The sequence below is a fragment of the Labrys miyagiensis genome (assembly GCF_030160835.1).
GTDB classification, from domain to species: Bacteria; Pseudomonadota; Alphaproteobacteria; order Rhizobiales; family Labraceae; genus Labrys; species Labrys miyagiensis.
The window spans coordinates 1-55337 of the sequence record NZ_BSPC01000022.1; the positions used below are offsets into that span (position 1 = coordinate 1).

Genomic DNA, 55337 nt, shown 5'->3' on the forward strand with positions numbered 1-55337 from the left:
CCATGATCGCCTCCAATAACTGCTATAATCGTAGCAATTTATCGATCATGACACTAGAGCGTTCTGCGATTTGCCGGCATCGCCAAGAATCGCAAAGACGCGTCGAAACAAAGAGTTAGAGCAAAGCAACGTTTACGCTTAAACGCGCTTTGCTCTAGGGCTTCTTGGTGATTCAGTCCCAAGGTAAACCGCTCTAACCCTTCGAAAGCCGCCTGGCATTGGCACGCACGCGCCGTTGCGCGGGCTTGGCGGCTGCAACTGCAACCGCCATCATGCCGGTAGCGATATCGTCGGCATCCGCCTTGCCCATGGCTGCGCGCAGGCTGAGGTCCACCATTTGCCGGGAGGCCGCGAGCGTACCTTCCGCCATGGCTTCGAACTTCTCCATCACCATCCGGTTTGCCTCTTTGAGGCTGTCCGGATGAGGCCAGAAGGTCAAGCTGGCCAGGATGGGCATGCGATGACTGATTGTAACGGCGCTGGCGTGGTTGGCTTCCAACGCAGAGGACACCGCCCTCAGAAACATGGTCGAGAACGAGAGCATGATACCTCCGATTCCCGACAAGTGTGGTCCCTTACGTCAGCGGGCGCAAGCCTATCCTTCGCATGTCACCCATGTTCCCTGTGGCCAAGGGCAACGCGCCCTAGGCCCGGCGGCGCCAGGGCTTGAGGGCATCGCTCTTGGTCTTGTCGGTCCCGGTGGGCTGGTAGTGCTCATGCGAGATCGGCACCTTGCCCGCTTCCAGGGCCGCCACGGTCGGGGCGTTGGTGATATCGAGGACGTCAAAGCCGCAGCGGATCATATAGGCGATGCGATCGAACAGGATGTCGCCGATGGCCCGCAATTCACCCTTGAAGCCATAGCGCTCGCGGGCGATGCGGGCGAGCGAGAAGGCACGGCCATCGCCGAATTTCGGGAAGGCGAGGGCGAGTAAGGGGAGGTTTGGCAGGTCATCGGCCAGGAGTTCGATCTTGTCCGCCGGCTGCAGCACCACGCCGACCGGCGTGTTGCGGCTCGCCAGCATATCCTTCTCGGCCAGGAAGCGCTTCAGCGACACGATCACCGCACCTTCTGGCAGAACATCCCCGTCGCCGACCGATGTGTAGCTGTTGGCCTCAAACTGGCCGTTCTTCCAAAGGGCCACGAAAGCCTCCTCCATGCCTGCTTTCTTATAAAGCCAGGCTTTGCAAATAGATAGAAGATCCTGCTCAGATGCCGCTCCCGGACTTCTCCGGCGTGACATGAATGCCGCATTCGATCTTGCCCTTGCCGCGCCAACGGCCGGCCCGGGCATCCTCGCCCTCGGCCACACGGCTGGTGCAGGGCATGCAGCCGATCGAGGGATAGCCGTCGGCGACCAGCGGATGGGGCGGCAGGTCGTATCTGTCGAGATAATCGGTCACGTCCTGCGTGGTCCAACCCGCCAGGGGATTGACCTTGATGCGGCCGGATTCGGCCTCGAAGGGTTTGAGAGCCGCTCGCGTCGCCGCCTGGTGGCGCTTGCGGCCGGTGATCCAAGCCGAGAAGGGCTCAAGCGCCGTGTCGAGCGGATCGACCTTGCGGATCCAGCAGCACATGTCCGGATCGCGATAGGCCAGCAACCGGTCGGGATCCTCCTGCTGCACCAGGGCAGCGCGAGGCTTGGCCGTGCGCAGGTCGGTAAGGCCGAGCCGGCGGGCAAGCTCGTTGCGATAGAGCAGGGTCTGGCTGAACAGGCGGCCGGTGTCGAGGAAGATCACCGGTGTCGACCTGTCGATCTCCGCCACCATGTGGAGGAGGGCAGCAGATTCGGCGCCGAAGCTTGAAACCAGGGCGATACGGCCGCCATAGAGCGACAGCGCCGCCTTCAGGATGTCCTGGGCGCTGGCAACATGATATTGCGCCGCCAGCGCGATGGCCTGCGCTTCGGGATCGATATTACCCTCGACTAGCAGGCTCTCCATTGGAGAGGCCGCCCCGTCGTAATCAAGCACGCTGTCCATAGAGTGCCTCCTTGAAAGGTGGCAGGCCGACACGGCGCACCGCCTCCAGGAATGTTTCCTTCGGCGAAAGACGCAGACCCAGATAGGTGTCCACGACCTTCTCCACGGCATCGACGATTCCGTCGGCGCCGAAACCCGGGCCAACCAGCTCGCCGATCGAGCAATCCTCGCGGGCCGAACCGCCCAGCGTGATCTGGTAGTTCTCGACGCCTTTGCGGTCGACGCCGAGAATGCCGATCGCCGCGACATGGTGATGGCCGCAGGCATTGATGCAGCCCGAGATCTTGATCGGCAACTCGCCGATCTCGGCCTGGCGCTCGCGGGTACCGAAGCGCTCGGACAGGCCCTGCGCGATGGGGATGGCGCGCGCATTGGCGAGCGAGCAGTAGTCGAGGCCAGGGCAGGCGATGATGTCGGTGATCAGGCCCTCATTCGCCGTGGCGAGGCCGGCGCCCTGCAGCACCGCGAACAGGGTCGGCAGGTCGTCAAGCTTCACATGCGGCAGCACGAGGTTCTGCAGGTGGCTGATGCGGATCTCACCCAGCGAGTAGCGGTCGGCAAGGTCCGCCACCAGGTCCATCTGCTCGGACGAGGCGTCTCCTGGAATGCCGCCGATCGGCTTCAGCGAGATAGTGGCGATGCCATAGCCCGGCTGCTTGTGGGCATGGACATTCACCGAGACCCAATGGGCGAAAGCCGCGTCCTTGGCCTTGGCGGCGTCGAACACCGGCGTGGTGCCGATCGCCTCGAAGGGGCCGGCGAGGAAATACTTTGCCATGGCCGCCACCGATTCCGGCGTCAGCTTGAGGGCGCCATCCTTGATGCGGGCGAATTCGGCCTCGACTTCCTCGCGAATGGAATCGAGCCCCTTCTCATGCACGAGGATCTTGATGCGCGCCTTGTACTTGTTGTCGCGGCGGCCTTCGAGATTGTACACGCGCATGATCGCCTCGGTATAGGTGAGGAGATCCGCTTCAGGCAGGAAGTCGCGCAGGGCCTTGCCGACCATGGGGGTGCGGCCCTGGCCGCCCCCGACGAAAACGCGGAATCCGAGCTCGCCGGCCTGGTCGCGCACGATCTGGTAGCCGATGTCATGCACCTTCACTGCCGCGCGGTCCTGCTCGGCGCCGGTGATGGCGACCTTGAATTTGCGAGGCAGGTAGGACAGCTCCGGATGGGCCGTCGACCACTGGCGCATGATCTCGGCATAGATGCGCGGATCGGCGATCTCATCGGCGGCAGCGCCGGCGAAATGATCGGCCGTGACATTGCGCATGCAGTTGCCTGAGGTCTGGATGGCGTGCATCTCGACATCGGCGAGCGCCTGCAGCACGTCGGGCACGTCCTTGAGCGCGATCCAGTTGAACTGCAGGTTCTGACGGGTGGTGAAATGGCCGTAATTGCGGTCCCAGCGGCGGCCGATCATGGCGAGCTGGCGCAGTTGCTTCGACGACAGCGTGCCATAGGGCACGGCGATGCGCAGCATATAGGCATGCAACTGCAGATAGACGCCGTTCATCAGGCGGAGCGACTTGAATTCCTCTTCCGTGATGTCGCCCTTGATGCGACGGGCGACCTGGTCGCGGAATTCCTCCACACGCGCCTTGACGAAGGCGTGGTCGAACTCGTCGTAACGGTAGAGGGCACCCATTATTCGGCGGCCTCGAGCTCGCCCTTAGGCAGGTAGGCGATCGTCGGCCCGAGGGCACGGATGGCTTCGCGCAGTTTGGCGGGGCGCGGGGTCTTGCCGGAGAGGTTCATCTCGACGGCATAGACCTCGACGACATCCTGCTCATTGGCATTGGCGTTGACGTTGGCGATCACCCCGTCGGCGCTGACCTGGTCAGGTTCGATGGCGCTGTCGGCAACGTTAAGCGACCAGTTCCCGCTCGGTGTGCGGAACACCACGCGCCCGTCCCGGAGGCGATTTGCAGTGATAGCGAGCGACATGGCAAAAACCCTGATTGGAATTTGTTCACGATATCGGTTCTCGCATCCAATTTGTCAAATAGATTTCAATACATACAAAAAATGTGATTAATGACGATTTTTTGAATTCTCCTTTGTAATCAAAGTCATGTGTGCGAGCCATGCGTTATCCTCAACGCAGATTTTCCGATCACGATTGCTTTAAACGATAGGAATAACGGAAGATTTCTGTAGAAAAGCCGAGCGCATGATAGAGCGCGAGTGCCGCAGCGTTATCCGCCACCACCGGAAGGCAGGCTCCTTTCGCCTGCTCCTGGCGCTGGGCCCAGGCGAGGATCGCGCCGACGACGAGGCGTGCGTGGCCCTTGCGCTGGAAGGTCGGATCCGTGGCAACGGAATTGAGGCAGACGATGCCGTCGTGCACGGCGCCGAAGGCGACCGCGGCGATCTGGCCGTCCGGAGCCAGCGAGGCAGAGAAGGCCGCCGGCACGGCAACGGCATCAAGCAAGGCGCGGTTGTTGGCCTGTGCGGGCAGGCTGAGGTTTTGAATGCGGGCGAGGGCGTCGAACCAGGCATCGCCCGCACTCGTCTGCAGAATGACTGTATCAGGCCCCTCCGGCGCCGGACTCGCCACAAGATCGCGATAAAGTACGCAGGCCTCGTCGAATCGCGGGCTGAAACCGGCCGCATCGAGCGCTGGGTCGATCGTCTCGGCATCGAGACTGGACAGCCGAAAGATCGTCGGCAGCCGATGCATGGCATAAAGCTTCTCGCACAGACTCACCTTGTCCTTGAGGGAGAGGCTGGAAGCCCGGAGCAGGCTGATGGAATTGGCGCGCTTGGTGTGTCCCCGCGAAAATCGCAGCTGCCAGCCATCCAGCATAATGCTTTGCAACGCCGGCCAGCCATTCAGGCAGGCTTCCTCAACGCGCTGGGCAAGGCTGGTGGGCGAGGTCATGATCCGCGACTCCCATCGTGTGGCTGCTGCCTGGCAACATAGCCAACGCGGCTGCTGTTGCGTACCCCTGTCGGCAGCGCGATTCTGGCCGCCTTTGGTCGCGATCGGCCGCACCTCCAACCTTCCTCCTCCTTGGTGGACAACTCTGCTCGGATTAGCAGCTTGAGCCCGACAAAGAGGTGCCCATATAACGTCGCCTGACGGCTGGAGAGGGAAATCGGCGGAGTCGAATTTCCGCTACGCCTCATGCAATGACCGGAGTGCCTCGATGTTAAGCCTGGACCCTCGCCATACAGCGCATGTCCTCATCGATCTGCAAAATTGGATAGTGAATCGGCCTCTCGCGCCGCATTCGGGCGAGGACGTCGTCGATCGTTCCATCAAGATGGCGAGGGCGCTCCGGAAGGCAGGCGGAACCGTCGTGCTGGTGCGCGTGGCCTTTTCCGATGGCTATGGAGACGTCGTGAAGGTGCCCGTCGATTCGCCGATGATCCTGCCCGAGGGCAAGATGCCGGCCGAGGCCATCGCCTTCGACAGCCATATCAGCACCTCCATCGCCGATGTCGTGATCACCAAGCGCCAATGGAGCGCCTTTCATGGCACGGAACTCGACCTGCAATTGCGCCGGCGCGCCATCGACACGGTGATCGTATCGGGCATCGCTACCAATTTCGGCGTGGAAGCCACGGTGCGCGACGCCTTCGCCTACAATTACGCGCCGGTGGTGCCTGAGGATGCGGTCAGCAGCATGTCGGCCGAGATGCACCGCTTCTCGATCGACCACGTCATGCCCCGCCTCGCCCGCATCCGCCCGACGGCCGAGATCATCCGTGCGATCAAGGGCGGTTGAGGAAGAGGCGGCTTGCCTGGCTATGGCTGCTGACTTTGGCTGATCGGGGCGGCGGAAACCCAGATAGGTGAAGACGAAATGTCCTCCACTTGGCCGGGATCGGCCGGGCGCACACGGTTAGCATCCGTATACATGCTCCGCGACTCATCGCGGATGTCGTTGGGAGAAGCCGATTTACGAGCATGCTTGCATATTTCTCCCAACCGGATTGATAGGGCGACTCACGCTGCCCCATCCCGCTGCCTTCGTTGGCGCTGGGAAGGTGCATAGCCGGCCGGCTTATTAGCCCTGCAACTCCCGCATCGCCGCTTCGGGATAGCGCGCGCCGATGGCCCGGGGGAGAGCCGTGTCGATCTCCGCCAGCTCAGCAGGCGTCAGCGTCACGGCGATCGCCCCGACATTTTCGTCGAGGCGCAAGCGCCGCCGCGTGCCGGGGATAGGCACGATGTGGTCGTCCTGGGCGAGCAGCCAGGCCAGCGCGAGCTGTGCGGGCGTGATGCCCTTGCGCGCCGCGACCTCTTCGACCTTCTCGACCAGCGCCAGGTTGCGCTCGAAATTGCCGTCGATGAAGCGCGGGGAGCGGCGGCGATAATCATCGGGGGCCAATGCGTCCATGGATTTGAGGGCGCCCGAGAGGAAGCCACGGCCGAGGGGCGAGTAAGGCACGAAGCCGATGCCGAGCTCTCGCGTGGTCGCCAGCACCCCATCCTCGGGATCACGCGTCCAGAGCGAATATTCGCTTTGCAGCGCCGTCACCGGATGAACGGCGTGGGCGCGCCGAAGGGTTTCCGGCGAGGCTTCGGAGAGGCCGTAATGGCGGATCTTGCCGGCCTCGATCAGCCCCTTGAGAGCGCCGACCGTCTCCTCGATCGGCGTGTCCGGATCGATGCGATGCTGGTAGTAGAGGTCGATATGATCGACGCCTAGCCGCTGCAGCGAGGCATCGCAGGAAGCGCGCACATAGTCGGGCCTGCCATTGATGCTCCGCTCGTCCATGCTCGTGCCGGGCGAACGGACGATGCCGAACTTGGTGGCGAGCACCACCTCGTCGCGCCGGCCGGCAATGGCCTTGCCCACCAGCCTCTCATTGGTGTGGGGGCCGTAGACATCGGCGGTGTCGAGGAAGTTGATGCCGATGTCCAGCGCATGGTGGATGGTCCTCACGGCCTCGTCGTGGTCGTCATCCGTTGCGCCATAGGCCCAGCTCATGCCCATGCAGCCAAGGCCGAGGGTGGAGACTTCCAGGCCCTGTCCCAGCATACGCCTCGTTTTCGGCTCAAGGGGCGCGGCCACCGATGGAGTGGGCCGGCCGTTTCCGGTTTCGGGAGTTTGCGTCATTGTTCTTCGTCCTTGCTTCAGCGTCGCCATAGCCGGCGATCTTGGCATCGAGGACGAGAAGGCAGGCCTGCATTTCGTCGACATGGGCGCGCACGCGTTCGCGGTGGCGCTCCATAAGCCGTCGGCGCTCCGGCAGGGTCGCTTCTCCGCCGGCCATCAGGGCCGCATATTGCAGCATCTCGCGGATCGGCATGCCGGTGGTTTTCAGCCGGTGCAGGAAGCCGATCCTGTCGAGGATCGCGGCGTCGTAGTCCCGCTGTCCGGAAGCGTTGCGGTCGGCGTAGGGCAGCAGCCCGATCCGCTCGTAATAGCGGAGGGTATGGGCCGATAAGCCGGAGCGCCTGGCAAGCTCGCCAATCTTCATGGGGCCTCTTCTCGTAACGACGCTCCCGAGGCTAGGGGTTCGAGCGCGCTCTAAGTCAAGGGTAATTCTGCAGGAAATCTTTTCGACATTTGCCAGTCTCAGATCCGGCTTTCGTCAGCAAGATCCAGCCGGAACACATCGGTCTCGCGCTTCCTGAAGCCGAGGCGCTGGTAAAGACGATGGGCGGCCTGGCGCGAAGGGTTGGAGGTGAGATCGACTTTCCTCGCACCCTTCGCGCGCGCCGCGGCGATAGCCGCCTGCATCAGGGCCTCGCCAATGCCTTTGCCGCGCTGGCTCACGTCCACGACTACATCTTCGATGGAGGCACGGCTCCCGGTCGCGACCGCGATGAGAACCATGGTCGCCGCACCGACGATCTTCCCGTTCATGCGAGCAACGAACATCGTGGTGGAGGGGCCCGCGATAACCCTCGTGAGGTCGGCCTGCGCGAGCGGAGGAGCGCGCGACGAGAGCTGCCGCATCAGTCCGGCGAGCGCCTCTGCGTCCTCGGCGGTTACGGCCTTCAAGGGATCGATTTGAACGTGAGTCATCGCTGGTCGCCAGCATTAAGGACAGGATATCTGGAGTTGGACGCACCCTGCATTCAGGACTGCGCCTCGTCGTAGCGCCTCTGCGCCTGCGTGACAGCCTCGATATTCGCCTCCGCCCAGCGCGCCAGGCTGCGGATGGTGTCGGCGAGGGTCTTGCCGAGGTTGGTGATCGAATATTCCACCGTCACCGGCACGGTGGCGAAGACTTCGCGGCGGATCAGGCCATCGCGTTCCAGCTTCTTAAGGGTCTGCGACAGCACCTTCTGGGAAATTCCCTGGATCTCCCGCCTGAGCTGGTTGAAGCGCACGGGTTCGTCGTCGATGCGGCCGAGTATGAGCACGGCCCATTTGTCGGCCACGCGGTCGAGCACCAGGCGCGAGGGGCAGGCCTGGGTGTAGACGTCGTAGCGCATGCCTTCCGGCAGCTTCTGTCCAAGAGGCAAGGCGGTTTCCTCCAACTCACCACATAACCGAAAAGTGCCTTCTTTACGGCTTTCGCACTCTACGATATCTGCTGCGTTTGTGAAATGTAGTTTCTATTGGAAACTACATAACCAGAAGAGATATGGAGAGGTGGCGGCGATGTCCAGGCGCAAGCAAGACGTGGTTTCCCTGTTGAAGACGATCGAGAGGGGCGGCGAGGGTGCGCTGCAATTCGTCAATCCGGACAGATACATCCAGCATAATCTCGCCATTGGCGAGGGGGTATCGGGCCTGGCCGCGGCGCTGGCCCAGCTGCCGCCGGGCTCCGCCCGCGTGAACACCGTGCGGGTGTTCGAGGATGGCGATTACGTCTTCGCCCACACCGACTACGACTTCTTCGGCCCCAAGATCGGCTTCGACATCTTCCGCTATGAGGACGGCCGCATCGTCGAGCATTGGGACAATCTGCAGGAAACGCCCAAGGGGCCGAATCCGGGTGGCCACACCATGCTGGACGGGCCGACGGAGCCCGCCGATCTCGACAAGACCGAAGAGAACAAGGCGCTGATCCGCCGGCAAATCGAGGACATCATCGCCGGCCGGCTCGACAGGCTGCCCGGCTATTTCGACGGCGACGCCTATATCCAGCACAACCCTCTCTTGGCCGATGGTCTCTCCGGTCTCGGCGCCGGCCTCAAGGCCCTGGCTGAAAAGGGCGTGCGAGTGAAATACGACCGCCTGCACCTGGTGCTGGGCGAGGGCAATTTCGTGCTGGCCGTGAGCGAGGGCATCTTCGGCGAGGCGCCATCAGCCTATTACGATCTTTATCGCATCGAGAACGGCAAGATCGCCGAGCATTGGGATGTGATCGAGGCGATCCCGCCGAAGGAAGAGCAGAAGAACGGCAACGGGAAGTTCTGAACCTGGGGCGGCCTCTTCCCGGGTGCGCGGACGTCCCCGTCCGCATCTTCCTGGCCAACAAGCGCCGCGGTTTCAAGATGCGGACGGGACGTCCGCGCACCCGGGAAGGGCTCTCACTTCGGCACAGGCGCGTCCTGGCGCAACAGGCCTTCGCCCTTGAGATCGCTCCACAGGCCAGACGGGATCTTCGCCCCCATGATCTCGGCATTGCGGGTCACCTCCTGCGGTGCCTGCCCGCCGGGGATGACGGAGACGACCTGGGGATGGCCCAGCGGGAATTTCAGCGCCGCCTCCACCAGCTTGACGCCGTGGGAAGCGCAGACGCGCTCGATGCGGGCCACGCGGTCGAGGATCGCCGGCGGGGCCGGTTCGTAATTGTAATAGGCGCCGGCGCGCGGGCCGGTGGCGAGGATGCCGGAATTATAGGGCCCGCCCAGCACCACGCCGATCTTCTTCTCCGCGCAATAGGGAAGGAAGCTGGTGAGCGCCTCCTGCTCCAGCAGCGTGTAGCGCCCGGCGAGGAGGAAGAGATCAAAGTCGCCGGCGCGGGCGAGCGTCTCGGCCACCTGCCACTCGTTGATGCCGGCGCCGATCGCTTTTACCGTGCCTTCCTCGCGCAGTTTGGCGAGAGCGTGGTAGCCGCCCTCCATCAATTCCCTGATGCGCCGGTCCGACGCTTCCTTGGAGCCGTGGGTGAAGATGTCGACGTCATGGGCGAAGAGCACGTCGATGGTGTCGATGCCGAGGCGTTCCAGCGAGAACTCCACCGAACGCATCACGCCGTCATAGGAATAGTCGTAAACCTCCTGGCGGGAGGGCGTGTTGAAGAACTTGCCGATGCCGGTGCGCTGCTCGGGTGGCACCACCTTGAGCAGGCGGCCGACCTTGGTGGAGAGCACGTAATCCTCGCGCTTCAGCCGGCGGAGCAGCGGGTTGAGGCGGGTTTCGGAGAGGCCGAGGCCATAGAGCGGCGCCGTATCGAAATAGCGGATGCCGGCATCCCAGGCCGCGTTGACGGTGAGGGCGGCGACATCCTCGTCCAGTGCCCGGTAGAGATTGCCGAGCGGGGCCGTGCCGAAGCCAAGCTCGGTGAAACGAAGGACCGCACCCGAGCGGCTGACATGCGAACGGACGCCGAGATTGCTTTTGACCATGGGGTTCTCTCTTGGTGGGGCTTGTCTTCGGATTGTGTCGGCAGGAACAGCAAAATGCTTCAATTCCAATGAGCTATCTGGAAAGCCATTTTCGGTTTAAACGCATTTGCTTTTAGAGATCTTCGAACAAGGCGGGATTTTCGGCGGCGAAAGCCACCAGTTCGGTGATGACGAAGTCGAGATGCTCCTCCATCGCGCGCCCGGCGGCGTCCGCGTCACCAGCGGCGAGGGCGGCGACGATCTTTTCGTGGTCCGTAACGGTGAGGGCATGGTGGCGGGGAGAGGAGAGGAGACGGCGCACTCGGTCGAGATTGGCGCGCGCCGCTTCGACGGCGGCCTTCACGCGCGCATAGCCGAGCGCATCGAGGAGGATGAGGTGGAATTCAAGGTCGAGCCTGTGAAAATCGCGCCTGTCGCCAGCCTCCGTCGCGGCGTGCTGGTAGCGCAGATTGCGCTCGAGCGAGGGGAGCAGCGCGTCACGGTGGTTGAGGGCAAGCGTCCGCACCGCCTGTGCCTCCAGCGCGCTGCGGATGAACATGCTCTGGCGCACGTCGGAGAGACGGATGCGTGAGACGCGTGTGCCGCGTTGGGGCAGGATCTCGACGAGGCCTTCATTCTGCAGCCGCGCCAACGCCTCCGAGACGGGAAAGCGCGAGACGCCCAGCCGCTCGCAGATCGCCAGTTTGTCGATGTCGGCGCCTGGCGCCAGTTCGAAACCGATGATCGCCTCGCGCAGGAGGGACTGGACGCGTTCGGTGGTGCCGCCACGGCTGGAGAGGCCGAGGGGTTCGAGAAAGTCATAAGAAGCTTTGACTGCCGCGTCTGACATGCTAACATGTTAGCAATGGATCCCGCGCTTGACCAGCGCCTTTTTACCGGATTTCGCCATGCAGATCGTCCCCAAGACCGCCCGCACCCTGCGCCTCAATGCCAGGGACAATGTCCTTGTTGCCGTCGACGTGATCGAGCCGGGCATGGAGGTCGAGGGTGTCGCGGCGCTGCAGCGTGTGCCCAAAGGCCACAAGATCGCGGTGGCGCCGATCGCCGAGAGCGAACCTATCGTCAAGTTCGGCCAGATTATCGGCTTCGCTTCGCAGGCCATCGTGCCCGGCAGCCATGTCCATTCGCATAATTGCGAATTCCATGCCTTCGACCGCGACTATGCCTTTGCGCAGGATGCCAAGGAGGAGGCAATCCTGCCGCTTTCCGAGCAGGCGACCTTCCAGGGCTTCCGCCGTCCCAACGGCAAGGCTGGCACGCGCAATTATGTCGCCATTCTTACCAGCGTGAACTGCTCGGCTTCGGTCGCCCGCTTCATGGCGGATGCCTTCAACCAGTCAGGCATCCTGAAGGATTATCCCAATATCGACGGGGTGGTGCCCTTCGTGCATGGCTCGGGCTGCGGCATGGCCGACAAGGGCGAGGGCTTCGAGATCATGAAGCGCACCCAGTGGGGCTATGCCTCCAACCCCAATATCGCCGCCGTGCTGCTGGTGGGTCTGGGCTGCGAGGTCTTCCAGATCGGCCGCATGAAGCAGGAATACAGCATCGTCGAGGGTGATCATTTCCAGACCATGACGATCCAGGACACCGGCGGTACGCGCAAGACCATTGAGCAGGGCATGGAGCGCATCAAGGCCATGCTGCCGCTCGCCAACCAGGCCACGCGCGAGACGATTCCGGCTTCCGAACTGGTGCTCGCCCTGCAGTGCGGCGGCTCGGACGGCTATTCCGGCATCACCGCCAATCCGGCGTTGGGCGCGGCTGCCGATATCCTGGTGCATCAGGGCGGCACGGCCATCCTCTCCGAGACGCCGGAAATCTACGGCGCGGAGCACTTGCTCACCCGCAGAGCTGCCAGCCGGGAAGTCGGCGAGAAGCTGGTCGAGCGCATCAAGTGGTGGGAGAACTATACCGCCAAGAACAACGGCTCGATGGACAACAATCCCTCGCCCGGCAACAAGGCCGGCGGCCTCACCACCATCCTCGAAAAGTCGCTCGGTGCGGCGGCCAAGGGCGGCACCACCACGCTCACCGCCGTCTACGAATATGCCGAGCCGGTCAAGGACAAGGGCTTTGTCTTCATGGACACGCCCGGCTATGACCCTGTCTCGGCCACGGGCCAGGTGGCGGGCGGCGCCAATATCCTCTGCTTCACCACCGGCCGCGGCTCGGCCTATGGCTGCAAGCCGACCCCCTCGATCAAGCTCGCCACCAATTCCGACATCTATCGCCGCATGACCGACGATATGGACATCAATTGCGGCGACGTGCTCGACGGCGTGTCGATCGAGGAAAAGGGCAAGGAGATCTTCGCCAAGATCCTGGCCGTGGCTTCCGGCGAGCGCTCGAAGTCGGAAGAGCTGGGTTATGGCTCTAATGAGTTCGTGCCCTGGCAGGTCGGCGCAACGATGTAACCCGTACCGCCGGCTTTCCAGCCGGCATCTTGGAAGCGGTGACGTTTGCAGCCAAGGCGCTACACTTGCGACGCGGTCGGTGTGCCGGTCTTCAGACCGGCATGGAAACGATACGCCTCACTAGGAATCGCCGTCGTTTCCAAGAGCGGACGGGGACGTCCGCGCTCCCAGGCTTCTCGGCACTGCCACGAACACCCACAGCGCGATCACCGACAGGAACGCCGTCAGGAAGAACGGCGCTCCGGGCAGTTCCGCCACCGCGCCCGGTCCTGCGAACAGGCCGAAGAGCTGCGTGCCGAGGAGGGGGCTGGCGATGGCCGCGATGCCCATCAGGCTGGCGATCGCGCCCTGGAGTTCGCCCTGCGCATTCTCGTCCACCTCATGCGTCATCATGGCGTTGATGGCCGGCATGGCGACGCCCTGGAGCGCGCCGACCACCAACAGGGCGTAGATCATCCAGCCATGGCTGGCGAGCCCGTAACCCACCGCGATGATGCATTCGACGGTGAGGCTGATCACCGCCGCCATCCATTCGCCAAAGCGCTTGATGAAGGGGCCAACAAGCCCGCCCTGGACGATGGCGGTGATCACGCCGAAGGCCGCCAGCGACAGGCCGACCTCGAGTTCGCTCCAGCCATAGCGGTAGATGGTGTAATAAGCCCAGATCGCCGGATAGACATTCGTCGCCAGGAAATGCAGGAACAGCACCGCACCGAAGCCGAGTACCAGCGGATGGCGGCGGAAGGCAACCAGGGCGCCGAGCGGATTGGCCCGCTTGAGCGTGAAGGCGCGGCGCTTATCCCTAGCCAATGTTTCCGGCAGCACGAAGTAACCGTAGATCAGATTGGCGATCGACAGACCAGCGGCGAGGAAAAAGGGCGCTCGATCGCCGAAATGCGAGAACAGGCCACCCAGCGCCGGGCCGAGCGTAAAGCCGATGCCAAAGGCGGCGCCGATCATGCCGAAGGCCTTTGCCCGGTTCTCCGGTGCGGTGATATCGGCGATGAAGGCGTTGGCCGTGGTGTAGGAGGCGCCGCAGATGCCGGCAATCAACCGGCCCAGGAAGAGCCAGGCGATGGTGGGGGCGAAGGCGGTGAGGAGATAGTCGACACCAAGCCCCGCCACCGAGAGCAGCAGCACCGGCCGCCTGCCAAAGGCGTCGGAGAGGTTGCCGATGATCGGGCCGAACAGGAACTGCATGGCCGAATAGGCCACGAACAGCCAGCCGCCGATGACGGAGGCACGGGCAATATCGACATGGGCGATGTCCTCGATCAGGCGCGGCAAAACGGGAATGATGATGCCGAGGCCGATCATGTCGATCAAAACCGTGACAAGCACGAAGGTGAGGGCATGCGGGCTTATCTTCGAAACGGTCATGGCATCGCTTTCCAAACGCACTTCGACGAGGGCTGATCATCTACCTCCCCGCAGCCGGCGGTTGCAACCGCGGGGAAGGCGTCAGCGCCGCAACGCTTCGGGCTTGGCGCAACGGCGCAACAATCGTAGATAGGCGCGAATAGCCCATCGGGCGGTTGGAACTTTCCCTGCGAGACAGACCGGGGCACTGAGAAGGATAGGACCATGGTGGCGGAATGGAGCGGGCAGCAGACGACGGTGCTTCCGCCGGATCATCCGCTGCGGGGGCGGGTGGTGCCGCCGGGCTCGAAGTCGATCACCAACCGCGCGCTGCTGGTGGCGGCGCTGGCTGAGGGTACCAGCCACCTTACCGGGGCGCTCAAGAGCGATGACACCCGCTACATGGCACTGGCGCTCAAGGCGATGGGCGTCAAGATCGAGGAGCCGGATGCCACCAGCTTCACGGTCACCAGCACGGGCCGGCTCAGCAAACCCGAGGGGCCGCTCTTCCTCGGCAATGCCGGCACGGCCACGCGTTTTCTCACGGCCGCGGCAGCTCTGGTAGAGGGGGATGTCATCGTCGATGGCGACAAGCACATGCGCACCCGGCCTATTGCGCCGCTGGTCGTGGCGCTGAAGTCGCTGGGAATCGAGGCCGAGGCGCCGACGGGTTGTCCGCCGGTGACGGTGCATGGCAAGGGTCGCTTCGGCGGCCGACGCGTCGAGATCGATGCGGGCCTGTCCAGCCAATATGTGTCGGCGCTTTTGATGGCGGCAGCATGCGGCGACGAGCCTGTCGATATCGCGCTCACCGGCCAGGAGATCGGCGCCCGCGGCTATATCGATCTGACGCTCGCCACCATGCGCGCCTTCGACGCCAAGATCGAGCGGCTCGATGCCGCCACCTGGCGCGTGGCGCCCACCGGCTACCGCGCCACCGACTACCTGATCGAGCCCGATGCCTCTGCCGCGACCTATCTGTGGGCCGCAGAGGTGCTGACAGGCGGCGCCATCGATCTCGGCGTGCCCGCTGGCGATTTCACCCAGCCCGATGCCAAAGCCTATCAGCTCATCTCAGCCTTTCCGCACTTGCCCGCCGTGATCGACGGCTCGCAGATGCAGGATGCCGTCCCGACATTGGCTGTGCTCGCCGCCTTCAACGAGACGCCGGTACGCTTCACCGGCATCGCCAACCTGCGCGTAAAGGAATGCGACCGCATCGCTGCTCTGCACGACGGCCTCACGCGCATACGCCCTGACCTCGCGCGGGAAGAGGGAGATAACCTCCTGGTCGCTTCCGATCCCAGGCTCGCGGGCCAGACGTTGCCGGCTTCGATCGCGACCTACGCCGACCATCGCATCGCCATGAGCTTCGCGCTGGCCGGGCTGAAGATCCACGGCATCACCATCCAGGACCCGGCCTGCGTGGCCAAGACCTATCCCGGCTATTGGAACGCACTGGCTTCGCTGGGGGTTAAGCTCGAGGAAAAGACCGTTTGAACAGATGAATGCAGGGCGCCGCGATGAAGAACTCCAGCTCCGCAGCGCCAATAATCGTCTGGTTTCGCAGTGATTTGCGCCTGAGTGATAATCCGGCGCTTCATGCAGCGACAGAAGCCGGTTCGCCGGTTGTCTGCCTCTATGTTCATGAGAAGCCTCAACATGACCTGCGTCCGCCACAGGGCGCGGCGCTGTGGTGGCAGCATGGTTCGCTGGCGAACCTCAACCAATCTCTCAAGAAGCACGGCGGTTGCCTTCACGCCCTGGCGGGTCATGCCGGTGAGATCGTGGAGGCTCTTGCAGAAACGGTCGGGGCACGCGGTGTCTACTGGAACCGACGCTATGACCCGGCCGGGCGGGATGTCGATACGCGGATCAAGACCAGGCTGCGCGAGCGCGGACGTGTCGTGGAGAGCTTCAACGCATCGCTGCTGCACGAGCCCTGGACGATCCTGAACCGGGCTGGCTCGCCTTTTCGGGTCTTCACGCCCTATTGGGCCGAGGGCTTAAGGCAAGGCGACCCGGAATCGCCCTTGCCTGGCCCGAAGAAGATCCAATTCGCGTCTCTGCCCGGCCCGCTGGCCGAGCGCTTCCGCTATCCCGCAGGCCTCGACCCCGATCCGCAAGACCCGGACTGGGCGGCAACCATGCGTGAGCTGCGGCCTCGCGGTGAGGAGGGCGCCCAGCAACGGCTCGAAGCGTTCCTTGACGAGGGCCTCAACGGCTATGCCGACAATCGCGACCGGCTGGATCGCCAGGCAACTTCGCGCCTGTCGCCCTATCTTCGCTTTGGGAATATCTCGGTTCGGCAGATCTGGCACGCCATGGTCGCCCGACAGCATGCGGGCGCTCTCAAAGCCATGAACCGGGATATCGAAAAGTTCAAATCCGAGCTTGGTTGGCGCGAGTTCTCCTATTCGCTGCTTTACCACGCGCCGGCCCTGCATCGTCAGAACATCCAGCCTTCCTTCGACGCCATGCCATGGCGGCGGGACAAGGCGGCGCTCCAGGCCTGGCAGCGCGGCCGCACGGGCTACCCCGTGGTCGATGCCGCCATGCGCGAATTATGGGCGACGGGCAGCATGCATAACCGGGCCCGCATGATCGTCGGCTCCTTCCTGGTCAAGCATCTGCTGATCGACTGGCGCGAGGGTGAAAGCTGGTTCTGGAACACGCTGGTCGATGCCGATCCCGCCAACAATCCGGCGAGCTGGCAATGGGTCGCCGGCACGGGCGCCAATGCCGCGCCCTATTTTCGTATCCTCAACCCGATCCTGCAGGGCGAAAAGTTCGACCCGGACGGCGCCTATGTGAAGCGCTGGCTGCCGGAGCTGGCAAAGCTGCCGGGGGGCGTCGTCCATCATCCCTGGACGGCGAGCGCGGTCGAACTCCACGACGCCGGCATCAGCCTCGGTGATGACTATCCCCACCCGATCGTCGATCACGATGCTGCCCGCAAGCGGGCTCTTGCGACATGGAAGAGCATGCGTGGGTCCTAAAGAAAGCAATATCATATGATTACGGAGTTTTTCTTGTCTGGTTTCAGCATTGGCGGGAGGGGATGATCATGGCCACGGGGACACGTGTTCGCGGCCCAGCCGCTCTTGCGATCATCGGAAGGATCTTTCTGGTTCTTGGCTTGGGGGGCTTGGCCGTTGCGGTCTATTTCGCCGGCAATGAGTGGCGTGGCCGCCATACCGCCACAGCCTCGGCGAGGATCGTTGCCATCGGCAAACTTCCTGCCATGGAATTCACCATGGCCGATGGCAGTGTCATCCGCTTCACCAACAATGTGCGCAGTTCGTCCTGGCAGGTCGGCGACAACGTTGCCATCGCCTATGATCCCGGCAATCCCTCGGACGCCGTGGTCGACGGCTTTGCCGGGCGCTGGTTCCCGGCAGGGTTGGCTGGCCTGCTGGGTGGAGCCTTCCTTATACTGGGCGTGGTGTTGACGGTCATTGGCAGGCGGACGCAGCGGGGCGGGACCAGATGAGGCGCTGGATTGGAGTGTCGATCACTGATCGACCCTCCGTGTTTGGCGCGCCTTCAGCCCCTACCGCTGCTCGCGCCTTCCCGCTAGGCTGCAGCGCAATGAGTCTGGGAGACAGGGATGGCGGAACCGAAAAGCGCCGTGGCTCTATCGGAGGCGGTCAGGCGTGGTGAGGCTTCGGCCGTGGCGGCAGTCGAAGCTTGCCTCGCCCGTAGCCAAGCCGTCCAGCCCCTCCTCAACTGCTTCACCGAGATCTATGCCGAGGACGCCCGGGCCGAGGCGGCCCGCATCGATGCATTGCCGCTGGTCGGGCGCGTAGACCTGCCTCTCTGCGGCGTGCCGATCGCCATCAAGGATTTCACGCCGCTGGCCGGCAGGCGCACCACCTTCGGCTCGAAGGTCTATCGCGACCATGTTGCCGAGCACGATCCCGTCATCGTCCAGCGGCTGAAGGCTGCCGGCGCCATCATTCTCGGCCATACCACCACGCCCGAGTTTGCCTATTCCGGCTCCACGCAGAGCCCGCTCTGGGGCATCACTCGCAATCCCTGGGACCCGCAGCGCACATCCGGCGGCTCCTCGGGCGGCTCGGGCGTTGCGGTCGCCACCGGCAGCGTCTTCCTCGCCGAGGGCACGGACATGGGTGGCTCCATCCGCATTCCCGCCTCCCTCTGCGGGATCGTCGGGCTGAAGCCGAGCTTCGGGCGCATTCCGATGGACATCCTGCGCACGCAATATGACACGCTCGCCCACTTCGGACCGCTGGCGCGCAGCGTCGATGACGCAGCGCTCTTCCTCTCGGTCTGCGAGGGCCCCGATGATGCCGATGCGTTGTCGCTGCCAAGGCTGCCCCCGGTCTTTCCCGTCGCCGAAGCGCCGAGGAAGCCGAAACTCGCCGTCTCCCTCGATCTTGACATGCATGTCGTCTCCGACGAGGTGGCCGGTCTCTTCCAAGCCCTGATCGCCGATATCGAGAAGGCCGGCGCGGAGATCGCCTGGGTGAAAACGCCCTTCACCGTCCAGGCCGCCAAGGACTGGTATGCGCTCTGGGCCTATTGCTTTGCCGGTGATGTCGGCCATCTCCTCGAAAACCATCGCGACGACCTCGATTCCGACGTGATCGGCTTGATCGAAAAGGGGCGCCGCCTCGACATTGTCGGACTGCGCGCCATCGAGCATCGCCGCACGGCGCTCTGGCGCGAGTTTGCCAAGCTGCTGCAAGGGTATGACGCGCTGCTCTGCCCGACCACGGCGGTGACGGCGCCGCCCGCAGACCCCGAGCTCCAGGAAAACGACGAGATCCTGCCGGACGGGCGCTACAGATCGGTCGACATGACCGGCCATTTCAACCTCACCAGCTCCTGTCCGGTGCTGTCGTTGCCGATGGGCCTGGCTGGCAACGGCATGCCGGCAGGCCTGCAGATCGTCGGCCATCGCCATGACGACCGCGGCGTACTGGCGCTGGGCAAATGGATTGAAGCGCTCAGAACGCCCCAGTTCCCGCCTTTCCTGGCCTGATGCCGATTTCGACTCCAAGGGAAATTGATCGATCGATGTGGACCCCGCTTTCCGACCTTCCCGCCCATACGCCGCCGAAACCGTTGCATGGCGTGCGCGTGCTCGAACTCGCCCGCATCCTGGCAGGGCCCTGGGCAGGGCAACTCCTCGCCGATCTCGGGGCGGAGGTAATCAAGGTTGAGCGCCCGGGGCAGGGGGATGATACCAGGACCTGGGGCCCACCCTTCATCACGGGCAGCGAGGGCGACAATCTCGGCGCCGCCTATTTCCATTCCTGCAATCGCGGCAAGCGTTCGGTCGCGCTGAATTTCGAGACCGCCGAGGGAGCCGATCGGGTGAGGGCCCTGGTGCGCGAGGCCGATATCGTGCTGGAGAATTTCAAGGTCGGAGGCCTTAGGAAATATGGGCTAGACCATGAGAATCTCAGGGCGGTCAACCCGCGCCTGATCACCTGCTCGATCACCGGTTTCGGCCAGGACGGGCCCTATGCCAGCCGGGCCGGCTACGACTTCATGATCCAGGGCATGGGCGGCATCATGGAGCTCACCGGCGATCCCAAGGGCGAGCCGCAGAAGATCGGCGTGGCCTTTGCCGACGTCTTCACCGGTGTCTATGCCGTGGTGGGTGTCCAGGCGGCGTTGCGCCGGCGCGAGTTGACGGGCGAGGGGGGCCATGTCGACATGGCGCTGTTCGACGTGCAGCTCGCGGTGCTCGCCAACCAGGCGATGAACTACCTTGCCTCCGGCAAGAGCCCGACGCGCATGGGCAATGCCCATCCCAATATCGTGCCCTACCAGGTGTTTCCGGCCAAGGATGGGCACCTGATCATCGCCTGCGGCAATGACAGCCAGTTCGTGAAGCTCTGCGCGGTGCTGAACATTCCCGACATCGCGCTGCACCCCGACTACCTTTCCAACAAGGACCGGGTGCACAATCGCGAGGCGCTGGCGGCGCTGATTGGCGGGCTGACGGGCATCCGCACCCGCGAGGACCTGCTGGGCTCGCTGGAGGCGGTGGGCGTGCCCGCCGGCCCGATCAATTCGGTGGCGGATGCGCTGCATGATCCGCAGGCCGTGCATCGCGGCATGGTGGTCAAGCTGCCCCATACCGGGGTGAAGGAGGGCTATATTCCCTCGGTGCGCACGCCGATCATGATCGACGGCGAGCCGATGGTCGCTCTGCACGCGAGCCCGGATCTGGAATGACTGGGAGCGCAGACATCTTCTCGGCTCTTGGAAACGATGAACCAAAAGAAAGAGCGCAAACCGTAGTGGTTGCGCCCTTTCCTGATGCCGTGGAGGTTCGAGAGGCGGACATCGCGACATGCAGGCATGTCGCTGTGATGTCCGCGCTCCCAGCTTACGCCGTCGCCAGACCCTTCTTGCGGGCGAGGCTGGCATCGAGGCTGAGGCTGCCGGCGCCGAAGGCCGCAACCTGCAGGAGGCCGCCAGCCATCGCGATGTTCTTGAAGAAGTGGATGAACATGTTCTGGTCGGCGAAGTTCGAGTGGAAGAACACGGCGGTCGCGACCGTGAACAGCGCCATGATCAGCGCGACGATGCGGGTCTGATAGCCGACGACCAGCAGGATGCCGCCGATCAGTTCGACGACGACGGCGAGAGCCACGCCGGCATAGGGCAGGGGCAGGCCAGCCGAGGCGATGTAGCCGGCGGTGGCGGCGGGGCCCGTGAGCTTGCTGAAGCCGCTGAGGATGTAGATGACGGCGATCAGGATACGGCCAAGCAGCGGGGTGTAACGGGTATCAGCGGACATTGGAGTCCCCTTTCATGAGAGGCTGTCCCTTTGGGCAGCAGCCTTGGCCTTCAGGAGGCCTTGGTTTCGGTGATATGGGCGGCTTTGAGGGCGCGGGCGACGAAGGCGACGCGGCGGCCCTGGAAGTTGGCGACCTCGAGGTCGTCGGCAGTCGGCGGAGCCGGCGGATTGCCGGAGACAGCGGAAGCGCCATAGGGCGTGCCGCTCTTGAACAGGGACGGGTCAGCATAGCCGAGCGGCACGATGATCAGGCCGAGATGGGCGAGCGGGTTGTAGAGCGAGATCAGGGTCGACTCATTGCCGCCATGCGGGGTCGAGGACGAGCCGAATACCGAGCCGGCCTTGCCGTTCAGCTTGCCCTGGAACCACAGGCCGCCGAGCGAATCGATATAGGCCTTGAGCTCGGAGGTGACGGCCCCGAAACGGGTGGGCGTGCCGAAGATGATGGCGTCTGCCCATTCGGCGTCGGCCTCGGTCGGGGCTTCATATTTGGCGTTGAGGGCGGCGGCCTGTTCGGCCCAGCCGGGAGCCAGCGCCATCACCTCGGCGCTGACGAGTTCGCGGGCCCGGCGCAGGCGAACCTCGGCGCCGCTTGCACGGGCGCCTTCGGCAACCGCGTTGGCGAGGGCTTCGGTGACGCCGGAACGCGAATAGAAAGCAATGAGAACCTTGGGCTGAGACATCGGGTATTCCTTGACTTCAGTCGATTTGCTTGGAGCTGTTCCTGGCGATTTCCTGCCAAGCAGGCGATCGAGGATGGCGGCAATGGGCATGTGAAAATGACCTGCAAGGCAGAATTTCGAGGCCCAAGGGCTCGGAAATTGCTGCATCTACTCAAGACTGCAGAGAGACACGGGCCGGAACTTTGCTCCGGCCTGCGCTCCATGCCTGACTTGGCGCTTCTAATGCCGCAGATTGATCTTCGAGAAAATATGGATAATCTCGACGATTAGGTTCGAGAAAATTGATATGTCAGATCCCAGGCCCACGCTGGACCAGCTCCAGGTCTTCCTCGCCATTGTCGAAGCCGGCAGTTTCGCCGCTGCCGCCAAGCGCCTTGGACGCGCGACCTCGGTGATCAGCTACACCATCGCCAATCTTGAGGCTCAGCTCGCGCTCGAGCTGTTCGACCGAGATAGCACGAGAAAGCCGCAGCTCACGGAGGCCGGCAAGGCGATTCTCGCCGATGCGCGGGTGGTGGCCCGCGGCATGGGTGGCCTGATCGCCAAGGCGAAGGGGCTGATATCGGGTCTGGAGGCGGAGGTGACGCTGACGGTCGACGTCATGCTGCCGCCCTGCAGCCTGGTGCAGGCGCTCGATGCCTTCCAGGAAGAATTTCCCACCGTCGCCTTCCGCCTGCATATGGAAGCACTCGGCGCGGTCACCCAGCACGTGCTCGACGGCATCGCCGATATCGGCGTCAGCGGGCCGCTCGAACATGCCACTGTCGGCATCGTGCGCCGGCAGCTCGGTGCCGTGCGCCTCATCCCGGTGGCCGGGCCCAACCATCCCCTCGCCCATATGTCGAGCGAGGAGGCCGACGCCAAGGTGCATGAGCATATCCAGCTCGTGCTGACGGATCGATCACGCCTCACTGAAGGCCAGGATTTTCAGGTGATCAGTGCCAAGAGCTGGCGCCTTGCCGATCTTGGCGCGAAATATCTGCTGCTCAAGGCGGGAATCGGCTGGGGCAGCATGCCCGAGGAGATGGTGAGCGAAGATATCGCGGCCGGCCGGCTGGCGCGTCTGACGATCACGGCCTGGGACAACGCGGTCTACCGCCTGCAGGCCATCCATCGCGCCGAGACCCCGCCGGGGCCGGCGGCAAGCTGGCTGCTCGGCAAGCTTAAGGAAACGCTGGCGGCGCGGTGAGGGGCACACCGAATCCTACGCCTCATACGTCCGTCTTCACCGGCACCACCGTCACCTTCACGCCATAGGAATGCAGCGATTCCAGATGTTCGGGGCTGATGCCGTCATCGGTGATCAGTTCGTCGATGGCCGAGAGCTCGCAGAAGGTGCAGAAGGACGGCGCGGAGAATTTCGAGCTGTCGACCACCACGATGGTCCGTCGGGAGGACTGGATCATCTTGCGCTTCAGCGAAGCGATTTCCAGCATGGCGTCGGTGAGGATGTTGCCGGTAACCGCATAGGCGCCGGTGACGCAGACATCGGCATGAACCGTATTGAAGAAGCTCTCGCCGGGCTCGCCCCACAGCGAGCGCCAGCCGCCGGGCCGGATGGTGCCGCCGGGCATGATCACCCGCCAGCTCGGGACATCGGAGCTGATCTGGGCGATGTCGAGGCTGTTGGTGACCACGGTGAGCGAGAGGTCGCGCTGGGAGGTGGCGCGCACCACCTCCATCACGGTGGAACTTGCCTCGAAGATCACGCTCTCGCGGTTGTTGATGCGCAGCGCCGCCTCGGCGCCGATGGCGATCTTCTGGGCCCGCTGGAAATGGGCATTGATCTGGGATTCGCGTTCGAACGTCGCCTGAAGCGGAGGTACAAGCAGCGCGCCGCCATGGGTGCGTTCGAGATAGCCGCCTTCCATGAGGTGTTCGAGGTCGCGTCGGATGGTGGATTGCGAGCCGCCGATGGCGTCGGCAAGTTCCTGTATGGAAGCAGCCCCGTTCACGCGCAGATGTTCAAGGATCATGGCGCGCCTCTTGGCGGGAATGATCTCGACACGCTTGGTGGTGGAGGCTTCCATTCAGGCGAACTCCTGTATAGTCCTCGGACAAACTCTGCCGCGCCTATGATTTCCAGGGCTTTAGCAGATCACAGGATTGCAGGCGACGGTGTTTGACGGAACGGTCAAGGCCTGCCCACATTGTTGCAAAACCCACCAAACTCAGGACCTGGGGTGCCGATCTCCAGATGGGCACGGAAACGTATTGCTTTAGAAGAAGTGCCGAGCTGGAGGTCGGCACACCGAAACGCAAAAAGGCGGATCGCCGTGATCCGCCTTCCTCGATCATCCAGCCGATACAGAGATCGATCAGGCGGCTTTCTTCAGCGCGGCGGACTGGAGCACCGTCTCGGTAATCTGGCGGTCGTCCTCCAGGCTGAGCTTGCTCTTGAGGCCGCTCTTGGCAAGTTCGCTGTGATAGGCCTTGACCGCTTCCTCGGGGGCGATGTTGCCGCTGGCCACTTCACGCATCAGCACCAGCAGCGCCAGCGGATCTTCCGCAAGGTTGATCTTGCGGCCGAACAGGGCGACGCGGCCACCATATTTCTCGGCCTGGCTCAGCAGTTCAAAGGTGTCGCGGGTGGTGCCGGCACCGCCGCCGAGCACGCCGACGACAAGACTGGGGTCGAAGCTTGCCAGTTCTTCCAGGGCTTTCGGGCCGTTATAGACGATCTTCAGGAATTGCGGACGATCCGCCTTGGTCACGCCGGCGAGGCAGCGCAGGATGGAGTCGTTGATGTATTCGCCGATGGCCTCGCGATCGAGCCCGCAATCGATATTCGGATTGAAGACTTCGAAGAAGTATTTGAAATTGTTCTCGGCGGCTTCCTCACGAAAGGCGGCGAAGGCATCGAGCGCCTCGTAATCATGGTCGATGTCGTTCATGAACGTCACCGAATAGAGGCCGAGATCCGTGAGGGCGATCGGCGCGCCGATGGCCGGCTGGTTGGTGCCGTACATCACGCGAGAAATGTTCGCGGTGCGGAAATGGCGCGAGGGATGCTTGGTATAGGCCTGATGCCGTACGCCGCCCCAGCAGTCGGTGGTGTCGTTGGCGCGGATGGCCGGCTTCACCAGTGAATCGCGGAAGACGCCCCGCTCATGCAGCGCCTCGAGATTGGAGGCCGACAGCAGCATGATGTCGACGATGTCCTGCTCCACGATAGCCTGGATCTGGTCGAGGAACTCGGCGCGGGTGCGCCGCCGCCCCGTGCCGCCATCGGCGCTGCGCGCAAAGCCGGAGCCGGTGATGCCAGAGCCCATATCCGCGTCCTTGGCATCGGCAATGATGAAGTCGGCAGGCTTGTAGTTGCCGGCGCGGATATTGCGCAGTTTCTGGTCGAGGCGGGTGTCGGTATGGACCATGCGAAGAGGCTCCTTGGGCTGTCACGGCATGTCGTCGCGTCTCACAGGCGACGATTCAGATGGGTTTCAATAGCACTCATATACTATCAAAAGATGTCAAACCACTGCAAAGTGGCGCTACGGACCGAAATTGACCGATGGGTCGCGCGAGCCGGGTTCGACCGGCGCAAGGCGGGCAATCACCATGTCGAGCAGGGCGCGCAGGCGCGGCAGGCGGCGCAGGTCTCGATGATAGCCGAGCCAGGTATCGCGGCCAGGCGGCGATACCGGCAGGTCGACCCGTTCGATGCCCGTCGTGGCGTCGCCCAGCGGGCGCGGCAGCACCGCGAGGCCCACGCCGCCGGCGCAGAGAGCAGCCTGGACATCGCGATTGTTGCTGCGCATGGCAATGGCGGCCTTGGGAAAGGTGCGCATCAGCCATTCGACATCCGGCATATCCGCAAAGGCTTCGTCCATGGTGACGAGGCGGTGGCCGGTGCCGTCGCCCGGTGCGGGCCAAGGCGTGCCGCTCCTCGTGTAAAGATTGTAGCCAATATGCATCAGCCGGCGGGAGATGACATCCGGCTCGCTGAAGCGCCGGATGCGGAAGGCAAGGTCGGCCTCCCGCCGCGATAGACTGAGAAAGCGCGCGTCGGTCAGGAGTTCGACGACGACCCTGGGATGGCTGCGCGAGAAATCGGCGAGGATCGGTGAGAGGATGTGCAGCCCGAACCAGTCCGAACAGGACACGCGCAAAGTGCCTTCGAGATCATGCTCCTGGCCGGCAAGTTCGCGTTGCAGGCCAAGCGCCTCCTGCTCCATGCGCTCGGCCCGCGCCAGGACGGTGTTGCCGTCGTCCGTGAGGACGAAGCCGTCCGAGGTGCGCTGGAACAGCACATGGCCGAGCGACTCCTCCAGCGCCCGCAGGCGACGGCCCATGGTCGGCTGGGTCAGGCCGAGGCTGCGTGCCGCCGCACCCAGCGTGCCGGCACGGGCGATGGCGAGGAAGATGCGGATGTCGCTCCAATCCATGGTATCGACTGATTCAAACAAAAATGCATGGATGTCATACAATTCATTTTATTCCCAAACAACAATCGAAGAGCCATCTTCGCCCCATCACCATTTGGGAGAGCCGTCATGGCCCTGATGAATGCCCTTGTTCTCGACAGCGCGGGCGCGGATTTCCGCCATGCGAAACAGCCCCGCCCGGAGCCGAGGGCTGGCGAGGTTCTTGTCCGCATCAGGGCCAGCGGCGTGAACCCGCTCGACACCAAGATCCGAGCGGGCGCCGCCGGCCATGCCCGGCAACCGTTTCCGGCCGTGCTGGGCATTGACATGGCGGGGGTGGTCGAAGCGGTCGGTACCGATGTCACCGGCTTTCGCCCCGGTGATGAGGTCTATGGCATGACGGGCGGTGTCGGCGGCCTGCAGGGCTCGCTTGCATCGTACCAGGTGGCGGACGCCCGATTGCTGGCGCTCAAGCCAGCCAATTTCTCGATGCGGCAGGCCGCGGCTCTGCCGCTGATCATCATCACCGCCTGGGAAGGCCTGGTCGATCGCGCGCAGGTTAAACCCGGCCAAAAGGTGCTTGTCCTCGGCGCCGGCGGCGGCGTGGGTCACATCGTTGTCCAACTCGCCGTGGCGCTAGGTGCCGATGTCTACGGCGTGGACAGTGCCTCCAAGGGCGGCTTCATCGCTGGCCTCGACGCGACGCCGACCGACCGCGCGGAGAGCGTCGAGGCTTACGTGGAAAGACACACGGGCGGCCGTGGCTTCGATATCGTCTACGATACCGTGGGCGGCGCAAGTCTCGACGCGGCTTTCAGGGCCGTCGCCCGTTTCGGCCATGTCGTCAGCGCCCTGGGCTGGGGCACGCACGCCTTGGCACCGCTTTCCTTCAAGGCCGCCAGCTATTCAGGCGTCTTCACCCTGCTGCCGCTGTTGACAAGAGAGGGGCGCGAGCATCATGGCGCCATCCTGTGCGAGGCAACCCGGCTGGCGGAGGCCGGCAGGCTCACGCCGAGGCTGGACGACCGTTTGTTTACACTCGCCAATGTCGCCGAGGCCTATGGCTTGATCGAGGACCGCAAGGCGCAGGGCAAGCTGGTGGTGGATATCGGAAGCGCGGAATAGGAGCCGGCGGGCGATGATCCGGGCCGTGCTAATCCACCGGCCTCGCATTCACGATCTCGATCCCTATCTCCTTCAGCTGCGTGGCGCAGGAGGCATCGACATGGCCGGCTGTGAGGAAACTGTCGACTTCCTCCACGCCGCAGATGCGGGCGAGGGTGGAGTGGCCGAACTTGCTGCCGTCGGCGACGATCACCACACGCAGGGCCGCGCGCATGATCACCTGCTTGATCGCCGCTTCCGGCAGGTTGGTGGTGCTGATGCCGAAATCGGGATCGATGCCGTTGCAGCCGATGAAGGCGATGCCGACGCGAATGCGTTCCAGCACCAGCGTGGCCATGGGCTCGACCAGGGAATGCTGCAACGGACGCAGGCTCCCGCCCGTCACCACGGTCTGGATCTGCGGATAGGCGCTCTCCAGCGTCAAGGCGAGGTTGAGGCCATTGGTGAAGACGGTGACGTTGGTCAGGTCCGTGCGTCGCACCAGCGCCTCGGCGATGGCCATGGTGGTGGTGCCGACGTCAAGGAGAATGGTGTCGTTCGACTGCACCATCGCGGCGGCCGCGTGGCCGATGGCGGCCTTGTCCTCGGCTTGGGCGCGGCTGCGGGCCTCATAGGGCGTCTCGGCATAGGGCGCCTGGCCGCGCATGATGCCGCCCCGCACCCGCCTGAGGCCCCTGCGTTCCTTGCTGAGGGCATCGATGTCGGCGCGAATGGTGACCTGCGAGACGCCGAACAGGCGGGCGAGGTCCTGGACCGAGGCGAATTGCTCGGCATTGACCATGGCCGCGATCTTGTCGCGCCGCTGATCGATATCCAGCACCTCGGGCTCGATTCCGCTGTTCTTGCGGGGCGGTTGCATGGCGTTTCCTTTGACTTTCTCAAAAGAAAGCCTACTTCTTTCCCTTTCGCAATAAAATCCTGAAAACCAAACAGGGTGAATGGTGTTCAAGGTCGATTTTGACTTTCGAACTCGAGGAAAAAGGAGGAGATGCCTTGCGATCGAGGGAATGCTGGCATGCGGGGCTTGCTGATGTCGGATGAAGCAGTGGTGGCGTCGCTGCGCAAAATGGGCCTTGTCGGCGCCCACGAGCCCGTGCAGCTCTCACCCCTGACGGGCGGTGTCTCTTCCGACATTCATCTCGTGGAAACGGCAAGCCGGCGCTTCTGCATCAAGCGTGCGCTCGCCCGCCTGAAGGTGGCGGCGGTGTGGGAGGCTCCGCTCGGACGCAATGCAGCCGAGGCGGCCTGGATGCGCGAGGTCTCCGCCTGGCTTCCACACGGCGTGCCGAAAGTCTTGGGCGAAGACGAGGATCTCGGCCTGTTCGCCATGGAATTCCTGCCGCCGGAGCACAATCCCGTCTGGAAGGCGGAACTCCTGGCGGAACGCGTGGATGCGCCCTTCGCCGCGCGCGTGGGGCACGATCTCGCAGTCATCCACGCCAGCAGCGCCGGGGATCCCGGCATCGCCACGCGCTTTGCCAATGACGCCACCTTCGTGCCGATCCGTATCGAGCCTTATCTGCTGGCGACCGGTCGGGCGCATCCCGATCTGGCGCCGCGCTTCGAGGCGGTCGCGCAGGCGACGCTCGCCAACAAGAAGGCGCTGGTACATGGCGATGTCAGCCCCAAGAACATCCTGTGCTGCGAGGAGGGGCCTGTCTTCCTCGATGCCGAATGCGCCTGCCACGGCGATCCCGCCTTCGATCTCGCCTTCTGCCTCAACCATCTCCTGCTCAAGGGCGCCCGCAAGGGTGTGCAGCGCGAGGCCTACCGTCATGCCTTTGTCGCCCTGGCGGAGGCTTATCGGGCAGGGATCGGCTGGGAGGAGCCGGCCATGCTGGAGAACCGCGCGGCGGCGCTGCTGCCGGCCTTGTTCCTGGCGCGTGTCGATGGCAAATCGCCAGTCGAATACTTGACCACCGACGACGAGCGCGAGGCGGTGCGCCGCTTCGCCATGCCGTTGATCGCCACTCCTCCTGATGATCTCCTTTCCATCGTCAATGCCTGGACCCGCTTATGACCGATGTCGCCATTCGTAAACTTCATGCCCGCCGCATCTGGGACTCACGCGGCCGGCCCACCGTCGAGGCGGAGGTGACGCTGAGCGACGGCACGGTGGAGCGCGGCATCGCCCCAGCCGGCGCCTCGCGCGGTACGCGGGAGGCTGTGGACCGCCGCGACGGCGGCAAGGCCCTTGGCGGCTTCGACGTGCAGGGCGCCCTGGCGAGCATGCGCGAGGAGATCGCGCCCTTGCTCATCGGCCGCGACCCCTTCGACCAGGCCGGTATCGACGCCGCCCTCATCGCGCTCGACGGCACGCCCACCAAGGAGCGTCTCGGTGGCAATGCCACTGTGGCGGTGTCGCTCGCCGTGCTGCATGCCGCCGCCGCCAGCCGCGGCCTGCCGCTCTGGCGCTATCTGGCGGGGGAGGAGGCGGTGATGATCCCGCTGCCGGAGATCCAGATCTTCGGCGGCGGCGCCCATGCCGGACGCCGTACCGACATCCAGGACTTCATGGTGATGGCGCCGAAAGCAAAAAGCTTTGCCGAGGCACTGGAAGTTACCGCGGAGGTCTATATCGCCGCCGGCAGGATCATGGCCGAGCGCGGCCTGCTGCAGGGCGTGGCGGATGAAGGCGGCTGGTGGCCGGCTTTTTCCTCCAATGAGGAGGCGCTGGATACGCTGGTAACAGCCATCGAGCGCGCCGGCTTCACGCCAGGCGAGGAGGCGGCCATCTCGCTCGACATCGCCGCCTCCGAATTCGGCAAGAATGGCCGCTACGTGCTCGGCCTCGAAAAGCGCGAACTCGACCGCGACGGCATGGCCGAATACCTGCTCGGCTGGTGCCGGCGCTATCCCATCCTCTCCATCGAGGATCCCTTCGCGGAGGACGATGCCGAGGGGCTCAGACTCTTCACCGCCGCCGTGGGCGACCATATCCAGGTGATCGGCGACGATTTCCTGGTGACCAACGTCGCCCTGGTCGAGAAAGCGGTTCTGGATCGATCGGTCAACGCAGTGCTGATCAAAGTCAACCAGGCCGGTACGGTTTCCGAAGCGAAGGCCGCCTGCGAAGCCGGCCGCCGCGCCGGCTTCGGCACCATCGTCTCGGCCCGCTCGGGCGAGACGGAGGATGTCGCCATCGCGCACCTCGCCATCGGCTGGCATGCCGGCCAGCTCAAGGTCGGCTCCTTCGCGCGTTCGGAACGTATGGCGAAGTGGAACGAGGTGCTTCGGATCGAAGAAGCGCTTGGCAGTAAGGCGAAGTTCGCCGGGCTGGGGGTATTGCCGCTGGGAGCGCGGACGTCCTCGTCCGCTCTTGGAAACGTTGCGCTCTAAGAAAGAGCTTGGAAACGTTGCGCCCTAAGAAAGAGGAAGAGTGGATCGTCCGACACGCATTCATGCGTGTCGTAGGGACCTCCGCGCTCCCAGCGACTACGCCTTCCTTCCCTCCAGCGGCAATTCCGGCAGGAACAGCAGCACGATCAGTGCCGCCGCAACGATGCACACGCCGCTGATGAAGGTCATGGCAATGGCGTGGCGGTAGAGATCGATGATTTCGTCCTGCATGCTAGGCGCCAGCTTCGAGAGGGTCTGCAGGCCGGTGTCGGCGGAGGTCGCGATGTCGCTGGCCGCGCCGTGCAACTGGGCGGCCAGGATGGCGCCGGAGCCGGTGACGCCGAGGAGGCCGCCGAGCGAGCGGAAGAAGGAGAGCGTGGCGGTGCCGACGCCCCGATGGGCCAGCGGCAAGGCGTTCTGCACGGCGATGGTCATGTTCGGCATCACCAGGCCGAGGCCGAAGCCGAGGGCGATCATGGCGGGCTCGATCACGAAGAGGCTCTGCGCCGTGGCGGCCGCCCAGGCAAGCACGGCGAAAGCGATGACGGCGAGCGTCAGCCCCGCCACCTGCGCCGGCTTGTAACGGCCATATTTCATCAGCACGCGGCCATTCAGCATGGAGGAGCAGACGAGGCCGATCATCAGCGTGCCGGTCAGGAAGCCCGAATGCGAGGGCGTGACGCCCATCACCACCTGGAAGAACAGCGGGAAGAACACGCTCGATCCCATCAGGCCGACGAAGGTGAGCGCCATCACCATGCTGGCGATGACGAAGAGCCTGTTGCGGAAGAGGTCGAGCGGCAGCACCGGTTCCGGCACGCGGCGCACATGCCAGATGAACAGCGCCGTGGTGACGAAGGCGAGAGCCGCGGTGCCGATGAGCTCCGGCGAGCGCCAGGGCCATGTCGTGCCGCCGAGCGCCAGCACCAGGAGGAAGGCGGTGGTGGCGATGGTCAGCAGGGCCGAGCCGAGATAGTCGATCCGGCGGGCACGGTGCGGGGGCGTATGCGTGAGGGCGCGTGCGATCACTGCCATGCCGACGGCTCCCACCGGCAGGTTGACATAGAAGATCCAGTGCCAGGAGAGGAGGTCGGTGATCACGCCGCCCAGCACCGGCCCAAGCACGCTGCACACCGCGAAGACGGCCGCGATCATGCCCTGGCGCCTGCCGCGCTCAGCCGGGGTGACGAGATCGCCGATGACGATCTGGGCGAGCGGCAGCAGGCCGCCGGCGCCGAGGCCCTGGATGGCGCGGAAGACGATGAGCTGGGTGAGGTCCTGCGAAAGGCCGCAGAGCACCGAGCCGAGCAGGAAGGTGAGGATTGCCACATAGAGCATCGGCTTGCGACCATGCTGGTCGCTGAGCTTGCCGTAGAGCGGCATGGTGGCGGTGGAGGCCAGCACATAGGCCGTGACTACCCAGGACAGATGGCTGACGCCGCCGAGATCGGCGACGATGCGTGGCAGGGCGGTGGCGACGATGCTCTGGTCGATGGCGGTGAGACCCATCACGATCATCAGGCCGAGAAAGACCAGGCGGATCTCGCGGCTGCGGTCGGCGCCGCTGGCGGCAGTTTCGGTTTGTACGGTCATTGGCCGATCTCATCGAGCGGGGCGAGGGCGGCGCGGATGGCGTCGCGCCCCTGCGGCGTCAGGCGGTCGAGCTGGCCGGCCAGCCAGTCGCGCCGGCGCTTGCGGACCTCCTCCAGGAGGTCACGGCTCTTGTCAGTGAGAAACAGGCTGGAGCGGCGGCGGTCGACAGGATCCAGGGCGAGACGCGTGATCAATCCGGCCGCCTCCAGCGACTTGACGTGGCCGCTGATGGTGGGACCGCGCAGCTTCTCGTGCTTCGCCAATTCCCCGACGCCGAGGCCGGGCTTTTCGGCGATCGTCACCAAAAGCAGGCGCTGGATCGGCGAGACGCCCAGATCCGTGTCTTCTTTCTCGCGACGAAAGCGCCGGTAGAGACGCTGCAGGACGGGGCGCATCTCGTCGGCAAGGGCGAGGGCGTCGTCGGAAGGGGCAGTCATTGATGTCGATCCATATAGATAGGCTACCTATCTATATGGATCGTGACGGACGAATGCAAGAGCAAGGCATCCATGGCCGGAAGGGCATCGATGAGGGGCCGCGTCGCGCAGGTGCATCAGAGCCGACGCGTGTTGATTCCTCTTACCAATCGGTAGCGCCGGCGCCTGCCTTGCTCTATCAAGTGCCGGACATAAAAGCGTGCCCAAGGAAGAGTGCCATGAAGCCTGCCGTTCCCGCCGTCGCCACGCCGAAATGGGTGACGCTGACGAGCCATCGTGCCTGGCTGCTGCAGCAAGCGGAAACATTGTTCGACGTGTTCGAGCGCAACAGCCTCAACCCGGCCGGCGGCTTCTACGACCTCGACATGCAATGCAAGCCCTTCGCCCCCGGCAAGCCGCCGGGCAGCAAGCCGGGGCGGCAGATCCACGTCACGACGCGCATGGTGCATTGTTTCGCCATCGCCCATCTGATGGGCCGGCCTGGCGCCGATGTCATGATCGACCATGGCATGGATTTCATCTGGAACGGTCATCGCGACAAGGACAAGGGCGGTTACTTCTGGGGCGTCGGCTATCAGGAGCCGACCGACGACACCAAGCAGGCCTATGGCCATGCCTTCGTGCTGCTGGCCGCCTCCAGCGCCAAGGTCGCCGGCCACCCCGATGCCGACCGTCTGCTCGCCGACATCTCCACCGTGCTGGCCGAGCGCTTCTGGGAGGAGGGGCCGGGCGCGACGGCGGAGGAGTTCACCCGCGACTGGCAGCCCTTCGACAAATATCGCGGCCAGAACTCCAACATGCACCTCACAGAGGCGCTGATGGCCGCCTTCGAGGCCACCGGCGACAATGATTATCTGCACAAGGCCGAGCGCATCGCCGACCTGATCATCCGCCGCCACGCCGCCGAGAACAACTGGCACGTAGCCGAGCATTTCACGCAGGATTGGAAGCTCGACAAGGAATATTCGGGCAGCCCCGTCTTTCGCCCCTATGGCACCACGCCGGGCCATTGGCTGGAATGGGCGCGCCTGCTGCTGCAGCTCTGGGAGCTTGGCGGACGCAAGCTCGCCTGGCTGCCAGATGCTTCGAAGAACCTCTTCCGTCAGGCCGTCAAGGACGGCTGGGACCACGAGAAGGGCGGCTTCTATTACTCGCTGGACTGGGCGGGCAAGGCGCGCATCCGCGACCGCTATTGGTGGCCCTGCTGCGAGGGCATCGGCGCTGCGGCGTTCCTCAACGCCATCGATGGCGATGCCTTCTTCGAGGAATGGTATCGCAATATCTGGAACTTCAGTGCTGCCCGCTTCATCGACAAGGAGCGTGGCGGCTGGTTCCCGCAACTCGGCGAAGACCTCCAGCCCAATACCGGTCCGTTCTACGGCAAGGTGGACATCTATCACGCCCTCCAGGCCTGCCTGATCCCGCTGCTGCCGACCACGGGCAGCATCACGCGAGGGTTAGTTACGATGGGCGTGAAATTGTAGGATGCGCTAAAAAATATGTGAATCGGCAAGCCGGTATTGAGAGTGCAGGAGAGGCGCGGCGCTTGAAGCACCTCAAGTGATCTCCCGGTTACCAGCTCGAACCGCTCGTCAGAGACCGGATCAATCGACAACACCCTGCCTGGCATCATCGTGCGCCGATGATACAGGCGTTGGAGTGCGTTGGACAAATGAGAAACAAGAATAGACTTTCGTCAGTTTCCATGCTTTCCTCTTCCTCGGAACGAAGTGTCAGCAGCCGGCGCAGGAACAACCCGGCTCCGAACCTTCCATCCACCCGATGCCTATCCAGGCGATAGGCGCACGGCGGTCCTGCTTCTCTCGAAGCCGGCCTCCAGGGGTGACGTGCGGGACAGACGGGATCGGCACCCCATGGAAGTGCCACGCGATCCCTGGACGGAGCGTGACGGGCGTGAGCCCGGCAACGCCTTCGTCCCATCTCCTGCCGATGCGGTGAAGACGGTTCATGCCACTGTCCGGCCAGGACTGCAGCGCTGAGCCCCTTCACCGAGCCGGCTGGTCAGGTTCGGATGGTCCGTGCCATCCGCTCCCGGCTCGCCTCCGCCTGCAGAAGGCGGAAAAACAGGTGGCCTTGCGCGCCTTGTCAGCGTGCCAGGCAACCGGAACGGGGCGATGGCGGCCTGCACCGACAGTGCGGCCAGCATCTTCCATGATTATGCTTTCACGGCTGCCCCGCAGCCGCCATCGCCCGGTCTCTTCATCAACCCAGCCGGAAAGGGCGTGGGAACGAGAGCGTTTGCGTGTTGCGGTGAACAAGTGGCGGAGGCGAGAGAGGCAGACGCTTGGATCGTTTGAATCAGCGAATCGGAGTTCAGAGAATAGGAGAGGCGCGCAAGCGTGGTACTTGAAGCATTTACTTTTTAGCGATTCCTTAGGATCGTCGGCGTCCTTGCCTACGTGATGGCGCGGTGGTTTCCAGTTGATCGCTCGGTTGCTCCGACACCCAAACCTTCCTGCCTTTCCCGCGTCTTTTGCCTATGCGCGATTTCTGACATGATCGATATATATCTGCGGGGGCGGGGCATTTGCGATGGGCAATATTGACTTTGCGAAGCTTATCACTGCGGCGGCTTCGAGCCCTTTGGGAATATTATCACTCGCTATCTTGGCCATCTCGCTCATTGCTTTGAAATTTTTCAGTAAATCGGGCGATACGGTAAAGTTTGGTGTCTTCTCGGCGATGTTCCTAGCGGTAATCGGCTTAGGGGGATCGATATTTTGGCAAAAACCCACGCCTTCACCTATTTCAGCTCCCGCTCCTACTCCCGCTGTTGGGAATACCGATCGAGATTTTCCGCAGGATATTTCTGGCACCTGGCGTGATGAAGACGGCTTCACATATGTGTTCAAGATAGTGGGTACGACCGTGAGCTATGAGCAATTAAAGGATGGCATTCATGCGGGCTCCGGAAAAGGCACCATCGACGGCCAAAATCTGCAATATACCTATGTAGACGACCGCACTCATGACACCGGTGCTTGTACCGGGCTTCTTTCGAACGACGGCACCAAGATCGACGGCACCTGCGGCAACAACAGCGGCCGATGGGGCTTTAAGGTCACGCGTTGAGAGACAGCGTTCAGTGCGTCTTATTCTCCTCCGATCTTCGCCATGAACGCCTTCAGTTCCTCGGGCGGCATGCGCACGATGTGCTTTTCCTCCGGATAGGCATTCGAGTTCACGTCCGCCACGAACTCGGAAAACGCCGCCACGCGCTCGGCCTGCAGCCGGTCATATTCGGCAGCGAAGTTGCGGTAGACCTTGGAATGCCTCGGCATATGGCTGCGGTTGGTGCCGAGGATGTCCTCGGCGAAGAGATATTGTGCGTCGCAGCCGGTGCCGGCGCCCATCGAGAGCAGGAACAGCGAGGTCCGCTTGGAAATCGCCTCGGCCACCTCCACCGGAACCACCTCGATCTCCGCCCCGAAGGCCCCGGCGGCTTCGAGCTGCTTCACCGCCTCGAACACTTGCAGGGCCGTCTCGGCCGTCTTGCCCACGGCCTTGAAGCCGCCGGTCCAGGTCTTGCGCGAGGGGATCAGGCCGACATGGCCGATGACCGGAATCGCCTCGTCCGCCATGCGCTTCACCGTGGCGTAGGAGGCGCTGCAATAGACGGCGTCGGCGCCCGCCTTGTACATGCGGAAGGCCCAGCGCACGAAATCATCGGCAGTGCCGATCTCGAAGAAATTCTCGCCCGGCATCGAGAACAGGCTCGGCGCGGCATCGCGGTATTGCGGGTTGAGCAGCAGCTCCGGCGGGATGGAGACGATGTCGACGCCGGCCTTCTCCGCTGCCTCGGCCTCGTCCAGCGTCATCACGCGGAGCATGGTCAGCTGCTTCTTGCCCTTGATGGCGCGCAGGTCGGCAATCGTGGGTCTCTTGCGGGGCATTCTCTCGTCCTCACTCGGCGGCGGTGGCCGCATTCAGCTCATGGAATTCGGCGCGATAGGGCCGCGCCGTCGGTGGCAGCTCGCGCTTGAGGTAGTACTCTTCCTGGCGCAGCTGCCGCAGCACGACCGGGAACGCCTCGCGATAGGCATGCCATATCGACGGATTCGGCTCGGGCAGGTCATGCTTGATCAGCTCATGCAACTTTGGCAAGGCGTGATAGGGCACCATCGGGAACATGTGGTGCTCCACATGGTAGTTCATGTTCCAGTAGATGAAGCGGCTGATCGGGTTCATGTAGACGGTGCGGCTGTTGAGCCGGTGATCCGTCACATTGTCGGCGAGGCCGATATGCTGGAGCAGGCCCGTCATCACCATGTGCCAGCAGCCATAGAGGCGCGGCAGGCCGATCAGCATCAGCGGCAGCCATGACCAGGTGGCCAGCGCCGTGACGATGGCGGCGAAATAGATCGCCATATGCCAGCGCGCCGCCGTTACGGCCTTGTGGCGCTCCGCCTCGGGGATGAAGCTCTGCTCGTCCGGCGTCAGCGTGCCCAGTGCGTTGCGGCCGAGGGCGATCAGCGAATACCAGACATCGATGATGCCGGCGAAGTTCAGCACCAGGCGGATGAGATCCGGCGGGCGCATCACGGCGATCTCGGCGTCGCGGCCGACGATGATGGTGTCGGTATGGTGGCGCGCATGGCTCCAGCGCCAGGTGACGGGATTGCGCATCAGCATGAAGCTGGCGATCTCATAGATCACGTCGTTCATCCAGCGCGTGCGGAAGGCGGTGCCATGGCCGCATTCGTGCCAGCGCGAGTCGCTGGAGGAGCCGTAGAGCACGCCATAGACGAAGAAGAAGGGCAAGCACCACCAGCTGCCCCAGAACCAGATGCCGCCGGCAGCGGAGAGGAGGATGGCGGCGATCCAGATGATGGTGTCGCGGATAGCAGGCGAGTCCGAGCGCTGCATCAGCTCCTTCATGACCTTTCGGGACACATCCGTATGGTACCACTCGGCCGAGGCCAACCCCGTCTCGATGGCCCGGCGCATGCTTTCGCCGACCAGACTGTAGTCCCGCTTTTTCTTGATCGTCGCCATGGTCATAACCGCCAGCCTGTCTTTCCTACGTCAAAATGTCGCCTGAAGCACCAAGTTGGATTGGCGGCTTCCAACCGCCTTTCTCGGAAACGAAAGCGTTTGCCAGGAAGAAAGATGGCGGTCGGAGACCGCCACTCCGTGTTTGGTCCGCCCTTCTCACGATCGTCCCTGCAGCGCGGGAAAGCTCCCCGACGGTTCCGGGAAATCCTCGGCTGGCTGCTTGGCGATGGCGGAGATCCGGTGCTCCGCGGCTGCGATCTCAGCCGCGCCGTCGAGGATCTGGAAATGCGCCTGGTAGTCGCGGCCCTCGCCATGCTCCAGCCAGATCATCTCGCGGCGTTCGCGGGCCGCGAGATCGCCCAGGACATGATGGGTTGAGGGCTCGATGCCGAGCACATATTCACCGGCCTGGAAGTTCTGCCACTGATAGAGGCAGGGCAACTGGTCGCGGCGTGTCACCACCATCAGTCCAAGACCGAGACGGTCATTGACGAGGGCGACCGGCTGCTCGCCCGCCGCGTCGGCGGCGAGCGTGTGCTGCCAGACCTGTTCGCGGAAGGCGGCCAGTGGGGCAGGGACTGTGTGATAGCCGACGTCCTGCTGGCGATAGGCTTCGCCGGCATGCGCTGCCCAAGCTACATCCCGGATCGGCGCCAGATAGCGCGAGCCCTGGTCGAGTACGGGATGGCCGATATTGATGTGGTAGAAATACATATGCGGCGTGCGGCGGAAGCCCTGATTGACGACGTGGTCGCTGACACGGATCTCGTTGCCGCCAACATCGGCCTCGATGCGGCGCAGGAGATGCAGGTTTTCGCCGAACACAGCCGATTGCTGCACGATGCCCTCGGCCCAGAGGACGCAGCGATCGCCCGCCCATGTCTCGCCATGGCCGGTGAGGCGGGCTGGGATGGTGCTGATCCGGCCATGCAGCGAATGGCGGACGCTTCCCTTGCCAGGATAGTTGTAGTTGTCGGCCGGGGTTTCCTGGGGCCCGAGGATATGGTCGAGGCCGCAGGTCACCAGCAGGCCCGAGAAGGAACGCGCCCAGGCAAGGCCGTTCTCGCCTTCATACTCATGCAGGGCAGGGTGCCTGAAGCCGGTGGGCGAATGCCAGCCGATCGCCTGCCCCTTGTAGTCGCACTCGGCGATATCGAGGGCGCGATCGACCAGCACGGTGAAGCGCAGGCCCGTGCCAGTGCGGAATTCCAAGAGGCGGATACCGCGCTCGACACCATCGCCGAGCGTCATCAGACGCACACCCGCGAATTGCGACAGCATGCCGGCACGTTCCGAGATCTCGCGACGGGTGAGGGTGCGTCCGTAGAGATGCGTCATCCTCAATACGCCCCAGCGTCCTTGAGCAGCGCCTTCATGTCCACGCCCATGATGATGCCCTCCACGGTGAGGAGGTCTGTATCGGCCACGGTCTTTTCGGCCACCACCTCGCCGCGGCGCATCACCACGATGCGGTCGCAGACCTCGAAGACATGGTGGATGTTGTGGGTGATGAACAGTACGCTGTGGCCGGCATCGCGCATCTCGCGCACGAAGCGCAGCACGCCATGCGTTTCCTCGACGCCGAGATTGTTGGTCGGCTCGTCCAGGATGATCACCTTGGCGGCAAACTGCATGGCGCGGGAAATGGCAATCGACTGGCGCTCGCCGCCGGAAAGCGTGCTGACGAGCGCGTCGGCGTCGAGCTTCTTGGAGATGCCGACTCGCTTGAGCAGAGCGGTGGCGACCCGGCGCAGCTCCCCGAAATCGATGGGCGCGAACACGCCGAGCCAGCCGAGTTTCACCGGCTCACGGCCGAGGAAGAGATTGCGCGCGATGCTGAGATCCGGGGCGAGCGAGGTGTCCTGGTGGATCGTCTCGATGCCGAGATTCATGGCATCGCGCGCCGAGCGGATCGAGGCCTTGTCGCCCCGCACATAGATGGCACCGCCATCGCTGGGATGGACGCCGGAGATCGCCTTGATCAAAGTTGATTTGCCGGCACCGTTGTCGCCGAGCAGGGCGACCACCTCGCCCTCCCTCAGTGTCAGCGAGGCGCTCTTGAGGGCATGCACGCTGCCGAAGGATTTCTGCACGTTTTCGAGCCGCAGTACTTCTCCGGCCATCAGCGCCTCCCGCCATTCTTCTGGAGCAGGGCGTGCAGGATCACCATCACCAGGATGATGCCGCCAAGGAAGATGTTGTAGGCAAGGCCGGGCACGCCGATCAGCACGATGCCGTTGCGGATGGCGCGCAGCAGCAGCACACCGGCGACAGTGCCGAGGATGGTGCCGCGCCCGCCGGCCAGCGCCGTGCCGCCGACCACCACCATGGCGATCGCCTCGAGCTCATAGCCGGGGCCAGCCACGGGCGAGGCCGCGGAAATGCGGAAGGCGCTCGTCATGCCGGCAAGACCCGCAAGCACCGAAGTGAGGATGAACAGCCAGATCTTCACGGCATCGGCCGGTACGCCGCGCGCTATGGCTGCGTTACGGTTCGAACCGATGGCGCTGATCCAGTTGCCGAGCTTGGCGTAGTTCAGGAGATAGCCGCATAGCAGGGCGAGACCAATGAACCACCACAGCGAGGTGTAGAGCTTGAAGGGGCCGGCCTGAAAATTCCCGGCCAGCAATGTCACGAAAGGTCCGGGCTGATCCCAGGACTTCAGAGGAAAGCCTTGGGTGATGTAGACGGCCGCTCCCCGCAGGATCAGCATCATCGAGAGCGTGACGAGGAAGGACGAGACGCCGATCTTGGTGACGATGAGGCCGTTGACGGCCCCGACCACCATGCAGAGCAGCAGGCCGACCAGCAGCGCCGGCCCGATGCCCATGATGTCCTTCTGCACCATCAGCATGACCATCACCGGCACCAGTGCGAAGACGGCGCCGACCGAGAGGTCGAACTCGCCGGCGGTGAGCAGCAGCGTCATGCCGAGCGCGATGATGCCGAGCTCGGGCAGGAACGCCATCATGTTGGTGATGTTGAGCGGCGACAGGAAGTCGGCATCGGCCAGAGCGAAGGCCGCCAGGACCACGATCAGGATGACGAGCGACGCCATCTGGGGCGAGCGGGGAAGGCCGGCCCTGAGGCCCGTCTTCCGGCTGTTCTCTTCGGCGACTAGGGCCATGGTGGTCTCGTTCGCTGCGAAAAGGGGAGTGCCCGGGCTGAACCGGGCGCCGCTGGTTCACTTGCCGCTGTAAAGCTTCAGGATCGGATCGACGCTGGCGGCGTCATAGAGGCTGAAGGTGTGCACGTCGTAGCCGATCGGCTCGCCCGAAGCCGCGAGGTTGAGGAGCGCGACGGGGATGAAGCCCTGCGCGGAGGGATATTGCCAGGCAGCGGCGTTGACATAGCCTGATTTCACCGACTCGGCGGTTTCCTTCGAATTGCCCCAGCCGACCACCGGGATCTGGCCCGCCGAGACGCCGGCGCCGTCGAAGACGCGCTTGATGCTGGCCGCGACGGAGTCGCCGAGGGCGATGATCGCCGGCGGCTTGTTGGCGACCATGTAGTCCGTCATCTTGGCGATGATGCCGGCGGGATCGGTGCCGCAATCGACCACGTCATATTTGATGCCGAGCGGGTCGAAGACGCTGGCGATGCCTTCCGTCTCGAGCTGCTGGTAGCTGGCGCCGGGCACCTCCACCGGTAGGAAGACCTTGTCGCCCTGCTTCACCAGCTTCTTGCCGACGAGATATTTCGCCCAGGTGACCCCGGCCTCCTTGAGATCGGCGCCGACATAGGCCTGGCGGCCGGTGGCAACATCGTCGGTGTTGTAGAAGATGATCGGGATGCCCGCGGCCTTGGCTGCCTTGACCTCTTCGGTCCACAGGCCCGGCTGGGCCGAGGTGGTGGCGATGCCGTCGGCCTTGGCGGCGATGGCCGAGTTGAAGGCTTCCTTCTGGGCGGCCATGTCGCCACCGCTGAAGGAGATCTTGCAGGTCACCTTGAGCTGGTCGCAGGCCTTGGTGGCGCCGGCATTCCAGTCGATCCAGAAGGCGTCGGAGGGGCCGCCATGCGACAGCAGGAAGAATGTCTTCTGCTTGTCCTGTGCCAGCGCCTGCGGGGCGGCCAATGTCACCGCCAGCATGGCCGCGGCTGCTGCGACCTTCAGTCCGAATTTCAGCATCGTCCCCTCCCTATGCCTTCATTGAGGCTTGCTCGTTTCAGATCCCGTTCTCCCGGAACTTGCCGTCCAGGAATTTCTTCGCCCGCGGCACGTCGTCCTCGGAGAGGTGCTCGATGATCACGGGAATGTTGGGGTGCTTCTGCGCGAGGCGCTGCAGATAGAGGTCGTAATTGAGCGATCCCAGGCCCGGCGCGGGCAGCTCGATCTCGCCGACACCGCGGAAGGTGTGGCTTTCGAGCGCGTCCTCGTCGCCGATATCGGCATGTTTCTCGCTCTTGTCGGTACCCGAGCGCTTCACATCCTTGGCGTGGGCGATCTTGATCTTGTCGCTGAGCGTGTCGAAGACCTGGTTGAGGATCTGGTCCATCCGGTCGATGTTGTGGGTCTCGAAATAATTGGTCGGGTCCATCAGGAGACCGAGGCCGGGATGGTCGACCTGCGCGAACATCTTCACGGTCTCCTCGACCGAGCCGACGACGTTGTTCACATAGGTTTCGAGCAGGAACACCGCGCCGTGGTCATAGGCCGTCTGGGCGAGGTCGGAGATCACCCTGCGGCATTCCTCGAAGCCTCCCTCGGTCTTGTTCCTGGGGTGGTGCACCCAGTCCGACTCGGTGTTGAAGGTGCCGGTCTCCGAGATCACATAGGGCGAGCCGAAATGGCGCGCATGGCGGATGATCTCCTTGAGATAACCGACGCGCTTCTCACGTTCGGCCTTCTCGGGGTGAACGATGTTGGTGTAGCCGGAAATGCAGCAGACTGGCAGGTGGTGGTCGCGGAAGGTGTCGCGCACCTTCCTGGCCTTGTCCTTGGTGATCTGCCCGGCCGAGAGGTCGACATCCTTGAAATGCAGGTCGAGCTGCACGGTGTTGAAGTCGAGCGAGCGGATCTTCTTCGCCGTCTCCTCCAGGCCATAGTGAAAATAGCCGGTGAAAATGCCTGCCTGCATCATGGTCGATTGCCTTCCCGCGTCAGTATTTTTTGAACTTCAATGGACGGGTATTTCTGAAAGCCGCACGGCGCGGCCGGTGTCGATCGAGCGATAGCCGGCCTCCACCAGCGCCATCGTCTTGACGTTGTCGGCCACTGAAAGCGCCGGCGTGGTGCCGGTTTCCACGGCATGCTGGAGCTGTTCCATCACGCCGATGAAGGCATGCGGGAACCACATGGTCTGCCATTCGGGCGTCACCCATTCGCCGCCCGTGGTCCGGGCCGAGGCATAGCTGAGCGTCGAAGGCGATCCCGTAGGCCAGCCGATCGTGCCCTTGGCCGAACCCTCGGTACCCTCGACGCGCCAATTGATGTGCTGGTCGTCGCGATAGCCTTCCTGGCGCGGACCGGACCAGACATCCTCGAGCGACAGGGCCAGCACGCCGGAAGGAAATTTCAGCGTCGAGACGGTGATGCCGTCCTGGTGGTCGAAGCCGGTGCGCGGATCCTTGCGGGTGAGCGTGGTGATCTCGTCGGGATCGCCGAACAGGAAGCGCAGCACGTCGAGGTGGTGCACGCTCATATTGGCAAGCGTCAGCCGGTCATAATCCTTGAGGAAGGGCTGCCAATGCGGGATGGCATGCATGTCGATCTGGGCGAAGACGATCTCGCCGAGCTCGCCCGCGTCGAGGATCTGCTTGAGCACGCGCATCGACTGGTCGTAGCGCATGTTCTGGTTGACGGAGAGGATCTTGCCGGCAGCCTCGGCCTCGTCGCGCAGTTTGATCGCCTCGCCGAGCGAGAGGGCGAGGGGTTTCTGGGCCAGGATCGCCTTGACGTGCGGCTGCCGAAGCGCATGACGGATCAGATCGGGCTGCTGGTCGGGCGGAAAGGCGATGTCGACAAGCTCGACCTTCGGGTCCTCGATCAGGGCTCGCGGCGTGTCGTGCACGGTGGCAATGCCCCAGCGCGCCGCGACTTTTTCGGCATTGGCCTTGGTGCGGGAGGCGATGGCGACGACCGGAAAGCCCGCCTCCTTATAGGCGGCCAGATGGCACTCGGCCATGATCATGCCGGCGCCGATACAGCCAATGGCATATCGCTTGGTGCGCACCGGCGCGTCCGGCACGAAACGCAGGGCGTTCGTCATCCATCCTCCCGTCGGGTCTGCTTGCCGCTCTTTTGATGGATATTGATGTTGGAGCCTTTTGATGTCAACATCATTTAAAATCATTATAAATCATTCTCGATCAGCCGCTGCTCGCTATCGGGCGAAAGCTGAGAAGAAACAGGCGGATGGCGAGGGAGGAACTGGAAGACCCAAGGGAAAGGAGCTTGCGCGAGAACCGCACTGACCCCATCATTTTCAATCAGAATCACAACGAGTGCGGTCGCAGCCAGGCCGTCTGGTATGGAAGGCGAGTTGAACGTGCGTGCCACCCTGTCAGATGTTGCGCGAGAGGCCGGCTTTTCGTCGGCGACGGTGGATCGTGTCCTGAACGGCCGGCCTGGGGTGCGCAATCGCACCCGGGATATCATCCTCGATACCGCGCAGCGCCTCGGCTATGTCCTCGACAGCGCCGGCGGCGGCGAGGGCGAGGAGACGGGCGGGGCGGGAAGCCTGCGCCTCGACTTCGTCCTGCCCTCCGTCTCCAATGCCTTCATGCGCAAGCTCTGCGATCAGATCGAGGAACAGGCGGGCCAGCGTGCCGGCATCGACGCCCGCGTGCAGACGGTGGAGGATTTCACGCCGGACAACCTTGCCCGCGTGCTCTACGACCTGCGCGGCCGGACCAGCGGCGTCGGTGTCATCGCGCTCGACCATCCCACCGTGCGCGAAGCGATCCGCTCGCTCGCCGCCGATGGGGTAAAAGTCGTCACCATCGCCTCTGACATACTGTCTGTGCCACGCGTCGCCTATATCGGGATCGACAACCGCGCGGCGGGCCGGCTCGCCGGCTATCTCGCCGGGCGTTTCATGGGCGTCGGCAGGACCGGCAAGGTGGCGCTGTTCGCCGGCTCGCTGTCCTATCGCGGCCATGAGGAGCGCGAAATGGGCTTCCGCCACATCCTCGCCGAAGAGAATCCGGGCCTGCAGATCGTCGAATTGCGTGAGATGGGCGATGACAGCGCACGCGCCTATGGCGAGGCGAAGGCGCTGCTGGAGCGCCATCCCGATCTTTCGGCGATCTACAATATCGGCGCCGGCAGTTCCGGCATCGCCCAGGCCCTGAAAGAATGCGGCCGGGCGCGCTCGGTGGTCTTCGTCGGCCACGAGGTCACCGAGGACACCAAGCCGCTGCTGCTCGATGGCACGCTCGATGCGGTGATCGACCAGAACCCGCGCGTCGAGGCACGCGAGGCGCTCAACACGCTGATCCAGTCGATCCGTGGGCTGCCGATCATCGCCCACCCGCCGCGCTTGCAGGTAATCTTCAAGGAGAACATCCCGGAGGTGTGAGGACAATCGGATGCTTGGTGGCCAGCCCAATACTAACGACCAGTCATTCCCGGCCGAGCCACTCGCGAGCGTAGCGAGAGAGGGTGAGGGGAAGGGAGGCCAGGGGCTGGCGGGCTCAAACCTTTGGCCACTGGATCCCCGTCCCAACGCCTGCGGCGTCGCCGGGGATGACAGCTACATCCCGCAACCCCTGCTTCAAAGACTCCGTCAGCCAATCATACTCCCTGGTTGGAAACTGTTTCGCATCGCCACCCCCTTGGCATCGTTCCTGCTTGGCTTCAGCATGCCGTGTTGAAGCAAGCGGGGAGGGCCAAACATGGATGCCGTCTGTCGTGATCCGGTCACGCTTGACCTGTGGCACCCCATCGGCGCCAGCGCCGAAGCCCCCGCTGGGAAGGTGGTCGAGACCGTGCTGCTCGGCGCGCGCATAGGTTATGTCGTTGGAGCCGACGGCAAGGCCGCTGCCTGGCGCGCTCGCCCCGACTTGCCGGCCGGCAGTGCCGCCGATCCCGCCGGCATTCCCGATCCGCTGCCGGCCAGGACAGCCTATGGCTATGTCTGGACCTCGCTGGGCACGCCCGCCGAACTCTTCGCCATTCCCGAATACGAGGAGGAGGACCGCCGCCGTCTCAATGCCGCGACCATCGGCGTGCACGTCTCCGCGCCGCGCGCCATCGAGAACTTCCTCGATATGGGCCATTTCCCCTATGTCCACACCGACATCCTAGGCGCCGAGCCGCATACCGAGGTGAAGGAATATGACGTCGAGATTTCGGTGGAGCATGACGAAATTCTCGCCACGCGCTGCCGCTTCTTCCAGCCGATGGCCTCGCAGGCCTCCTCGGGCGGCGCCGAGGTCGAATATGTCTACCGCGTGCCGCACCCCTTCTGTTCCGTGCTCTACAAGTCGAGCCCGGTTGACGAAACGCGCCGCGACGTCATTGCCGTCTTCCTGCAGCCGGTGAGCGAGGAGCGGGTGCGGGCCCATCTGATGCTCTGCGTGCTCGATGAGTCGAGCGAGGACAAGGTGATCAGACGCTTCCAGCAGACCATCTTCGGGCAGGACAAGCCGATCCTGGAGAACCAGTTCCCCAAGCGCCTGCCACTCGATCCACGCGCGGAGACGCCGATCCGCGCCGATAAATCCGCCGTCGCCTATCGCCGCTGGCTGAGCCGAAAGGGTCTCACCTATGGCGTCATCCCGGCAGCAGCGTGAGGAGGGGCCGGTGAGCAAAGCGTCCCGCTGGCATCCGATCGCGGCGAGCCACGATCTGCCCTATCGCCACGTCTTCCACGCCCAGCTGTTCGGGCGCGAATTCGCCGTCTGGCGCGCCGATGACGACAACATCAATGTCTGGGAGAACCGCTGCCTGCATCGCGGTGTGCGGCTGTCGATCGGCATCAATGACGGGCGCGAGCTGAAATGCCAGTATCACGGCTGGCGCTATGCAAACCGCACCGCGGGCTGCACCTATATTCCCGCCCATCCCGCCGACGCCCCGGCGCGCACTATCACCAACCGCACCTTTCCGGTGCTCGAACGCTATGGGCTCGTGTGGACGACGCTGGAGGCCGACAGCCCCGCGCCGGAAGGGCCTCTGGCGGAGGAAGGGCCGCTGCTGACTTTGCGCGGCATCCCGGTGAATGCCCTGGCCACGAAGGTCGTGGAGGCCCTCAGGACCTATCCACTCGGCACCGATCTGGCAGGCAAGGTTGAGGTAGAAGGCGAGGGGACGATCGTCCTGAGGAGCTGCGACAAGCGCATCGCCTTCTTCGTCCAGCCGGTCGATGCGGACCGCTGCGTGATCCGCGGCGTAGTGGAAGGCGAGGTACCGACCCATGAGCGCATCGCCGTCCTTCGCTCGCACAATGAGCACCTTGGTGCGCTACGCGACAAGGTCGAACGCCTCGCGGCGCTGGAGCCGGCTCCGGCGCCGATCGAGCCCTTCTTCGAGCGGGTACCGGCCGAGCTAGCCGAGATGCCACCGCTCGCCGCCTCTGGGCGCAAGCCGGCGCTGCGTGTTCAGGTGAACCGCAAATGGCAGGCAGGCGAGGGCATCGCGGCCTTCGAACTGCGGCCGATCAAGGGCGTACTGCCGACCTTTCAGCCCGGCGCGCATATCGATGTCCACATGCCCAATGGCGAGATCCGGCCCTATTCCGTCATCAATGGTCCGGGCGAGACGGATCACTACACCATCGGCGTGAAGCTCGACGCGGAGTCGAAAGGCGGCTCGCGCTGCATGCATGAAAGCGTGCGGGAGGGCGACGTGCTCGCCATTTCCGAGCCGCGCAACAATTTCCCGCTGCGCCGCGACGCGGTGCGGACCTATCTCATCGCAGGCGGCATCGGCATCACGCCCCTGCTCGCCATGGCACAGACGCTGCACAACCAGGACCTGCCCTTCGAACTGCACTATTTCGCACGAGGCGAGGCTGGCCTTGCCTTTCGCGAGCGCCTTGCCGCGTTGGGTGCCTCCTTGCTCCCGCACCTCGGTCTTGACCGCGAGGAGACGGCGCGGGAGATCAGGGCCGCCCTGCCATCCTATCGCTACGGCCTGCACGCCTATCTTTGCGCTTCGGGTGGCATGCTCGAAACCGCACGGGCTATCGCCGCGGAGAAGGGTTGGCCTGAGGAGGCTGTGCATTTCGAGTATTTTAAGAACGAGACCGCGATCGAGGACCAGTCGAGCTTCGAGATCGCACTCGCCCGCTCTGTCATGACCCTTCCGGTCCCCGCAGGCCGCACCATCCTCGACGTCCTGCGGGAGCATGGTGTCGACATGCCATCCTCCTGCGAGCAGGGCGCCTGCGGCACCTGCCTTGCCAGCGTCATCGAAGGCGAGCCGCTGCACCAGGACGTCTATCTCACGCCCGCCGAACGGCGCGCCGGCACCAGCATCATCACCTGCGTCAGCCGGGCCAGATCCGCCCGTCTCGTGCTAGATTTGTAAGGCGCGGCATGATCAGGCTCTACGACTTCGAGCTTTCCGGCAATTGCTACAAGGTGCGGCTGATGCTGGGCATTCTCGGCATGCCTTACGAAGCCGTGCCCGTCGATTTCTATCCGGGCCGGGAACATCGCTCGGACTGGTTCCTGCGCCTCAACCCGCTCGGCCAGCTTCCCGTCATCGAGGATGACGGTTACGTGCTGCGCGATGCCCAGGCGATCCTCGTCTATCTCGCCGCCAAGGCCGATCCCACGGGCAGTTGGTATCCGCGCAACAATCCAGCGTTGCTCGGCGAGGTCAGCCAATGGCTTGCCTTCGCCGATGCCATCACCGCGACTGCGGGTGCGACGCGTCTGCATGAGAACTTCTTCTACGAACTCGATATCGAGGCGGCGCGCGCCGGCGCTCATCGGCTCTTCCGTATCCTCGACGAGCATCTGTGGTTCGGCGAGCAGGAGGGGCGCGACTGGCTCTGCGCCGCTGTCCACCCCACCATCGCCGACATCGCCTGCTTTCCCTATGTGATGCTCTCGGAAGAGGGCGGCATTCCTCGCCTCGATTATCCCGCGCTGCGCCGCTGGTGCGACCGGGTGAAACGTATCAAGGGCTTCACGGTGATGTCGGGCGTGTTTCCGGCGGGGCGGGGGAGGCCGGTTCCGGCACAAGCCTGATGCTGCTTACGGGGGCGGGTCTTCAGACCCGCTGTTGGCTGCACTTGTGCCGGAAAGAGCCGGGTCTGAAGACCCGCCCCCCAACTTCGCATCCCTTGAAGCGCGTCGCCCGCTATTTCCGGCCGAGGAGTGCCTGGAAAGCGCTGACAAGGTCGGTGGTGCCATGAAAGACCTGTCCGGCACCGTCCTCGACGTCGATCAGCCCGCGATTATGGGCGTCGTAAAGTTCGGTCACGAGCCCTGCGCCGCTGTCGCTCAGGCCAGCACTCAGCATGGTCTGGTGCCAAGCTTGGCGGGGCACCTCGAAGGCGACGACCTCCCGGTTCAGCAGGGTGGTCAGGGCCTTCGCTACGTCTGCAGGCGTATAGCGCTCCGGGCCTTCGACATGAAACAGGCCGGCGGTCGCGGCTCCGCTCTGACGCTGCATTAGGATCTCGGCGGATATCCGGCCGACGTCGGGTGCGGAGACGGTCGGAAAGCGCTTGCTCAACGGGTGGTGCAGGCTGGGCAGCCGGCCCGAGTCTGCCGCAATGCGGATCACCCGGGCCCAATTCTCCATATGCTCGGCTGAACGCAGGAAGATGGCCTCGGTCGGGAGGGCCCTGAGTTGCACTTCCAATTCGTGGAAGAGCACGGTGATGCCGGTGCCGCTCTCGATCTCAGCGCCATAGTCGGAGATTGCCAAGGTTGCCTGAGGCCGCACTGCCGTCAGAGCCTTTGCGATGCTTTCAATGGAGCGGCCCATCTCCGCTCCGGCATCCCCGGCCCTCGGGGCCGGCGGGCAGATGACCTGCACGAAAGCGGCTCCATCGAAGGCCCGGGCCAGGGCGTCGGCATCGTGCAGATCGGCGGTCGCCACCTCGCAGCCGAGTGCCTCGAAGGCGGCGGCTTTCGAGGGATCGCGAAGGATCGCGCGCACCGGCCGGCCGGCCGCTCGCAGGGTGGAGACGGTTGCCCGGCCGACTTTTCCGGCGGCGCCCAGGATTGCAAACATGATCATTCCCTCAAGTTTCGATGAGGGGAGCATGCCGATCGGCACCGGTCCTGTCGCTCAGGTTGAGCCGGCCCGTTGCAGGTTCGGCCGCGGTCACAGCCGTTGGCGCAGGATTTCGCCTGGCGTCATGCCGATGAGACGGCGCATCCACGTCGCCATATGGCTCTGATGGGCGAATCCGGCCGCCAGGGCGACCTCGCTCATCGGCATATCGCCGGCCAGCAGCAACGCCCGCGCCCGTTCCACCCGCCGGCGCACGACATATTGATGCACCGGCATGCCGAAGCTGCGGGGGAACAGTTGCTTGAGTTGAGAAAGCCCAAGGCCTGCGGTCTCGGCAAGTTCTGCCAGGGACAGGGAGCGGTCGAGATGGCTCTCGATGAAATCGGCGAGCAGGCGATGCTGGCGAGGCGAGAGCCGGGCCAGCCAGGAAAGATCCGGCCCATCCGGGATCGCCAAGAGCCGGGCGGCCAGCGCCTGGCCCAGGGATTGCGCGTAGAGAGGATCTGAGGGGATATCAGCCTCGAGCTCGGCCTTGATCGCCGCAGCGATCGCCTCGATGCGAGGATCGCGCAGCTGGAAGACCGGCCGCAGCGCGAACCGGCTGGGAGGTCCGTCGAGTTCTTCGGCAACCTTGCTCAGCAAGGCGGGCGCAAGACGAAGCCTCAGGATAGTGCAGGCGGCATCGTCCTCCCAACTGCCGTCGAGCCCGGCCGGAATGACATCGATGTCGCCATGCTTCTGGACGCGCCGCGAGCGCCGCCCGTCGGAGCGGCAATCGGCATTCACGGGGGTGCCGAAATGGATGCCGAGGCGGTGCATCTCGCCACCGCCGACATGGTGCCGGCCCCTTGGAATGCGCAGGAACTCCGCCTCGAGGGAGTGCCAGCCCCTCCCGGCGCTGGTCAGGAGGATGCTCGCTTGCTCCGCCACTCGCGCGGTGCCGATGTAACGGTCCATGGTGCCACCTCCTCGGCCTCAACATAGGTTGGGGAGGAGGCTATTGCGAGGGTGTGGCTTCCCGGGTGCGCGGACGTCTCGTCCGCTCTTGGAAACGGCTTGTTCGCGGGATTGGCGTCAGAGATGTCGCGCTTACGCGGCCAACCGTGACACTTTCGGCATTCGCGGGCTTCCCCAAGAGCGGACGAGACGTCCGCGCACCCGGGAAGGGACTATCCCCCCACCATCAGCTTGACGATCTCGTCGTGGTTCGTCTCGGCGATCTTGCGCTCGCCCGCCAGCGTGCCGCGCCGCAGCACGACGATGCGATCGGACACGGCGAAGATGTCCTGCAGATTATGCGAGATGAAGATGATGCCCCGGCCCTGCGCCTTCAGGGTCTGGATCAGCGAGACGACCTTGCGCTGCTCGGGCACGCCGAGGGCCGCGGTCGGCTCGTCCATGATCAGCACCTGGGCGTTCCAGTAGACGGCGCGGCCGATGGCCACGGCCTGGCGCTGGCCGCCGGAAAAATTTCCGACGGGTGCCGTGAGGCGCGTCACGTGGAAGTCGAGCCGCGCCATGGTCTCCTTGGCCGCCTCGGCCATCTTGGCGCGGTCGAGCACCGGCAGGAAGCCGAATGCCTTACGCATCGGCTCGCGGCCGAGGAAGATGTTGGCGCCGATGGAGAGATTGTCGGCCAGCGCCAGGTCCTGGTAGATCGTCTCGATGCCATGGCCGCGGGCGGCCTCGGGGGTGGCGAACTTCACCGCCTCGCCATTGAGGCGGATCTCACCCATGTCGGCATGGTAGACGCCCGAGATCGTCTTGATCAGGGTCGACTTGCCGGCGCCGTTGTCACCTGCCAGGGCCACGACCTCGCCGGGAAACAGCGTCATCGAGACGCCGTTGAGCGCGGTAACGCCGCCGAAGCGCTTGGTGATGTCGCGAACTTCGAGAAGAGGCTGGGTGCTCATGAACGGCGTCCTCCCGAGATGCTGCGCTGGGCCTGGTCGACCAGCACCGAGACGATGATGACGACGCCGACCGAGACGAACTGCCAGAACGGTTCGACATTGATGTAGACGAGGCCGAACTGGATGACGGCGATGACGAGGGAGCCTGCCAGCGTACCCAAGATCGAGCCCGAGCCGCCGAACAGGCTGGCGCCGCCGATCACCACCGCGGCGATCGAGTCGAGCAGCAGCGGCTCGCCCGCCTGCGCCGCACCGGCGGTGAAGCGGGCGGCATAGAGCACGCCGCCGATGCCGGCGCAGATGGCCGAGAGGATATAGAGCTTCTGAGTATGCCAGCCGACATTGATGCCGGCCCGCAGAGCTGCCTGCTCGCTGGCGCCGATGGCATAGGTGTGCTGGCCGAAGCGGGTCTGCGACAGGATGTAATGCATCACCAATAGGAAGATCACGGTCACGATCACCACCACCGGCAGGCCATAGAAGCGGCCGTTGCCAAGCGCGGAGAACCAGGCATTCGATACCGGCACCGTGGTGCCGCCGGCCAGCAGGAAGGCGACGCCGCGCGCCACGCCATACATGCCGAGCGTGCCGATGAACGGCGGCACCCGCAGTTTGGAGATCAGCAGGCCGTTGATGAGGCCCGGAATGATGGCGACCGCTATGCCCGCAACGCTGCCGATCAACATGGCGGGAAACAGCGGCATGAAACCACCCACCATATTGACGGCGTGGGCCGCCACCACGGCCGACAGGCCCATGATGAAGCCGATCGACAGGTCGATGCCACCGGAGATGATCACGAAGGTCGAGCCGAGGGCGAGCAGGAGCGGTGCAACCGTATAGATCGAGATCGACTGCATGGTCGAGAGCGAGAAAACGAAGGTCGAACCATAGGCGATCCGGGCCCAGAGCTCGAAGAAGACCAGCAGCAGGATGAGGAAGAGCCAAGCCCGCAGTTCCGCGATGCGCAGAAGCAGGGGGTGAGGCCCTGAGGCGGGCTGCGACCCTTGGGTCAGGGATGAGGGGGCTGACGACATCGGCCGCTCCGTTCGAAACAGGAAGAAACGCCGGATGGGCGGCGCGGGGGGTGCCGGTCTTCAGAGCCTGGCCAAAAAATCGAGAAGTGATCGAGAAGGCCGCAGACTTTGTCATGCCCGGGCTTGTCCCGGGCATCCAGTTGCACAATCCGCTAAGGGCTGCGCGCCTGGCTTGCCGGGACAAGCCCGGCAATGACAAAAAGCTGAGGTTCCCGTGATTTTTCGATCAGTCGCTTCTTACCGACACACTTGTCGAAGTTGGTGCCGATCTCGCAAGGGCGGCCTTCAATCGAGCCGCCCGGGAGACCGGCACGCCAGGCTCAGTTCTGGTAGATGAAGCGCGCCACTTCCGGCTGGTCGACGTTGGACTTGTCCATCACCGTGAAGCCGGTGCCGATTGAGGTCGGGATCGACTGGCCGGTGAGATGGGCATAGGCCGCCATCACGCCGAAATAACCGATCTCGGCCGGGTGCTGGGCGATGGCGATATCGACCAGGCCGGACTTGAGGTTGTCGACGATCGAGGTTGGTGCATCGAAGGCGGCAACGCGGATCTTGCCGCTCTGGCCGGCCTGCTGCACGCCATTGGCGGCGCCGAGAGCCGAGAACAAGTTGGCGCCGAACACGCCGGCGAGGTCGGAATTGCGGGCATAGACGGACTGGAACTGCGAAGCCGCCTTGTTGGCGTCATCGTCGTTGAATTGCGTTTCAAGAACAGTGATGTCAGGGTACTTCTTCATCTCTTCCTTGAAGCCTTCCTCGCGCTGGTCCGTGGTGGAAACGCCGGGCTTCACATTGGAGACATAGACCTTGCCCTTGCCGCCGATGGCCTTGGAGAGAGCATCAGCCGCCATGCGGCCGCCGAGAAGATTGTCCGAGGCAACGTAGGAGAGCGGGAAATCGGCATCGCCCGCGCCGGTCTGATACTGGCCGGTGCCGATGAAGGTGTCGACGGTGATGACGGGAATGCCGGCATCGATGGCCTTCTTCAGGGGCTGGACCAGTTGCACCTTGTCGGTGGGGGCGATCAGGATCGCGTCAGGCTTGCGGGCGATCACGGCATCGAGCACCGGCGTCTGGGTGACCGGGTTGAAATCGGGCGCGCCCTGGAACACGAGTTCGGCGCCAACCGCCTTGGCAGCAGCCTCGGCGCCCTTGCGCATGGTGATGTAGAAGGCGTCTGTGGTCAGGCCCGGAATGAGGGCGATGGTGAATTTCTTGTCCTGGGCCTGCGCGGGCACGGCGAGCACACCAACGCCGATGGCAAGGGCCGCGAGGGCCGTGAGCAACTTCCTCATGTCGTTTCCTCTGTTTGCTGTTCGTTCGGTCTTGATGCCCGGTGCGGGGCCTCTTCTGGCGAGAGGTGCCGAACCGGCTACGGTTGCCAGAAGGCATCCGATGGCGTTTGGAAGGATGTGAATGGAACATCGTCTGGGCGCTGAGCGCAGCCCGGACAGTGTGGCTCCCTCCCAATATTATTTTTGTCTTTTCTATATTGTCAGACTATGGTTTGGAGGCAAAAGCGTCAATAAAATATATTGCGCGCGAAAAGCTTGACAGGGATGGGCTGCAATCGAGATCAAAAATTCAAACTAACTTATTGTTGAAAAGATATAAAATAACTTCAGCTCATACATGTGAACGGCGGTGATTGCGAACAAATTTACGACGTGTAAAAAATAAAATTGTTTCCGCGTGTAAAAATTGGAAACATCGGGAGGCGAGGGCATTATGGCTGTTCAGAAGATCAGGAACATGGCGGAATTCGCCCAGTTGAGCGGCATCTCGCGCCCGACCGTATCCAAATATTTCAACGATCCCTCCAGCGTGCGCAAATCGATCCGCAGCAAGATCGAGCGGGCGCTGGCAAAATACGATTACCGGCCCAACCTCTTCGCCGTGAATCTCAACAAGAAGCGGCCGAAGATCATCGGGGTGATCGTGCCAGACACCTCCGACATGTTCTTCTCCGAGATGGTACGCCATATCGAGATGCGCTGCGCGCTCGATGGCTATCTCGTGCTGGTGCTTTCCTCGCGCGGGGATCCTTCGCTGGAGGCGCGTTCGGTCGAAACCCTGCTGTCCCTGAAGATCGCGGGGGCGATCCTTGCACCGCTCGGCTCCATCACCGACGCCTCGCGCATGGAGAGCCTGAAAGCGCATATTCCGGTCGTCTATCTCGATTCCTTCCTGAGCGACGGCTCGCCTTTCGTCGGCACCGACAATGACCAGAGCATCGGGTTGATCACCGATTACCTCTGCCGCACCGGCTCGCCACCCTGCTTTTTCGAGATGCCAGCGGTGAACCACAATGCCGGCGAGCGCAGCAGGGCCTATATCCGCACCATGGAGCGCCTCGGCTTCCAGCCGGAGATCATCCGGGTGACCAGCAGGCCTGACTGGCGCTTCGAGGAGATCGGCTACAGCGAGGCGCTTGATGTCATCGATGGCAAGGGTTTCCCGTCCTCCACAGTGCTCTGCGCCAACGACCGCATCGCGGTGGGCGTCATGGCGGCCGCCTTCCAGCGCGGCATCAAGGTGGGGCGCGAGGCCGATTGCCGCCTGCGGGTCGCCGGCCATGACGACCAGCCCTATAGCCGCTACGGCTGCCCGCCGCTCACCACTGTCGCCCAGAACTTCTCGCGCATCGGCACGCTCTGCGT

54 protein-coding genes (1 of these 54 running past the window's edge) are annotated in these 55337 nt (G+C 63.8%); 20 read left to right on the forward strand and 34 right to left on the reverse strand.

The genetic code is table 11. The features are described 5' to 3' along the window. Window positions 1-193: 193 nt before the first annotated feature. The 6 genes from QQL24_RS11395 to QQL24_RS11420 all read right to left on the reverse strand — a co-directional run bounded on the left by QQL24_RS11395 (window position 194) and on the right by QQL24_RS11420 (window position 4870). Window positions 194-544 (reverse strand): phasin family protein, encoded by a 351-nt coding sequence (locus tag QQL24_RS11395; protein ID WP_284312127.1) that lies wholly within the window; start codon window positions 542-544, stop codon window positions 194-196. 100 nt (window positions 545-644) lie between these two features. Beyond that, on the reverse strand, window positions 645-1145 hold the full coding sequence (locus QQL24_RS11400; RefSeq protein ID WP_284312129.1) for a DUF934 domain-containing protein: 501 nt from the start codon (window positions 1143-1145) through the stop codon (window positions 645-647). Window positions 1146-1209: 64 nt separating this feature from the next. After that, window positions 1210-1983, reverse strand: a complete 774-nt coding sequence (locus QQL24_RS11405; RefSeq protein WP_284312131.1) for a phosphoadenylyl-sulfate reductase — start codon at window positions 1981-1983, stop codon at window positions 1210-1212. Next, window positions 1967-3634: a nitrite/sulfite reductase gene (locus QQL24_RS11410; protein ID WP_284312133.1), complete on the reverse strand. Its 1668-nt coding sequence runs from the start codon at window positions 3632-3634 to the stop codon at window positions 1967-1969. The genes QQL24_RS11405 and QQL24_RS11410 overlap by 17 nt, the downstream gene beginning before the upstream one ends. Beyond that, a complete protein-coding gene (locus QQL24_RS11415) occupies window positions 3634-3933 on the reverse strand; it encodes a DUF2849 domain-containing protein (RefSeq protein WP_284312135.1) in 300 nt (99 codons plus the stop codon). The genes QQL24_RS11410 and QQL24_RS11415 overlap by 1 nt, the downstream gene beginning before the upstream one ends. Window positions 3934-4102: 169 nt before the next feature. Then, window positions 4103-4870 (reverse strand): GNAT family N-acetyltransferase, encoded by a 768-nt coding sequence (locus QQL24_RS11420; RefSeq protein WP_284312137.1) that lies wholly within the window; start codon window positions 4868-4870, stop codon window positions 4103-4105. Window positions 4871-5138: 268 nt separating this feature from the next. Between QQL24_RS11420 and QQL24_RS11425 the strand changes: the two genes are divergently transcribed. Then, window positions 5139-5720, forward strand: a complete 582-nt coding sequence (locus QQL24_RS11425; protein WP_284312138.1) for a hydrolase — start codon at window positions 5139-5141, stop codon at window positions 5718-5720. A gap of 282 nt (window positions 5721-6002) precedes the next feature. On the opposite strand, the gene QQL24_RS11430 is transcribed toward QQL24_RS11425, so the two are convergent. The 4 genes from QQL24_RS11430 to QQL24_RS11445 all read right to left on the reverse strand — a co-directional run bounded on the left by QQL24_RS11430 (window position 6003) and on the right by QQL24_RS11445 (window position 8386). Next, entirely contained in the window at window positions 6003-6980 is a 978-nt protein-coding gene (locus QQL24_RS11430) for an aldo/keto reductase (protein WP_284312139.1), read from the reverse strand. 16 nt (window positions 6981-6996) lie between these two features. Beyond that, window positions 6997-7422 carry a MerR family transcriptional regulator gene (locus QQL24_RS11435; RefSeq protein WP_284312140.1) on the reverse strand — a complete coding sequence of 142 codons (426 nt, stop codon included), beginning with the start codon at window positions 7420-7422 and terminating at the stop codon, window positions 6997-6999. A 98-nt stretch (window positions 7423-7520) separates the two neighbouring features. Further along, window positions 7521-7973 carry a GNAT family N-acetyltransferase gene (locus QQL24_RS11440; protein WP_284312141.1) on the reverse strand — a complete coding sequence of 151 codons (453 nt, stop codon included), beginning with the start codon at window positions 7971-7973 and terminating at the stop codon, window positions 7521-7523. Window positions 7974-8026: 53 nt separating this feature from the next. Beyond that, window positions 8027-8386: a winged helix-turn-helix transcriptional regulator gene (locus QQL24_RS11445; RefSeq protein ID WP_284312365.1), complete on the reverse strand. Its 360-nt coding sequence runs from the start codon at window positions 8384-8386 to the stop codon at window positions 8027-8029. A gap of 169 nt (window positions 8387-8555) precedes the next feature. Here QQL24_RS11445 and QQL24_RS11450 point away from each other — a divergent pair, with 169 nt between their 5' ends. Beyond that, window positions 8556-9317: a nuclear transport factor 2 family protein gene (locus QQL24_RS11450; protein ID WP_284312143.1), complete on the forward strand. Its 762-nt coding sequence runs from the start codon at window positions 8556-8558 to the stop codon at window positions 9315-9317. 113 nt (window positions 9318-9430) lie between these two features. Here the strand turns inward: QQL24_RS11450 and QQL24_RS11455 are convergent, their stop codons facing one another. Beyond that, a complete protein-coding gene (locus QQL24_RS11455; RefSeq protein ID WP_284312144.1) occupies window positions 9431-10471 on the reverse strand; it encodes an aldo/keto reductase in 1041 nt (346 codons plus the stop codon). 112 nt (window positions 10472-10583) lie between these two features. Then, a complete protein-coding gene (locus tag QQL24_RS11460; protein WP_284312145.1) occupies window positions 10584-11300 on the reverse strand; it encodes a GntR family transcriptional regulator in 717 nt (238 codons plus the stop codon). A gap of 58 nt (window positions 11301-11358) precedes the next feature. On the opposite strand from QQL24_RS11460, the gene QQL24_RS11465 reads away from it, so the two are divergent. After that, a complete protein-coding gene (locus QQL24_RS11465) occupies window positions 11359-12888 on the forward strand; it encodes a UxaA family hydrolase (protein ID WP_284312147.1) in 1530 nt (509 codons plus the stop codon). A 120-nt stretch (window positions 12889-13008) separates the two neighbouring features. On the opposite strand, the gene QQL24_RS11470 is transcribed toward QQL24_RS11465, so the two are convergent. Next, the gene (locus QQL24_RS11470) at window positions 13009-14268 is read right to left on the reverse strand and encodes a TCR/Tet family MFS transporter (protein ID WP_284312148.1); all 1260 of its coding nucleotides are present in this window, start codon (window positions 14266-14268) and stop codon (window positions 13009-13011) included. 204 nt (window positions 14269-14472) lie between these two features. Here QQL24_RS11470 and QQL24_RS11475 point away from each other — a divergent pair, with 204 nt between their 5' ends. The 5 genes from QQL24_RS11475 to QQL24_RS11495 all read left to right on the forward strand — a co-directional run bounded on the left by QQL24_RS11475 (window position 14473) and on the right by QQL24_RS11495 (window position 20460). After that, window positions 14473-15747 carry a 3-phosphoshikimate 1-carboxyvinyltransferase gene (locus QQL24_RS11475; RefSeq protein WP_284312149.1) on the forward strand — a complete coding sequence of 425 codons (1275 nt, stop codon included), beginning with the start codon at window positions 14473-14475 and terminating at the stop codon, window positions 15745-15747. Between the two features lie 23 nt (window positions 15748-15770). Beyond that, window positions 15771-17246: a cryptochrome/photolyase family protein gene (locus QQL24_RS11480; protein WP_284312150.1), complete on the forward strand. Its 1476-nt coding sequence runs from the start codon at window positions 15771-15773 to the stop codon at window positions 17244-17246. A 68-nt stretch (window positions 17247-17314) separates the two neighbouring features. After that, window positions 17315-17740, forward strand: coding sequence for a DUF3592 domain-containing protein (locus QQL24_RS11485; RefSeq protein ID WP_284312151.1), 426 nt, complete (start codon window positions 17315-17317; stop codon window positions 17738-17740). A 117-nt stretch (window positions 17741-17857) separates the two neighbouring features. Beyond that, complete coding sequence (locus tag QQL24_RS11490) at window positions 17858-19255, forward strand: amidase (RefSeq protein WP_284312152.1); 1398 nt, start codon at window positions 17858-17860, stop codon at window positions 19253-19255. Window positions 19256-19290: 35 nt separating this feature from the next. Beyond that, window positions 19291-20460 (forward strand): CaiB/BaiF CoA transferase family protein, encoded by a 1170-nt coding sequence (locus QQL24_RS11495; protein WP_284312154.1) that lies wholly within the window; start codon window positions 19291-19293, stop codon window positions 20458-20460. 154 nt (window positions 20461-20614) lie between these two features. Here the strand turns inward: QQL24_RS11495 and QQL24_RS11500 are convergent, their stop codons facing one another. Both QQL24_RS11500 and wrbA read right to left on the reverse strand, forming a co-directional pair. Continuing rightward, a complete protein-coding gene (locus tag QQL24_RS11500; protein ID WP_284312156.1) occupies window positions 20615-21028 on the reverse strand; it encodes a DoxX family protein in 414 nt (137 codons plus the stop codon). 50 nt (window positions 21029-21078) lie between these two features. Further along, the gene (wrbA, locus tag QQL24_RS11505; RefSeq protein ID WP_284312158.1) at window positions 21079-21711 is read right to left on the reverse strand and encodes an NAD(P)H:quinone oxidoreductase; all 633 of its coding nucleotides are present in this window, start codon (window positions 21709-21711) and stop codon (window positions 21079-21081) included. Between the two features lie 286 nt (window positions 21712-21997). Between wrbA and QQL24_RS11510 the strand changes: the two genes are divergently transcribed. Further along, window positions 21998-22900, forward strand: a complete 903-nt coding sequence (locus QQL24_RS11510; protein ID WP_284312159.1) for a LysR family transcriptional regulator — start codon at window positions 21998-22000, stop codon at window positions 22898-22900. 22 nt (window positions 22901-22922) lie between these two features. On the opposite strand, the gene QQL24_RS11515 is transcribed toward QQL24_RS11510, so the two are convergent. The 3 genes from QQL24_RS11515 to QQL24_RS11525 form a co-directional block, all read right to left on the reverse strand. Further along, a complete protein-coding gene (locus tag QQL24_RS11515; protein WP_284312160.1) occupies window positions 22923-23741 on the reverse strand; it encodes a DeoR/GlpR family DNA-binding transcription regulator in 819 nt (272 codons plus the stop codon). A 288-nt stretch (window positions 23742-24029) separates the two neighbouring features. Then, window positions 24030-25085 carry a hypothetical protein gene (locus QQL24_RS11520; protein WP_284312161.1) on the reverse strand — a complete coding sequence of 352 codons (1056 nt, stop codon included), beginning with the start codon at window positions 25083-25085 and terminating at the stop codon, window positions 24030-24032. A 117-nt stretch (window positions 25086-25202) separates the two neighbouring features. After that, the gene (locus QQL24_RS11525) at window positions 25203-26096 is read right to left on the reverse strand and encodes a LysR family transcriptional regulator (protein ID WP_284312162.1); all 894 of its coding nucleotides are present in this window, start codon (window positions 26094-26096) and stop codon (window positions 25203-25205) included. 108 nt (window positions 26097-26204) lie between these two features. On the opposite strand from QQL24_RS11525, the gene QQL24_RS11530 reads away from it, so the two are divergent. Next, on the forward strand, window positions 26205-27200 hold the full coding sequence (locus tag QQL24_RS11530) for a zinc-dependent alcohol dehydrogenase family protein (protein ID WP_284312163.1): 996 nt from the start codon (window positions 26205-26207) through the stop codon (window positions 27198-27200). A gap of 28 nt (window positions 27201-27228) precedes the next feature. Here the strand turns inward: QQL24_RS11530 and QQL24_RS11535 are convergent, their stop codons facing one another. Continuing rightward, window positions 27229-28059: a DeoR/GlpR family DNA-binding transcription regulator gene (locus tag QQL24_RS11535; protein ID WP_284312165.1), complete on the reverse strand. Its 831-nt coding sequence runs from the start codon at window positions 28057-28059 to the stop codon at window positions 27229-27231. 171 nt (window positions 28060-28230) lie between these two features. Here QQL24_RS11535 and QQL24_RS11540 point away from each other — a divergent pair, with 171 nt between their 5' ends. Together QQL24_RS11540 and eno are read left to right on the forward strand one after the other, a co-directional pair. Next, the gene (locus tag QQL24_RS11540; protein ID WP_284312167.1) at window positions 28231-29220 is read left to right on the forward strand and encodes an aminoglycoside phosphotransferase family protein; all 990 of its coding nucleotides are present in this window, start codon (window positions 28231-28233) and stop codon (window positions 29218-29220) included. Continuing rightward, window positions 29217-30539, forward strand: a complete 1323-nt coding sequence (gene eno / locus QQL24_RS11545) for a phosphopyruvate hydratase (protein ID WP_284312168.1) — start codon at window positions 29217-29219, stop codon at window positions 30537-30539. The genes QQL24_RS11540 and eno overlap by 4 nt, the downstream gene beginning before the upstream one ends. 96 nt (window positions 30540-30635) lie before the next feature. Here eno and QQL24_RS11550 read toward each other — a convergent pair whose 3' ends face one another. Next, window positions 30636-32132 (reverse strand): MDR family MFS transporter, encoded by a 1497-nt coding sequence (locus tag QQL24_RS11550; protein WP_284312169.1) that lies wholly within the window; start codon window positions 32130-32132, stop codon window positions 30636-30638. Beyond that, a complete protein-coding gene (locus QQL24_RS11555; RefSeq protein WP_284312170.1) occupies window positions 32129-32569 on the reverse strand; it encodes a MarR family winged helix-turn-helix transcriptional regulator in 441 nt (146 codons plus the stop codon). The genes QQL24_RS11550 and QQL24_RS11555 overlap by 4 nt, the downstream gene beginning before the upstream one ends. A gap of 218 nt (window positions 32570-32787) precedes the next feature. On the opposite strand from QQL24_RS11555, the gene QQL24_RS11560 reads away from it, so the two are divergent. The 3 genes from QQL24_RS11560 to QQL24_RS11570 all read left to right on the forward strand — a co-directional run bounded on the left by QQL24_RS11560 (window position 32788) and on the right by QQL24_RS11570 (window position 35662). Continuing rightward, window positions 32788-34053 carry an AGE family epimerase/isomerase gene (locus QQL24_RS11560; protein WP_284312171.1) on the forward strand — a complete coding sequence of 422 codons (1266 nt, stop codon included), beginning with the start codon at window positions 32788-32790 and terminating at the stop codon, window positions 34051-34053. 390 nt (window positions 34054-34443) lie between these two features. Next, entirely contained in the window at window positions 34444-34569 is a 126-nt protein-coding gene (locus QQL24_RS11565; protein WP_284312172.1) for a hypothetical protein, read from the forward strand. 553 nt (window positions 34570-35122) lie between these two features. Further along, entirely contained in the window at window positions 35123-35662 is a 540-nt protein-coding gene (locus QQL24_RS11570) for a hypothetical protein (protein ID WP_284312173.1), read from the forward strand. 20 nt (window positions 35663-35682) lie between these two features. On the opposite strand, the gene QQL24_RS11575 is transcribed toward QQL24_RS11570, so the two are convergent. The 8 genes from QQL24_RS11575 to QQL24_RS11610 all read right to left on the reverse strand — a co-directional run bounded on the left by QQL24_RS11575 (window position 35683) and on the right by QQL24_RS11610 (window position 43794). Next, the gene (locus QQL24_RS11575; protein ID WP_284312174.1) at window positions 35683-36483 is read right to left on the reverse strand and encodes a 3-methyl-2-oxobutanoate hydroxymethyltransferase; all 801 of its coding nucleotides are present in this window, start codon (window positions 36481-36483) and stop codon (window positions 35683-35685) included. A gap of 10 nt (window positions 36484-36493) precedes the next feature. Then, window positions 36494-37585, reverse strand: a complete 1092-nt coding sequence (locus tag QQL24_RS11580) for a fatty acid desaturase family protein (protein WP_284312175.1) — start codon at window positions 37583-37585, stop codon at window positions 36494-36496. 156 nt (window positions 37586-37741) lie between these two features. Next, on the reverse strand, window positions 37742-38923 hold the full coding sequence (locus QQL24_RS11585; RefSeq protein WP_284312176.1) for an aldose 1-epimerase family protein: 1182 nt from the start codon (window positions 38921-38923) through the stop codon (window positions 37742-37744). A 2-nt stretch (window positions 38924-38925) separates the two neighbouring features. Continuing rightward, complete coding sequence (locus QQL24_RS11590) at window positions 38926-39708, reverse strand: ATP-binding cassette domain-containing protein (RefSeq protein WP_284312177.1); 783 nt, start codon at window positions 39706-39708, stop codon at window positions 38926-38928. Further along, on the reverse strand, window positions 39708-40712 hold the full coding sequence (locus tag QQL24_RS11595; protein ID WP_284312179.1) for an ABC transporter permease: 1005 nt from the start codon (window positions 40710-40712) through the stop codon (window positions 39708-39710). The genes QQL24_RS11590 and QQL24_RS11595 overlap by 1 nt, the downstream gene beginning before the upstream one ends. Before the next feature lie 57 nt (window positions 40713-40769). Next, on the reverse strand, window positions 40770-41714 hold the full coding sequence (locus tag QQL24_RS11600) for a sugar ABC transporter substrate-binding protein (protein WP_284312181.1): 945 nt from the start codon (window positions 41712-41714) through the stop codon (window positions 40770-40772). Window positions 41715-41751: 37 nt separating this feature from the next. Continuing rightward, window positions 41752-42666 (reverse strand): sugar phosphate isomerase/epimerase family protein, encoded by a 915-nt coding sequence (locus QQL24_RS11605; RefSeq protein ID WP_284312183.1) that lies wholly within the window; start codon window positions 42664-42666, stop codon window positions 41752-41754. 36 nt (window positions 42667-42702) lie between these two features. Continuing rightward, window positions 42703-43794: a Gfo/Idh/MocA family protein gene (locus QQL24_RS11610; RefSeq protein WP_284312185.1), complete on the reverse strand. Its 1092-nt coding sequence runs from the start codon at window positions 43792-43794 to the stop codon at window positions 42703-42705. 279 nt (window positions 43795-44073) lie between these two features. Between QQL24_RS11610 and QQL24_RS11615 the strand changes: the two genes are divergently transcribed. From QQL24_RS11615 to QQL24_RS11630, 4 genes are all read left to right on the forward strand, one after another. Then, window positions 44074-45105, forward strand: a complete 1032-nt coding sequence (locus QQL24_RS11615; protein WP_284312366.1) for a LacI family DNA-binding transcriptional regulator — start codon at window positions 44074-44076, stop codon at window positions 45103-45105. 316 nt (window positions 45106-45421) lie between these two features. Next, window positions 45422-46321, forward strand: coding sequence for an aromatic ring-hydroxylating oxygenase subunit alpha (locus tag QQL24_RS11620; RefSeq protein ID WP_284312186.1), 900 nt, complete (start codon window positions 45422-45424; stop codon window positions 46319-46321). A gap of 10 nt (window positions 46322-46331) precedes the next feature. Next, the gene (locus tag QQL24_RS11625) at window positions 46332-48059 is read left to right on the forward strand and encodes a Rieske 2Fe-2S domain-containing protein (RefSeq protein WP_284312188.1); all 1728 of its coding nucleotides are present in this window, start codon (window positions 46332-46334) and stop codon (window positions 48057-48059) included. Window positions 48060-48067: 8 nt separating this feature from the next. Then, window positions 48068-48727 (forward strand): glutathione S-transferase family protein, encoded by a 660-nt coding sequence (locus QQL24_RS11630; RefSeq protein WP_284312190.1) that lies wholly within the window; start codon window positions 48068-48070, stop codon window positions 48725-48727. A 112-nt stretch (window positions 48728-48839) separates the two neighbouring features. On the opposite strand, the gene QQL24_RS11635 is transcribed toward QQL24_RS11630, so the two are convergent. The 5 genes from QQL24_RS11635 to QQL24_RS11655 form a co-directional block, all read right to left on the reverse strand. Then, on the reverse strand, window positions 48840-49721 hold the full coding sequence (locus tag QQL24_RS11635) for an NmrA family NAD(P)-binding protein (protein WP_284312191.1): 882 nt from the start codon (window positions 49719-49721) through the stop codon (window positions 48840-48842). Window positions 49722-49814: 93 nt separating this feature from the next. Next, the gene (locus QQL24_RS11640; protein WP_284312193.1) at window positions 49815-50681 is read right to left on the reverse strand and encodes a helix-turn-helix domain-containing protein; all 867 of its coding nucleotides are present in this window, start codon (window positions 50679-50681) and stop codon (window positions 49815-49817) included. Between the two features lie 212 nt (window positions 50682-50893). Further along, window positions 50894-51637 carry an ATP-binding cassette domain-containing protein gene (locus QQL24_RS11645; RefSeq protein ID WP_284312195.1) on the reverse strand — a complete coding sequence of 248 codons (744 nt, stop codon included), beginning with the start codon at window positions 51635-51637 and terminating at the stop codon, window positions 50894-50896. Continuing rightward, window positions 51634-52674: an ABC transporter permease subunit gene (locus QQL24_RS11650; RefSeq protein ID WP_284312197.1), complete on the reverse strand. Its 1041-nt coding sequence runs from the start codon at window positions 52672-52674 to the stop codon at window positions 51634-51636. Before QQL24_RS11650 ends, QQL24_RS11645 begins: the two co-directional genes overlap by 4 nt. Window positions 52675-52994: 320 nt before the next feature. Then, the gene (locus tag QQL24_RS11655; protein WP_284312199.1) at window positions 52995-53972 is read right to left on the reverse strand and encodes an ABC transporter substrate-binding protein; all 978 of its coding nucleotides are present in this window, start codon (window positions 53970-53972) and stop codon (window positions 52995-52997) included. Window positions 53973-54405: 433 nt separating this feature from the next. On the opposite strand from QQL24_RS11655, the gene QQL24_RS11660 reads away from it, so the two are divergent. Beyond that, window positions 54406-55337, forward strand: the 5' portion of a protein-coding gene (locus QQL24_RS11660) for a LacI family DNA-binding transcriptional regulator (protein WP_284312200.1). It continues 100 nt past the right edge of the window; only the first 932 of its 1032 coding nucleotides appear in the window; its start codon is at window positions 54406-54408; its stop codon lies off the right edge, out of view.

Bases quoted from the DNA above. Each gene is read 5' to 3' on its own strand.
- QQL24_RS11395 (WP_284312127.1), bottom strand. From the start codon at position 544: ATGCTCTCGTTCTCGACCATGTTTCTGAGGGCGGTGTCCTCTGCGTTG.
- QQL24_RS11405 (WP_284312131.1), bottom strand. From the start codon at position 1,983: ATGGACAGCGTGCTTGATTACGACGGGGCGGCCTCTCCAATGGAGAGC.
- QQL24_RS11410 (WP_284312133.1), bottom strand. From the start codon at position 3,634: ATGGGTGCCCTCTACCGTTACGACGAGTTCGACCACGCCTTCGTCAAG.
- QQL24_RS11415 (WP_284312135.1), bottom strand. From the start codon at position 3,933: ATGTCGCTCGCTATCACTGCAAATCGCCTCCGGGACGGGCGCGTGGTG.
- QQL24_RS11420 (WP_284312137.1), bottom strand. From the start codon at position 4,870: ATGACCTCGCCCACCAGCCTTGCCCAGCGCGTTGAGGAAGCCTGCCTG.
- QQL24_RS11425 (WP_284312138.1), top strand. From the start codon at position 5,139: ATGTTAAGCCTGGACCCTCGCCATACAGCGCATGTCCTCATCGATCTG.
- QQL24_RS11430 (WP_284312139.1), bottom strand. From the start codon at position 6,980: ATGCTGGGACAGGGCCTGGAAGTCTCCACCCTCGGCCTTGGCTGCATG.
- QQL24_RS11435 (WP_284312140.1), bottom strand. From the start codon at position 7,422: ATGAAGATTGGCGAGCTTGCCAGGCGCTCCGGCTTATCGGCCCATACC.
- QQL24_RS11440 (WP_284312141.1), bottom strand. From the start codon at position 7,973: ATGACTCACGTTCAAATCGATCCCTTGAAGGCCGTAACCGCCGAGGAC.
- QQL24_RS11445 (WP_284312365.1), bottom strand. From the start codon at position 8,386: ATGCGCTACGACGTCTACACCCAGGCCTGCCCCTCGCGCCTGGTGCTC.
- QQL24_RS11450 (WP_284312143.1), top strand. From the start codon at position 8,556: ATGTCCAGGCGCAAGCAAGACGTGGTTTCCCTGTTGAAGACGATCGAG.
- QQL24_RS11455 (WP_284312144.1), bottom strand. From the start codon at position 10,471: ATGGTCAAAAGCAATCTCGGCGTCCGTTCGCATGTCAGCCGCTCGGGT.
- QQL24_RS11460 (WP_284312145.1), bottom strand. From the start codon at position 11,300: ATGTCAGACGCGGCAGTCAAAGCTTCTTATGACTTTCTCGAACCCCTC.
- QQL24_RS11465 (WP_284312147.1), top strand. From the start codon at position 11,359: ATGCAGATCGTCCCCAAGACCGCCCGCACCCTGCGCCTCAATGCCAGG.
- QQL24_RS11470 (WP_284312148.1), bottom strand. From the start codon at position 14,268: ATGACCGTTTCGAAGATAAGCCCGCATGCCCTCACCTTCGTGCTTGTC.
- QQL24_RS11475 (WP_284312149.1), top strand. From the start codon at position 14,473: ATGGTGGCGGAATGGAGCGGGCAGCAGACGACGGTGCTTCCGCCGGAT.
- QQL24_RS11480 (WP_284312150.1), top strand. From the start codon at position 15,771: ATGAAGAACTCCAGCTCCGCAGCGCCAATAATCGTCTGGTTTCGCAGT.
- QQL24_RS11485 (WP_284312151.1), top strand. From the start codon at position 17,315: ATGGCCACGGGGACACGTGTTCGCGGCCCAGCCGCTCTTGCGATCATC.
- QQL24_RS11490 (WP_284312152.1), top strand. From the start codon at position 17,858: ATGGCGGAACCGAAAAGCGCCGTGGCTCTATCGGAGGCGGTCAGGCGT.
- QQL24_RS11495 (WP_284312154.1), top strand. From the start codon at position 19,291: ATGTGGACCCCGCTTTCCGACCTTCCCGCCCATACGCCGCCGAAACCG.
- QQL24_RS11500 (WP_284312156.1), bottom strand. From the start codon at position 21,028: ATGTCCGCTGATACCCGTTACACCCCGCTGCTTGGCCGTATCCTGATC.
- wrbA (WP_284312158.1), bottom strand. From the start codon at position 21,711: ATGTCTCAGCCCAAGGTTCTCATTGCTTTCTATTCGCGTTCCGGCGTC.
- QQL24_RS11510 (WP_284312159.1), top strand. From the start codon at position 21,998: ATGTCAGATCCCAGGCCCACGCTGGACCAGCTCCAGGTCTTCCTCGCC.
- QQL24_RS11515 (WP_284312160.1), bottom strand. From the start codon at position 23,741: ATGGAAGCCTCCACCACCAAGCGTGTCGAGATCATTCCCGCCAAGAGG.
- QQL24_RS11520 (WP_284312161.1), bottom strand. From the start codon at position 25,085: ATGGTCCATACCGACACCCGCCTCGACCAGAAACTGCGCAATATCCGC.
- QQL24_RS11525 (WP_284312162.1), bottom strand. From the start codon at position 26,096: ATGGATTGGAGCGACATCCGCATCTTCCTCGCCATCGCCCGTGCCGGC.
- QQL24_RS11530 (WP_284312163.1), top strand. From the start codon at position 26,205: ATGGCCCTGATGAATGCCCTTGTTCTCGACAGCGCGGGCGCGGATTTC.
- QQL24_RS11535 (WP_284312165.1), bottom strand. From the start codon at position 28,059: ATGCAACCGCCCCGCAAGAACAGCGGAATCGAGCCCGAGGTGCTGGAT.
- QQL24_RS11540 (WP_284312167.1), top strand. From the start codon at position 28,231: ATGTCGGATGAAGCAGTGGTGGCGTCGCTGCGCAAAATGGGCCTTGTC.
- eno (WP_284312168.1), top strand. From the start codon at position 29,217: ATGACCGATGTCGCCATTCGTAAACTTCATGCCCGCCGCATCTGGGAC.
- QQL24_RS11550 (WP_284312169.1), bottom strand. From the start codon at position 32,132: ATGACCGTACAAACCGAAACTGCCGCCAGCGGCGCCGACCGCAGCCGC.
- QQL24_RS11555 (WP_284312170.1), bottom strand. From the start codon at position 32,569: ATGACTGCCCCTTCCGACGACGCCCTCGCCCTTGCCGACGAGATGCGC.
- QQL24_RS11560 (WP_284312171.1), top strand. From the start codon at position 32,788: ATGAAGCCTGCCGTTCCCGCCGTCGCCACGCCGAAATGGGTGACGCTG.
- QQL24_RS11565 (WP_284312172.1), top strand. From the start codon at position 34,444: ATGGAAGTGCCACGCGATCCCTGGACGGAGCGTGACGGGCGTGAGCCC.
- QQL24_RS11570 (WP_284312173.1), top strand. From the start codon at position 35,123: ATGGGCAATATTGACTTTGCGAAGCTTATCACTGCGGCGGCTTCGAGC.
- QQL24_RS11575 (WP_284312174.1), bottom strand. From the start codon at position 36,483: ATGCCCCGCAAGAGACCCACGATTGCCGACCTGCGCGCCATCAAGGGC.
- QQL24_RS11580 (WP_284312175.1), bottom strand. From the start codon at position 37,585: ATGGCGACGATCAAGAAAAAGCGGGACTACAGTCTGGTCGGCGAAAGC.
- QQL24_RS11585 (WP_284312176.1), bottom strand. From the start codon at position 38,923: ATGACGCATCTCTACGGACGCACCCTCACCCGTCGCGAGATCTCGGAA.
- QQL24_RS11590 (WP_284312177.1), bottom strand. From the start codon at position 39,708: ATGGCCGGAGAAGTACTGCGGCTCGAAAACGTGCAGAAATCCTTCGGC.
- QQL24_RS11595 (WP_284312179.1), bottom strand. From the start codon at position 40,712: ATGGCCCTAGTCGCCGAAGAGAACAGCCGGAAGACGGGCCTCAGGGCC.
- QQL24_RS11600 (WP_284312181.1), bottom strand. From the start codon at position 41,714: ATGCTGAAATTCGGACTGAAGGTCGCAGCAGCCGCGGCCATGCTGGCG.
- QQL24_RS11605 (WP_284312183.1), bottom strand. From the start codon at position 42,666: ATGATGCAGGCAGGCATTTTCACCGGCTATTTTCACTATGGCCTGGAG.
- QQL24_RS11610 (WP_284312185.1), bottom strand. From the start codon at position 43,794: ATGACGAACGCCCTGCGTTTCGTGCCGGACGCGCCGGTGCGCACCAAG.
- QQL24_RS11620 (WP_284312186.1), top strand. From the start codon at position 45,422: ATGGATGCCGTCTGTCGTGATCCGGTCACGCTTGACCTGTGGCACCCC.
- QQL24_RS11630 (WP_284312190.1), top strand. From the start codon at position 48,068: ATGATCAGGCTCTACGACTTCGAGCTTTCCGGCAATTGCTACAAGGTG.
- QQL24_RS11635 (WP_284312191.1), bottom strand. From the start codon at position 49,721: ATGTTTGCAATCCTGGGCGCCGCCGGAAAAGTCGGCCGGGCAACCGTC.
- QQL24_RS11640 (WP_284312193.1), bottom strand. From the start codon at position 50,681: ATGGACCGTTACATCGGCACCGCGCGAGTGGCGGAGCAAGCGAGCATC.
- QQL24_RS11645 (WP_284312195.1), bottom strand. From the start codon at position 51,637: ATGAGCACCCAGCCTCTTCTCGAAGTTCGCGACATCACCAAGCGCTTC.
- QQL24_RS11650 (WP_284312197.1), bottom strand. From the start codon at position 52,674: ATGTCGTCAGCCCCCTCATCCCTGACCCAAGGGTCGCAGCCCGCCTCA.
- QQL24_RS11655 (WP_284312199.1), bottom strand. From the start codon at position 53,972: ATGAGGAAGTTGCTCACGGCCCTCGCGGCCCTTGCCATCGGCGTTGGT.